At 53.5% G+C, this 57671-nt stretch carries 46 protein-coding genes and 1 pseudogene (1 of these 47 running past the window's edge); 34 read left to right on the top strand and 13 right to left on the bottom strand.

The window, feature by feature from the left end; genetic code table 11:
* On the bottom strand, positions 1-915 hold the 5' portion of the coding sequence (locus tag Q8902_08615; protein ID MDP4199618.1) for a kelch repeat-containing protein. 603 nt of this gene lie to the left of the window's left edge; the window shows 915 of its 1518 coding nt (coding positions 1-915); it begins with the start codon at positions 913-915; its stop codon lies off the left edge, out of view.
* Between the two features lie 183 nt (positions 916-1098).
* Between Q8902_08615 and Q8902_08610 the strand changes: the two genes are divergently transcribed.
* The 11 genes from Q8902_08610 to Q8902_08560 all read left to right on the top strand — a co-directional run bounded on the left by Q8902_08610 (position 1099) and on the right by Q8902_08560 (position 18826).
* Positions 1099-3774: a LamG-like jellyroll fold domain-containing protein gene (locus tag Q8902_08610; GenBank protein MDP4199617.1), complete on the top strand. Its 2676-nt coding sequence runs from the start codon at positions 1099-1101 to the stop codon at positions 3772-3774.
* 97 nt (positions 3775-3871) lie between these two features.
* Positions 3872-5833: a threonine--tRNA ligase gene (gene thrS / locus Q8902_08605; GenBank protein ID MDP4199616.1), complete on the top strand. Its 1962-nt coding sequence runs from the start codon at positions 3872-3874 to the stop codon at positions 5831-5833.
* A 60-nt stretch (positions 5834-5893) separates the two neighbouring features.
* Positions 5894-6826 carry a translation initiation factor IF-3 gene (gene infC / locus Q8902_08600; GenBank protein ID MDP4199615.1) on the top strand — a complete coding sequence of 311 codons (933 nt, stop codon included), beginning with the start codon at positions 5894-5896 and terminating at the stop codon, positions 6824-6826.
* A gap of 780 nt (positions 6827-7606) precedes the next feature.
* Positions 7607-7999 carry a T9SS type A sorting domain-containing protein gene (locus Q8902_08595; protein MDP4199614.1) on the top strand — a complete coding sequence of 131 codons (393 nt, stop codon included), beginning with the start codon at positions 7607-7609 and terminating at the stop codon, positions 7997-7999.
* Between the two features lie 748 nt (positions 8000-8747).
* Entirely contained in the window at positions 8748-11108 is a 2361-nt protein-coding gene (locus tag Q8902_08590; GenBank protein ID MDP4199613.1) for a T9SS type A sorting domain-containing protein, read from the top strand.
* A 110-nt stretch (positions 11109-11218) separates the two neighbouring features.
* Entirely contained in the window at positions 11219-14506 is a 3288-nt protein-coding gene (locus Q8902_08585; GenBank protein MDP4199612.1) for a choice-of-anchor D domain-containing protein, read from the top strand.
* Positions 14507-14568: 62 nt separating this feature from the next.
* Positions 14569-15591 carry a T9SS type A sorting domain-containing protein gene (locus Q8902_08580; protein ID MDP4199611.1) on the top strand — a complete coding sequence of 341 codons (1023 nt, stop codon included), beginning with the start codon at positions 14569-14571 and terminating at the stop codon, positions 15589-15591.
* Between the two features lie 110 nt (positions 15592-15701).
* Complete coding sequence (locus Q8902_08575; GenBank protein ID MDP4199610.1) at positions 15702-17114, top strand: choice-of-anchor D domain-containing protein; 1413 nt, start codon at positions 15702-15704, stop codon at positions 17112-17114.
* Between the two features lie 134 nt (positions 17115-17248).
* Positions 17249-17443: a 50S ribosomal protein L35 gene (rpmI, locus tag Q8902_08570; GenBank protein ID MDP4199609.1), complete on the top strand. Its 195-nt coding sequence runs from the start codon at positions 17249-17251 to the stop codon at positions 17441-17443.
* 136 nt (positions 17444-17579) lie between these two features.
* Positions 17580-17924: a 50S ribosomal protein L20 gene (gene rplT, locus Q8902_08565; GenBank protein ID MDP4199608.1), complete on the top strand. Its 345-nt coding sequence runs from the start codon at positions 17580-17582 to the stop codon at positions 17922-17924.
* 38 nt (positions 17925-17962) lie between these two features.
* Complete coding sequence (locus Q8902_08560) at positions 17963-18826, top strand: methyltransferase domain-containing protein (GenBank protein MDP4199607.1); 864 nt, start codon at positions 17963-17965, stop codon at positions 18824-18826.
* A gap of 5 nt (positions 18827-18831) precedes the next feature.
* On the opposite strand, the gene Q8902_08555 is transcribed toward Q8902_08560, so the two are convergent.
* Entirely contained in the window at positions 18832-20064 is a 1233-nt protein-coding gene (locus tag Q8902_08555; protein ID MDP4199606.1) for a DUF1343 domain-containing protein, read from the bottom strand.
* 20 nt (positions 20065-20084) lie between these two features.
* Between Q8902_08555 and Q8902_08550 the strand changes: the two genes are divergently transcribed.
* Positions 20085-21173 carry a glycoside hydrolase family 76 protein gene (locus Q8902_08550; protein ID MDP4199605.1) on the top strand — a complete coding sequence of 363 codons (1089 nt, stop codon included), beginning with the start codon at positions 20085-20087 and terminating at the stop codon, positions 21171-21173.
* Between the two features lie 187 nt (positions 21174-21360).
* Positions 21361-21744, top strand: a complete 384-nt coding sequence (locus Q8902_08545; protein ID MDP4199604.1) for a hypothetical protein — start codon at positions 21361-21363, stop codon at positions 21742-21744.
* Between the two features lie 164 nt (positions 21745-21908).
* Here the strand turns inward: Q8902_08545 and ndk are convergent, their stop codons facing one another.
* The 3 genes and pseudogenes from ndk to sucD form a co-directional block, all read right to left on the bottom strand.
* Entirely contained in the window at positions 21909-22331 is a 423-nt protein-coding gene (ndk, locus tag Q8902_08540) for a nucleoside-diphosphate kinase (GenBank protein MDP4199603.1), read from the bottom strand.
* Between the two features lie 102 nt (positions 22332-22433).
* On the bottom strand, positions 22434-23039 hold the full coding sequence (locus tag Q8902_08535; GenBank protein ID MDP4199602.1) for a hypothetical protein: 606 nt from the start codon (positions 23037-23039) through the stop codon (positions 22434-22436).
* A 355-nt stretch (positions 23040-23394) separates the two neighbouring features.
* Positions 23395-24267, bottom strand: a pseudogene (gene sucD / locus Q8902_08530) (succinate--CoA ligase subunit alpha).
* 212 nt (positions 24268-24479) lie between these two features.
* On the opposite strand from sucD, the gene Q8902_08525 reads away from it, so the two are divergent.
* The 5 genes from Q8902_08525 (at position 24480) to Q8902_08505 (ending at position 29224) form a co-directional block, all read left to right on the top strand.
* Entirely contained in the window at positions 24480-25676 is a 1197-nt protein-coding gene (locus tag Q8902_08525; protein ID MDP4199601.1) for a hypothetical protein, read from the top strand.
* Positions 25676-27193, top strand: coding sequence for an aldehyde dehydrogenase family protein (locus tag Q8902_08520; protein ID MDP4199600.1), 1518 nt, complete (start codon positions 25676-25678; stop codon positions 27191-27193). The genes Q8902_08525 and Q8902_08520 overlap by 1 nt, the downstream gene beginning before the upstream one ends.
* Positions 27194-27287: 94 nt before the next feature.
* Complete coding sequence (locus Q8902_08515; GenBank protein ID MDP4199599.1) at positions 27288-27746, top strand: Rieske (2Fe-2S) protein; 459 nt, start codon at positions 27288-27290, stop codon at positions 27744-27746.
* Positions 27743-28807 (top strand): cytochrome bc complex cytochrome b subunit, encoded by a 1065-nt coding sequence (locus Q8902_08510; protein MDP4199598.1) that lies wholly within the window; start codon positions 27743-27745, stop codon positions 28805-28807. Before Q8902_08515 ends, Q8902_08510 begins: the two co-directional genes overlap by 4 nt.
* Before the next feature lie 72 nt (positions 28808-28879).
* Positions 28880-29224 carry a hypothetical protein gene (locus Q8902_08505; GenBank protein MDP4199597.1) on the top strand — a complete coding sequence of 115 codons (345 nt, stop codon included), beginning with the start codon at positions 28880-28882 and terminating at the stop codon, positions 29222-29224.
* A gap of 41 nt (positions 29225-29265) precedes the next feature.
* Here Q8902_08505 and Q8902_08500 read toward each other — a convergent pair whose 3' ends face one another.
* Complete coding sequence (locus Q8902_08500) at positions 29266-29514, bottom strand: DUF2007 domain-containing protein (GenBank protein MDP4199596.1); 249 nt, start codon at positions 29512-29514, stop codon at positions 29266-29268.
* Between the two features lie 244 nt (positions 29515-29758).
* Here Q8902_08500 and Q8902_08495 point away from each other — a divergent pair, with 244 nt between their 5' ends.
* From Q8902_08495 to galK, 13 genes are all read left to right on the top strand, one after another.
* Positions 29759-30421 carry a cytochrome c3 family protein gene (locus Q8902_08495; protein MDP4199595.1) on the top strand — a complete coding sequence of 221 codons (663 nt, stop codon included), beginning with the start codon at positions 29759-29761 and terminating at the stop codon, positions 30419-30421.
* Positions 30418-33483: a TAT-variant-translocated molybdopterin oxidoreductase gene (locus tag Q8902_08490; GenBank protein MDP4199594.1), complete on the top strand. Its 3066-nt coding sequence runs from the start codon at positions 30418-30420 to the stop codon at positions 33481-33483. The genes Q8902_08495 and Q8902_08490 overlap by 4 nt, the downstream gene beginning before the upstream one ends.
* Positions 33484-33486: 3 nt before the next feature.
* A complete protein-coding gene (gene nrfD, locus Q8902_08485; GenBank protein MDP4199593.1) occupies positions 33487-34950 on the top strand; it encodes an NrfD/PsrC family molybdoenzyme membrane anchor subunit in 1464 nt (487 codons plus the stop codon).
* Positions 34947-35498 carry a DUF3341 domain-containing protein gene (locus tag Q8902_08480; protein MDP4199592.1) on the top strand — a complete coding sequence of 184 codons (552 nt, stop codon included), beginning with the start codon at positions 34947-34949 and terminating at the stop codon, positions 35496-35498. Before nrfD ends, Q8902_08480 begins: the two co-directional genes overlap by 4 nt.
* Positions 35491-36132 (top strand): cytochrome c, encoded by a 642-nt coding sequence (locus tag Q8902_08475; protein MDP4199591.1) that lies wholly within the window; start codon positions 35491-35493, stop codon positions 36130-36132. The genes Q8902_08480 and Q8902_08475 overlap by 8 nt, the downstream gene beginning before the upstream one ends.
* 6 nt (positions 36133-36138) lie before the next feature.
* Positions 36139-37356 carry a hypothetical protein gene (locus Q8902_08470; protein ID MDP4199590.1) on the top strand — a complete coding sequence of 406 codons (1218 nt, stop codon included), beginning with the start codon at positions 36139-36141 and terminating at the stop codon, positions 37354-37356.
* A gap of 68 nt (positions 37357-37424) precedes the next feature.
* Entirely contained in the window at positions 37425-38021 is a 597-nt protein-coding gene (locus tag Q8902_08465; GenBank protein MDP4199589.1) for a hypothetical protein, read from the top strand.
* Positions 38021-38905 (top strand): SCO family protein, encoded by an 885-nt coding sequence (locus tag Q8902_08460; GenBank protein ID MDP4199588.1) that lies wholly within the window; start codon positions 38021-38023, stop codon positions 38903-38905. The genes Q8902_08465 and Q8902_08460 overlap by 1 nt, the downstream gene beginning before the upstream one ends.
* On the top strand, positions 38898-40082 hold the full coding sequence (coxB, locus tag Q8902_08455; GenBank protein ID MDP4199587.1) for a cytochrome c oxidase subunit II: 1185 nt from the start codon (positions 38898-38900) through the stop codon (positions 40080-40082). The genes Q8902_08460 and coxB overlap by 8 nt, the downstream gene beginning before the upstream one ends.
* Positions 40083-40111: 29 nt before the next feature.
* Entirely contained in the window at positions 40112-41809 is a 1698-nt protein-coding gene (locus Q8902_08450) for a cbb3-type cytochrome c oxidase subunit I (protein MDP4199586.1), read from the top strand.
* Positions 41810-41906: 97 nt separating this feature from the next.
* The gene (locus Q8902_08445) at positions 41907-42752 is read left to right on the top strand and encodes a cytochrome c oxidase subunit 3 family protein (protein ID MDP4199585.1); all 846 of its coding nucleotides are present in this window, start codon (positions 41907-41909) and stop codon (positions 42750-42752) included.
* 57 nt (positions 42753-42809) lie between these two features.
* On the top strand, positions 42810-43106 hold the full coding sequence (locus Q8902_08440; GenBank protein MDP4199584.1) for a cytochrome C oxidase subunit IV family protein: 297 nt from the start codon (positions 42810-42812) through the stop codon (positions 43104-43106).
* A complete protein-coding gene (gene galK / locus Q8902_08435) occupies positions 43103-44272 on the top strand; it encodes a galactokinase (protein ID MDP4199583.1) in 1170 nt (389 codons plus the stop codon). Before Q8902_08440 ends, galK begins: the two co-directional genes overlap by 4 nt.
* Before the next feature lie 23 nt (positions 44273-44295).
* Here the strand turns inward: galK and purT are convergent, their stop codons facing one another.
* Positions 44296-45510 carry a formate-dependent phosphoribosylglycinamide formyltransferase gene (purT, locus tag Q8902_08430; GenBank protein MDP4199582.1) on the bottom strand — a complete coding sequence of 405 codons (1215 nt, stop codon included), beginning with the start codon at positions 45508-45510 and terminating at the stop codon, positions 44296-44298.
* Positions 45511-45771: 261 nt separating this feature from the next.
* Here purT and Q8902_08425 point away from each other — a divergent pair, with 261 nt between their 5' ends.
* Positions 45772-46248, top strand: coding sequence for a c-type cytochrome (locus tag Q8902_08425; GenBank protein ID MDP4199581.1), 477 nt, complete (start codon positions 45772-45774; stop codon positions 46246-46248).
* Positions 46249-46337: 89 nt separating this feature from the next.
* Here the strand turns inward: Q8902_08425 and Q8902_08420 are convergent, their stop codons facing one another.
* Entirely contained in the window at positions 46338-47777 is a 1440-nt protein-coding gene (locus tag Q8902_08420) for an NAD(P)(+) transhydrogenase (Re/Si-specific) subunit beta (protein MDP4199580.1), read from the bottom strand.
* 15 nt (positions 47778-47792) lie between these two features.
* Positions 47793-49406 carry a Re/Si-specific NAD(P)(+) transhydrogenase subunit alpha gene (gene pntA / locus Q8902_08415; GenBank protein ID MDP4199579.1) on the bottom strand — a complete coding sequence of 538 codons (1614 nt, stop codon included), beginning with the start codon at positions 49404-49406 and terminating at the stop codon, positions 47793-47795.
* Positions 49407-49628: 222 nt separating this feature from the next.
* Between pntA and Q8902_08410 the strand changes: the two genes are divergently transcribed.
* Entirely contained in the window at positions 49629-54125 is a 4497-nt protein-coding gene (locus Q8902_08410; GenBank protein ID MDP4199578.1) for a hypothetical protein, read from the top strand.
* Positions 54126-54733: 608 nt separating this feature from the next.
* Here the strand turns inward: Q8902_08410 and Q8902_08405 are convergent.
* Positions 54734-55078: a hypothetical protein gene (locus Q8902_08405; protein ID MDP4199577.1), complete on the bottom strand. Its 345-nt coding sequence runs from the start codon at positions 55076-55078 to the stop codon at positions 54734-54736.
* 171 nt (positions 55079-55249) lie between these two features.
* Between Q8902_08405 and Q8902_08400 the strand changes: the two genes are divergently transcribed.
* Entirely contained in the window at positions 55250-55810 is a 561-nt protein-coding gene (locus Q8902_08400; GenBank protein MDP4199576.1) for a transposase, read from the top strand.
* A gap of 85 nt (positions 55811-55895) precedes the next feature.
* Here Q8902_08400 and Q8902_08395 read toward each other — a convergent pair whose 3' ends face one another.
* The 3 genes from Q8902_08395 to Q8902_08385 are packed head-to-tail and all read right to left on the bottom strand — an operon-like array spanning position 55896 to position 57438.
* On the bottom strand, positions 55896-56156 hold the full coding sequence (locus tag Q8902_08395; GenBank protein MDP4199575.1) for a hypothetical protein: 261 nt from the start codon (positions 56154-56156) through the stop codon (positions 55896-55898).
* A gap of 38 nt (positions 56157-56194) precedes the next feature.
* On the bottom strand, positions 56195-56980 hold the full coding sequence (locus Q8902_08390) for a DpnI domain-containing protein (GenBank protein ID MDP4199574.1): 786 nt from the start codon (positions 56978-56980) through the stop codon (positions 56195-56197).
* 5 nt (positions 56981-56985) lie between these two features.
* Positions 56986-57438 (bottom strand): Dam family site-specific DNA-(adenine-N6)-methyltransferase, encoded by a 453-nt coding sequence (locus tag Q8902_08385; GenBank protein ID MDP4199573.1) that lies wholly within the window; start codon positions 57436-57438, stop codon positions 56986-56988.
* Between the last annotated feature and the right edge of the window lie 233 nt (positions 57439-57671).

Below are 57671 nucleotides of genomic sequence, written 5' to 3'. Positions count from 1 at the left end.
TTGTCCCCCAGTCATAAGGTATCGTGCATCAGGAAGCATGACATTGCCGCTGACCGTGCAAGGTTGCAGCATCGGGCTTATCGTCGTCCATTGAAGTGAAGCGGTGTCCAATAATTCTGAGCCAGGCGCGGAGGTCGATGGGGTGTTCCTTCCGCCGGCGGCCAATATTGAGCCATCAGGAAATTGTGCCAGAACACCCATGATCCGTGCCTGCTGCATGGGTGTCATCACTGTCCATACATCATTTTCCTGATCATACATCTCGCACTCGCTGAAATACCGCGAGCCGGAACCACCATCTCTTCCGCCAGCCACGAGAATATTATTGCTATTGGAGAGCAAAAGTGACATGTGATCATGCCGATTCTGGTGCATCGATGCAATTGCCCGAGACGACATCGTCAAAGAATTGTATACTTCGCATGATGCTGTAGTTCCATCTGCGCTCAGGCCGCCAATTATGACAATGCTACTATCATTAACATATGTTGCAGTTTCATTCTGTCGCGCGAGTAATAGGTGACCTCCACTACTCCACGTCTTAGTTGCGGGGTCATAGACCTCGATTTGATCTGTCTGTGCAACGGAGGCACTGACTTGGCCTCCAAAGACCGCAACCTTGCCACTTGAGAGAACAACGGCGCAGCCTCTTCCTCGCGGCACCGCCAGGGATCCAGTGTAAGTCCATATCCCGCTGGCTGGGTCGTATAATTCGCAGGAGCCAATCGGATTATCATTTACGTCTTCTCCACCGATCGCAAGAACGGTCCCATTCTGAAGAGGAACCATAGAGAAGTAAAACCGCGGTGTGTTCATCGGAGCAACGGTCCTCCAGGTTTGCTGAGACGTGGACACTTGCGCGATGATTGTTAGACCGAGAAACCCAAGAATCGTTACTATCGTATGATGTTTCATAACGTCTGAGAGTTAAATTGTGGAGCAGTATCCGTGAAATCTATCTTTCACGATAGACGAAGATAATACATTTTCCAGGAGATGCAAGTCGAATCCAAAATTATTAATATTGAAATGTTTTCAAATGGAACGATTCTAAGGCCGTGGCCACTTCTTTCCCTCGAAATCTAATCCCAATCACCGATGAAGAAATTTGGGGTCATCTCGTTAAATGTCTGCGTTGCCCTGGTTTGTCTTCAGAGTCTCAGTTTCGCCCAGGACCTCAACACTGGGCTCGTAGCCTACTGGCCGTTCTGCGATTGCTCAGCCAAAGATCATACGGGCAATGGACATGATGGCACGCTTGTGAGAGGTCCAACCTGTGTTGCCGGCATTTACGATTCGGCCTTTCAATTCCATGGCTCCGATTGGATCGCTGTGCCGTTCTCATCAGCATTCGATATCCCTACAGACAGTGCTCTTACCTTGGCCGCATGGGTCAAGCCGAGCAGCATAGGCGGATACCAAGCACTTGTTGTGAAGGGTTCAGATGCTTGGGACTATGGTCTCTATATTGACATCAGCGGGAGCTTCATGTTCGGCTGCAGCTGGCCGAATCACGAGACTTTTTCAACCACCAGGCCTCAGGCTGGGCAGTGGTACCATGTTGTAGGGGTCTATCGTAAAAGCAGTTGGAAAATCTTCGTCAATGGAGTCCTTGAGGACCAGGTCGCAAAGGGAACGCCAATCGGTCGATCCATGAATCCGCTCGGAATGGCGATTAAAGGCAACTACCAGAAGGATATGTATTCTGGCATTCTTGATGAGGTGCGATTTTACGATCGCGCACTTTCCGATTCCGAAGTAATGGCTCTTTACCTTTGGCGGGGTCCTGGCACGTTTGCGCTCTCAACATCATCAGAAAAAATCAATGGGCATGGTTGTGTTCCATTCGACACGGCCGTTCACTTTTGGGCCGAAGGTTGCGGTCCATCGGCCGTTTCTTTGGATAGTGTTTGGATTAGTGGGGCAACCGCGTTCCGCGGCAAGAATCTTGGAAGGGTGCCCCGTTTGGTCTTCGCCGATGATTCTGTTGGCTTAGAGTATCTCTCGAATACATACTTGCCGGACACCAGTCTGTTGCACCTGCGATTTCATTCGGGGAATTTGTTCGGAGATACTGCAGTCTCACTCTTCGGATCAGGTGGCGGCGGTCCATCGGCGTTATCTATCAATGAGAAGATGTTCATGTGGGCTCGGTGCTCCGGACTTGATACCATCGTTCCATTCGGGATCGAAGGCTGCCTTCCCTCCACGGCGATGCTGGATAGTGCTTGGATCGAAGGATCATCTGCTTTTCAACTATATGATGTTAGAAAGTCCCCACGCTATTTAGGTGCAAGAGACAGTATTGGCGTGCGCTATGCTCCTTCCAACCATTTGCTTGATACTAGCTGGCTGCATATGCGTTTTGATCTTGGTGCAGGAACTCGCGACACATCGATTGAACTCATGGGTACAAACAGAGGGACTCCTGCTACACTCTCCGTGAATCCTGAGGAGTTCATGTGGAGCATCTGCACCGAACTTGATACCGCCGTTCCCCTTTCCATTATTGGCTGTCTGACAGCATTGACCAAGCTAGATACTGCTTGGATCGGTGGCTCGGCGGCGTTCCAAATTTCTGATTTCCGGTCGACCCCTCGAGTCCTGAGGCCCAAAGATAGCATTCAACTCCATTATGCGCCTGATCCAAACGGAGCTGACACGAGTTGGCTTCATCTTCGATATGATCTTGGGGCCGGTGCCATCGATACGATCATTGGACTCTTCGGGGCAAGCGCCAGCACTCCACCAACGCTTTTGTTGCCGACTGAGCGAACCTTTCTCCGAACTGCTTGCAGTGGATCGTTGGATTCAACCTTGCCCCTTGGAATCCTTGGCTGTTTGCCGAAACAATCTAAGCTGGATTCGATATGGATTGATGGATCACAAACATTCCGCATCAACGATGTCAGAAAATTGCCGCGTGTGCTGAGTCCGAATGATAGCATTCCATTGCGCTACGCTCCGAGAGGCCGATCGATCGATACAGGTCTGTTGCATATCCGATATGATTTTGGTGGTGTGATGCACGACACCACGTTATCGCTTTTGGGCACATCCTCCTCGCCCTTTATTGGTAGCAATGCATATCAGCATCTTGCCATTCGCAGTGGTGCGCTCGGCGAATCGGTCACGATGCCGCTCCAGGAGGATCTGAGTGCCCAGGCCTATCTTATGGCTTCCTGGAGTAATCTCAAGAGTCTCACAGCATTGATCTCCTTCGATTCCACCAAGTTGACCTATCTATCATATGTCGCCCCCCTTGGCTGGACAGCGTCATCTGTTGTGCCTCATGGTAATAGCCTGCAATTCTCAATCACGAATGTATCGTCATCGCCTACGAATCCATTGGATATGGGATCGGCACTTTTCACTGTCCATGGTCGGCATGCCGGAATGACACTCGTGGCTCTGAATGACCTATGGTTGAAGATCGGAGACTCCAGCGACGAGGTTTGCCTCGGTACCACAGAAGATGAGTTATGGGGCGTCGAGATCATACAACAGTCATCTTCAGTTTCATCCACGGCATTGTCAAGTCCAATCCAAGTTCATCCAAATCCATTCGAGGATCGCATTAGCATTGATGACCCGGATCGGATTATTACCAGCGTAGAGATTGTGGACGTGCTCGGTCGCTCCACAACGTCCGAAGTCCTATGGAAAGATCGGGAAGCGGTAGTTGAAACAGCAAATTTGCCGGCTGGGCTATACATCGTCGTTTGTCACATGCACGATAAGACCCATTCCATTCGGATGATGAAAGCGCACTAAGAATGCTTCTGTTCGGGAGCCTTTTTCTGCCGCACGCGGGTTAGTGCGACAAATGATGAACCCAGAAGCCATACCCGCGCCTGGAGCATCGCGCACGATGCTCGATCCTTCGCTCAGTTCGAATGAAGGGCTGATTACGATCACGCTGCCCGATGGCTCGCAGCGGACGTATCCGCGCGGAACAACGGGCATGGAGATCGCCCACTCGATTTCGCCACGGCTGGCGGATGCCGCGCTTGGGATTTTCGTCAACTCCGTTCCATTCGATCTTGCGACTCCGATCGTGCAAGATTCATCGGTTCGGATCGTTCAGTGGCGCGATGAAGAAGGCAAGGGCATCTTCTGGCATTCGAGTGCACATTTGATGGCCGAGGCAATCGAGGCAATCTATCCCGGTACCCGCTTCGGCATTGGACCACCCATCGAGAATGGATGGTACTACGATATGGAGCTTCCTGCTGGAGTGAAACTCACGCCAGAGGACCTCGCTGTGATCGAGGCAAAGATGTACGAGCTTTCGAAGCGCGATGTGCCGTATCGTCGTATCTCGAAAGAATATAGTGAGGCTATCGAATACTTCAAAGCGAAGGGCGATTGGCTCAAGCTTGAATTGCTCGATGGCTTGAAGGGCCAGCCGATCACGTTTTACGAGCAAGGTAATTTTGTCGATTTGTGCCGTGGCACCCATGTGCCTTCGACTGGTAAAATCAAATTTCCTAAGCTGCTCTCGATTGCCGGTGCCTACTGGCGCGGCGATGAAAAGCGGCCGATGCTCACCCGCGTGTATGGCGTGAGTTTTCCGACGAAGAAAGAACTCGACGAGTTTATTACCGCCCGCGAGGAAGCGGAGAAACGCGATCATCGCAAGATTGGAAAGGATCTCGAGCTGTTTCTCATATCGCCGAAGGTCGGTCAGGGGCTCGTACTTTGGTTACCAAATGGCGCGGCGCTTCGGCAAACTCTTGAGACATTTCTCAAGAAGGTTCTTCGCAAGCATGGATACGAGCAAGTAATCACTCCGCATATCGGAAGTCTTGAGCTTTACAAAACCAGCGGACACTATCCGTATTACAAGGATAGCCAATTCCCACCGATCACGCTCGAAGACGAATCGTACCTGCTGAAGCCGATGAATTGTCCGCATCATTTTACGATGTTCAATTCTAAGCCGCACTCGTACCGAGATCTGCCGGTGCGGTTTGCGGAGTTTGGCACCGTTTATCGTTACGAGCAGTCTGGCGAACTGACCGGCATGAGCCGCGTCCGCGGTTTCACTCAAGACGATGCTCACCTGTTCATGGCGCCAGAGCAACTGCGCGATGAGTTATGTGACGTTATTGCGCTCACCAAGTATGTCAGCGAGGTAGTCGGGCTCACAGGATTTCGCGCGCGGCTTTCGTTTCGCGATAAAGCGAACGTCGATAAATATGGTGGCTCCGATGAACAGTGGGAACGTGCCGAACGCGACGTCCGCGAAGCCGCCGATGCCATGGGCCTGGAATACACCATCGGTATTGGAGAAGCAACATTCTACGGGCCGAAGATCGACTTCATGCTCAAGGATGCGATCGGCCGCTCATGGCAGCTTGGCACCGTTCAGGTTGACTATGTCATGCCCGAGCGATTCAACATGGAATACATCGGTGCGGACGGACAAAAGCATCGTCCGGTCGTGATTCATCGTGCGCCGTTCGGATCGTTCGAGCGTTTCTGCAGCTTGCTCATCGAGCATTACGCAGGCAATTTCCCCACATGGCTTGCACCGGTGCAGGTTGTTGTCCTGCCCATTACCGATGCTCAGGAAGCATACGCCGAGGAAGTCTATGCCGCGCTGGAATCAATGGGTATTCGTGCGAAGCTCGATGCCTCCAGCGAGAAGGTCAACGCCCGCATTCGCGATCATGAACTGAAGAAAGTCCCAGTCATGCTGGTTCTGGGCGAGCGTGAGCGCGAAGCTCGCGCGGTCGCCATCCGGCGGCACGGAAAGGGCAACACCGGAACGGTTTCGCTGGAGGAGGCATTAGCCGTCCTCCAGGTTGAATGCGCGATTCCGGAATAGTCTTTGCAGGGATCCATTCGAGGCCTATCATTATAACGAACTAGCGACTATTTGAACAATTTGGATACGGTTGCGGCGCCAGATGTAGAAACAAACGGCTCCGATGCTCCTGAATCGAAGACCCCAACGCCTGTCAGCGTTGGCGGATTAACGCTCAAAAAGCGTACTCCCTCTCGGACTTCCACCACTACCGGAGCCGCGCCTGGCGCGACTCCGAGTGCACCTGGCACAGCCGCAGCGGTGCTCACGCCGCGTGTTGGACCGCCGCGCACCACATTACGTCCAGCCGGACCAAGTCCTGCAAAGGTTTCCAAGCGCATGGAGCGATTCAGCCGCGTCATGCCAAGCCGCGATCCCGGCGTGCGCATGAACGAGAATATCCGCGTCCCGGAAATTCGCGTTATCGATTCCGAAGGCCAAATGATCGGCGTCATGTCGCCGAAAGAAGGGCTGGAAATTGCACGTGCAAAGATGCTCGACTTGATCGAGATTGTCCCCAATGCAAAGCCACCTGTCTGCAAGATCATCGACTTTGGCAAGTGGAAATACGAACAGCAGAAGAAGGATAAACAGGCAAAAAAAGCGTCACATCAGCAGCTTCTGAAGGAAGTCCGATTCCACCCTCGCACCGATACGCACGATTTCGAGTTCAAAGTTCGCCATGCGCGTGCCTTCATCGAAGAAGGGCATAAGGTCAAGGCCTACGTCCAGTTCAAGGGACGCGAAGTCAGCTACAAGCAGTTCGGCGAGAAGTTGCTTACGGATTTCTGGAAGCGAATGGAAGATATCGCGAAGATCGACCAGAATGTTTCCATGATGGGCCGGACAATGTCCATGGTCCTCTCACCGGCTGGCAAGAAAGCTAAGGCTGGTACCGAAGCCAAAGCTGAACTGAAACCAGAACCGAGAGCCGAACTCCGGAAAAAGGAGCAGCCCAGCGTCGATCTTGACATCTCTCCCGATGGTCAAGCCGAAGAGCCTTCGGATTCCTAAAATACTCTGATGGGTTTTCTTCTTCCGCCAGTCCCAAGTTGTGCAGCCATTTAAGATGGAAGCGCATCAGTGTGCGCAGTGCAGCCCAGTTCACCGAATCGGAATTCGCGAAGAGTACCCCTTCCATCTATTACAACGCTATTCGACCCCTTCGGTGTTGCATGAACATCATAAAAATATATACTTCTGCGATGATTTAATTATTATTCATAATTCATCGGCTGAAATTCATAATCAAGGCTGAATGGGCAGGTTGGGGCCAAGATTGTAAGAGGAGTACTCACTCACTACTCCATTTCCACAGTTTCAGTTAGATCGGACATATTGTAACGAAGCGAGAATCTTTTGCTCAACCTATGAGGTTCATTGAACGGTAGTTATCCCTGCCAATGCGTGACCGGGTCTCCGGTTCTCCAGCGCTTCGGTAACGCCCGGCCACCGGGAGCATCAGGCATGATATCGATCAACCATGATGCGCATCGAACACGATGCAAGGTCTGTTGAGGTAGAAGCAACAGCGCGTAAGGTGATACTTGTCGTCTGTCGATTCTGAAATTTATTTCGGAGACAGACTTTATGAGCATTGTTTCTTACAACAGAGCCGTCTCAACCAGCCTAAAGCCGCCGGTAGCGATAGCACAGCCTCAACCCAAATCGTGTATTGTAGTGGCGTCCTCGCGGGAGCGGGGATTGCCGCGCCTTCCCCTCGCACATCCCAATCAACCAAAGTTTGCACCGGTCCTCTTCGGACTGGCGCGAAAAGACTGTGACATAAGCACCATGAGCACGTTTATTACCTACTGGACCAGTTCATCAGGGGATAATGGAACGGTAACCTATCACTATCCGGCGCTCAAAATTTCATCGGGAACGGCTCCGGCACAATTCGCGCCCAGAGCGAATGGTGAACAGAACTACCCCAATCCGCTGACGTCGAATGGAGGGTTCAAGACGACCATCCCATTTGAGACATCGGGCCAGGGAACAGCTCTGATCCGTATTGTCGATCAGACCGGAAAGGAAATCCTGAAGGACAATATGGACGTCACTTTTACGGGTAAGCACTTCTTCTATTTTACGGGAAGCGAACTGCCTGCTGGCACGTATTATTACCAGATCGAATTTCCTTTTGGCGTCATCATCGTAAACCGCACGATGCTCATTATTAAGTAGATCAATTACTTAATGCCATGCCCTCGATGTGAGGACATGGCATTGGTTTCTTCGTTTATCAATGATGAATAAAATACCCTTCGCGAAGTGGTTGTTGCTCTCCTTGCCTTTGCTCGTGTTTCCATTAACGGGACAGGCCGTCACGTGGCACCATGTTTCGCAATTGCCCGGACAGCCAAGGGCATGCTTTTTTTTCAATAGTGACGAAGGTCTGGTCTCTTATTCTTCAAAGAGTTCGGAAATAATTGTGAGGACCACCGATGGAGGCAATACGTGGAAGCAAGTAACTCAACCTGCGATTCAAGCTGGTAATTGGTTTACGCAAATTTGGTTTAAGGATTCAAACGAAGGCTGGGCTACTTCCTTAGATCCTACCGAAGGGCTGCTTCATTCAACCAATCGGGGTTTGGATTGGGCCAACGTTTCGAGTTATTCTGGGCAAGCATGGTCTGTTTTTGAGACGAATCCGAAATCGGCACAACCAGCTCTATTTATTACAGGCGGTTTCTCGACTTCATATGGGATTCATATTTCTAATGATAATGGAAATTCATTTAGGTATGCTCAACTCGGCACAGGTACGTATAGGTCCGAGACTACTATTGGATTTACGGATTACAAACACGGAGCAACAAATAGTTATTATGGGAATCTCTCTTTTACAAACGATGGAGGAGCAACATGGCAGCTAAATTCACTTTGGATTGGTGACAGTTGGGGACTACACGCCTTTCAAGGAACAACTAACATGCTCGTCGTCCCTGAAATGCAGATTAGTGGTCGAGCACATGTCTTTCGATCGACCGATAATGGTGCCACATGGTTAGATATCAACTCCTTACCGTTTTGGGTCACCGGTGATGTTCAAGGAACATCCCAAGATGCATTTATTCAAGTCTCTTCCGCATCGGGAACTGGTGGTGGTATTTACAGATCTCGTGATTTGGGTGCAACATGGGAGGCCATTGGCGGCCCAAGGTACTATGGTCCCGATAACCGCATGGCTGTCATTCAATCGTGTGCTGGGGGCATCACAGTTTTTGCATGCGACGATTCTGGCGGCGTGTGGAGGACAACTCTTTACGATAGCGAATATTCATCGCAAAACAAGCATTTTAGTGCCGACTTGATTCCGTCTCCTGCGGCCTGTGCCAAAAGTAAATTCTATGTTCGCGTCTTTTCTGATTCATGTCCAGCCGCTTTGCGAATCGATTCGCTCGTTCTCGATGATTCAAGGAGATTCTCGATTGCGACAAAACACTTTCCGATTACACTTGGCGGCGGAGTGGCCGATTCCTTCCTTCTACAATTTAGCCCTCTGGGCCAAGCAGGGACTTTTACGGCGCACTTGCATATTTTCGGCGCGAAGTTCTTGCCGGATTCGACGGATGTGTTCGATACAATCCTGACACTCACGGCGATTGCAATCCCTGAGCCTCCTAGTCTTTTATCCTCACCCACACAATTCAATTTCGATTCGCTGAGTATATGCGTTGGCTTGCGTGATACAAGCGTCATGTTCATAAACACCGGCTGCACATCGGATACGCTAACGGACGCAAACACCCTCGGCGCGGGATTCTCCTGGCTTCGCGACTCACTGCCGATCGTTATTGCGAGTGGCGATTCGGTGCGTCTACGCTTTCGGTTTGTGCCTCCGGATTCGGGCGCGTTTACCGGCACGGCGAAGCTCACGGTCGTCTCAATGGGACTGACCCAAACTCCACAACTTGGATTTTCTGGAGTGGGTGTCCATGGCACCGGCATTCTGAATGTGCTCAGCACGTCCTTGCAGGCGGGCAGCTTCTCCTTCTGCGCGGGAGATACAACGGTCTTCGACACTATCAAGAATACCGGTTGCGACACTCTCTCGCTCTCGAACGGACAGCTTCAAGGCGATCCGACGTTTACACTGCTCACGCCGTTGCCCACGCAGCTTCCGCCGGACTCTGTGGCCATCATTTCGATTCACTTCTCGCCGCGCACCAAAGGCCCGCACACCGCTCAACTTCTGTTTGATTCGCACAGCCTTCACGGCGGGGACACCGTGCGCAAAACTGCCATCGCTCTGAGCGGCTCGGGACTTTCGGGCGAGAAGTTTATTTCCGCAAGCCTTGCCTCGGCCAATTTCGACTCGCTCTACCGCTGCGAATCCCGCGACACGACGATTACGCTTTACAACACGGGGTGCGACACCTTAATCGTCTTCGGCGATTCGCTTTCGAACGGCGCATACACCACAGCCACACTCTTTCCGCTTGTGATTCCGCCGAATGGTTCGTCGCGAGTGACCGTTCATCTCACAGCAGACACGAACGGAATGAATGGGCTCCTATCGTTCGCGAGCAATTCAGACACGGGCGCAATCTCGATTCCAATGACCGCGAGCATCATCGTTCCCTCGCATGTACATCTCTCGCTCTCCGCAGCGGACAGCGCGAAGGCCCGCGGGATGGTGACGTTCGATGTGCTGCTAACGGGCAATCATTCGAGGCTGAGCGGCCTGCACTTCGATCTCACACACAACGACGATCTGCTCGGCTATGCGCGCGGACTTTCGCCCGCGAGCGCCAGCGGACCGAGCACAGCACAAGTACAGCACTTCGATCTCGGCCCAATCCCCGCCGGCGACACGATCGGCACGCTCACATTCAACGTATATCTTTCGGATTCCACCACGACCTCGCTTACGCTTTCGAACATCACGTTCGATAACGCGCTGGGTCTTGCGCCGGACTGCATTGCATCGATCGATGACGCGGGATCGGGCTTCCGCTATATTTACTCCTGCAGCGATCACACGCTCCAGCAATTCCTGCGGACCGGCACGATCAGCACGGGCGGCCAGAATTATCCGAATCCGGTAACAGCTTCAACGGGATTTAAGACGACGATCCCATATACGACTACGGCCGAAGGCATTGCCGCCATCCGTATCGTCGATCAAATGGGCAAGGAAGTCCTGAGCGACAAGGAAGAGGTGACCTATACAGGAAAACACTTCTTCTATTTTACCGCGAGCACGCTACCTGCGGGCACGTATTATTATCAGATCGAATTCCCATCGGGTGTCGTGATCATTAATAAGACAATGCTGATTGTGAAGTAACCGTAACAATATGGGCCGGAAGCCTGAAATGGCTTCCGGCTACTTTTATCCCAATGTGCTACGTTTATTCTAAAATCAGGCTTATCACAGGCGCATTATTACTCGCTGCGATGTTTCATGCGCCTCTGGTATGCGCGCAGGTTGTGCCCGTTCAGGGCGAGTCGATTGCCACACTGCCATTTATTCCTTGGCCTGATACTGATCCGTTTACAGGTGGCTCTATCGATGGCCTCTTCTTTTTTGATACGCTTCACGGGATCGTTTCCGTGTCTGTCACTTACAAGCTTGGTCCAGGCAATAACTTTCCCACGGATTTTGCGGACACTGAACGCATTTTCTATACTTCGAATACGAGGACATGGAAAGCGGCCATTCTTCCTCAAGGAGTCAAGTACATCAATGCGATTAGATTTATCGGCGGAAAGCTGTATGCCGCTACGTTCGGACCCGATCTTCTCGTCTCGACCGATTCTGGCGCGACCTGGAATTACTCGGGACTCGGACTTGGCGATGCCCAGGATGTCTATAGCGATCCAACTGGCACAGTTCGAACGCTCCACTATGACATTAATCCGGAAGGGGCTTGGGGCGCGACATTTGCGCGCGTCGATCGTCTTCACTGCCTCTGGACAGACTCTTACTTTCCGGCGAGGATTTCGAGCGATGGTGGCATCACATGGACGAGCACAGGTATTCACTCACCACGTTTTGACTGTTATGGTGATACTTGTACAAAGGTCTTTATGTTTTTGGATACTTACGGTGTCTATCGCTCCACCGACTATGGCCTAAGCTGGCAGGAGAATAGAGATAGCTTCACAATTTATCCTAACAGAATTGAAGGAAACGCGGAGGTTGTCTATCTTGAGAATGGGAATCAGACAACGAGATATTCAGTGGATGCTGGAACGACATGGAAATTGACATCATTCAATGCTGAGAGTGGTAATTACCTTCACCTTCACATTCCCGTCTTCGGTCCGATGGGGAATTATTTGGTTTGGCCGATTGCGAATCAACTTTATCTGCTCACAAGTGGCATCGATGGGATGCTTCATGGTCCGCTCGATTCCTACTTGTTGACATCGGATTCGTTGAGGATTTCTTCGTCATGCCCGGTCAGTATTCCAATCCCATTCGCCGCAACGGTCGATAGCATTAGCACAACGGTTTCGATCCAAAGCGACACGCTCAAAGAATTTCGATTGCGTGGGCAAACATCATTCGTTTTTAATACCGGCCAGCGAGACACAACATGGATCGACTATTCGCCGCGCGTCACGCCATCATCGAGCACGCTCAAGCTTCTCTTCCATTATACCTGGCATTGCTCGGACTGGACGGAGACGCGGACGGTTATCGTGACCAGCCCTCCGACTGCTTACGCCGTGGCTCCAAAAGCAATGCAAGGAAGTTGCGATCTGGTGCTCGATACGGGACGTGTCAGCATTGATTCGTGCCAGTCACTCGTGATTACGAATGTGACGGTCACGCCGTCTCTCGCCAACCGCTTACGTTTTGAGCATGCGCTTCCGGATACGGTTCGATCCAACAACCAACTGCTTCCCTTTGCATTCGATCCACACGATACGAACGCGAACGGGAATGTGCAGGTAGTACTTCGCGGCTACTATCTTGGGACGAGCGTCGCGTTCGATACGATTCTCTCCATTCATATTGCAGCAACCCCCGCCTCGCCGGAGCTTCAATCAATGGCATCTTCATTCGATTTTGGACCGGTCAGTACTTGTATCGGCTCGCATGATACGTCGGTGGTCTTCACGAACCACGGCTGTGCGCCGGATACGATCACAAGTCTCTATATGAGCGGCACCGGATTTTCCTGGCTTCGCGATTCGCTCCCAATCATCGTTCCTCCCGGCGATTCGGTTGCGCTTCGCTTTCGCTTTGCACCAGTGAACTTGGGTGCCGCTACCGGAACCGCGGAGATCGATGTTGTCTCGATGGGACTTCCCTATGATCCAATTCTCTCGCTTGCTGGCACGAGCGTTCGCGGTGCGGCGCTTCTTTCTCTCAAGGACTCACTGCTCGATTTCGGCACGATGACCGTCTGCCACGCGGATACGACGCTCTCGTTCACGCTTGCGAACCAAGGCTGCGATACACTCTTGCTTTCGGACATTGGCGTCGATTCGCTTGGCCGCTATGTGCTTTCGGACACATCTCATGTCTCGCTAGCCCCGGATTCATCCCGGCGCGTGAGCGTTCGATTTCGCTGTAACGATACCGGCCTCTTCAATGCAGCATTCCACGTGCACGGTGTAGGCGTGTTTGGCGAAGATCCAACGGATCGAACGCTATCGCTTGTGGCACACGTCACGCACGGATCGCGCATTGCCGCGCTCAGCACTAAGGCGGTGGACTTTGGCAGTCTGCGTGTATGCGAGGAGCGCGACACGGCGGTATGGCTAAAGAACACCGGCTGCGATACGCTGCGAGTGTTTGGCGATAGTATTGCGGGGACCAACGGGACCTATAGGACCGATGCGACATATCCTTTGGTAATCCTGCCAGGTGATTCGAAGAAGGTAACGCTGCACCTTGCACCCGATACCACCGGAGCGCCCGCGACTATCGGCGGAGTAGTATTCTTCAATAGCAACTCCGATTTGGGTCAACTCACTTTGCCACTGCAAGCGAGCATTTCCTATCCCTCGCACTTTTCGCTTGCTCTCACGCAGGTGAGTGGTACCGCGCCAGCGACCAGCGCAATTGCCGGCACGGCCTATACCATCCAACTGACACGCCAAGCCGCAATCCCACCGGGACTCGCCGAACTTGATTTTACCCTTCGGCACGATGATGACATGCTGACTTATCTCAGTACTATCGAGAGTGATGTCCATCAGACGAATTCAGTCCGGCTTGCCAATGGCGATGCATTGCAAACATTTGCGATGAGTCCGGTCGTGGACCGTCCGACGCTTGCGACGATACAGTTTCATACTAATGTCGCACAGCATGATAGTACCGCCATAAGTCTCGTGCATGACACCTTGTTGGCTTCCGGCGATCTTCCGGCTTCGTGCATTGCACTGGTGGACTCCACACCGTCTTCGAATCTCACTGTGGTATTTCTATGTGGCCAGCAAACGATCCGAAACATGCTACGCGATCTTCCGATCGATGTCTCGCAAGTGGAGGTTGTGGATAGATCACTTCACTTCACGATTGAGCGCAATGCCATCATGTCGCTGACTGCGAGCGCGGAAATCATTGATGTGCTAGGCCAAATGCGCGCTCGGAAGTCGCTCGTGCTCGGGGCGCAGGAGAATGCTATCGAGTGGAATCTCGCTGGCGTGCCATCGGGCGCGTATTTCCTGCGCATCACATCGAACGGTTTTGCGGCAACGCGGCGGCTGCTCGTAGTGGAGTGAGTTGCGCTGAACTAAGCCCTTTGAGGGTAGGTTAAATCACGCCTCCTTCTATCTTACGCAACATGAAACACATTCTCCTATTAGCTTCGGTATGTTGGATTTTATCGGATGTCGCCGTGGCGCAAACGATCGATCAATCGGCCGCGGCGATCGGGCAAGGGTCCGCGCTCCACGGCTGGCGACAGCAAAACAGCGGCGGGAGGTTTCAACACGGCGATCGTGCGCTCGCAGCGGATGAGCCATACAGTTACTTCGATTCAAAGACGCCGTCTCACTCCTGGGACATCCCGTCGCTCTGGGGTTCTTCCATCATGATCGCCGTTAGCCAGCGAATCACTTTGAACTCCAATGCGGGCTTTGTCGACTCAATTCGTATTGATTTCAGTGCACTTGCAGGTGATAGTATCGCCGTCCTCTTGGATCCTGACACTGTGATCGATGGGCCGTTCGGACCTGAGCATCTCGATGAAACGGTATTTGATAATACCCTCAATCCCTATTATGTTGCGGTGATTTATCCTTCAAAGACTTCAGGGTCAGGGTGGATCTCAGTGCCCATTCCCCATGTAGCGGTACCGCAGAATTTTCACGTGACTGTGGTTCCGAACCCTCTGAGTAACGGCGCGGGATTTAGCTCCTCATATTCGATCCTTGGGGATAGCGAGGCGACCCGTGCAAGAACACTGGAGAATACCCAATCTACGTATATCATTGCCGCAAACGGTTTGGGATATACAGGTGTAATCGACAGCAATGTTACTCCTCCCGGCGATATACTTCCAATATATAGCAACTTGTATGTGGAGGCATTTGTCGCTGCAGCCGGTGCCGCCGTGGATAACACGATTACTCCCGCGAAGGGCATTTCAATTTTTCCGAACCCATCATCGAATCTTCTGAGTGTTTCGCTTCCGCGCAGCCTCCGCGTCACTGGCATCGATCTTCTGGACGTACTCGGGCGCATCGTGCTCACCTCACCAGAGGTCACAGCGATAGACGTTAGTCATCTGATGCCAGGGCGATATATGGCAGTCGTGCATACATTGTCTAGCGAAGTCAGGTACCCGGTTATTATTCAACGGTAGGGGGCCATTCCGGATGCGGACTTCAGCCGTCCGCATCCGGAATCTTCGGAATAAGTATTGGTCGAACAGTGTTATCCAGCGCTGCTTCATTTGCTAAACTCAAGACAACTATGAAAGTCCTTCTTCGTACTTTCCTATCCTTCCTCGTGATTTGCTTTTTATCAGTCGGGACCGCATCGGCGCAAAGGACGTTGACCGTCACGAACGCAACGGCTGGCCCGGAGCCGACCGGTTCATCCACCATGGTTCAGTCTGGTGTGCCTTGGTTGCAGGAGTCTTATCCGGCCTCACAGGCAACGGTTGCACCCGCTAGGCAGGCGGGATTCGCTCCACTCGGGGCAACAGATTCTATATCGTATTTCGATGGGACGGCGCCCGCGCATGATTGGCTATTTCCATTTCAGGCCGGAAACCTCTATGCTGTTGCAGCGGCGGAGCGCTTTACGCTACCCAATGATTCAGGATACCTCGATTCTTTGAATTTTCTTTTGGATAGAATAGTGGGGGACAGTCTTACGATCGCGATCTATCCGGATACAGTTATCACGACGGCTGGTGGCCCATTTCATTTCGTGAACATCTTCAGCTCGACGGCAAAACCCTTCGCGGCGCTGACCATCCCGGCTCCGCAGGCCTCGGGGGCCGTAAACTTGAAATTCCGATTCCCACATGTGCTTGTGACCAAGAATTTCCACGTGGTGCTCTTCCCGCGCGTTGTCGCCAGCGGCACAAACCTGACTGCCACCTCGCAATTTATTATTCGCGCTGATAGCGAGGCCGTACACACTCCTTCGCTCAGTAATGCCCATTCGACCTTCATCGGAATCAACCTTCAGGGAGGCACTCGGACGACCGGGATCATGGACGGTTACTTTACGCCCACCGGTAACGCTCTGCCGCTCTATCTCAACTTTGCAATCACGGCATGGGCGCAGTCCAACGCGCCGGTGCCCACACTTTCGCTCTCGCGGACTTCGTACGACTTCGGCAATGTTGCATTAGGCGCATCACCGAGCTTCGGCATCAAGCTTTCGAATACTGGCAGTAACGATGTAGCGGTGACCGACATTGCTGTCACGCAGGATGGTCCGGATTTCAGTGTACCGACTCCCATCACGCCGTTTGTAGTCAAAGCTGGCAAGAATACCTTTGTGAGCGTCAAATTCGCACCAACGAACCTTGGTCCGCAATCTGCGACAGCGATACTCACAATGGATGATGGTTCGACACTCCAGATTGCGCTGACCGGCACCGGCGTGGCCAATGGCGGAGTCGATCCCACCGGCGTGGATAATTCAGCCGTGATAGTCTATCCGAATCCGACGGCGAATGCACTTCGAATCGATGGTGCCGCCGAAGGCGCGACCGTGGAGTTACTCGACATGCTCGGACGCTCGGTGCTGCGAACAAAGATCGTTAATGAGCAGCCACTTGATGTCTCGTCGCTCGTTCCAGGACGGTACGAGGCTGTTGGGCATTCGGGCGCGTCGCTTTGGAAGGTGCCTGTCATCATTCAGCGCTAGGAATCAGCCAGCGCTAGGAATCAGCGCCGGCCGCGCGGATGCAGTTCATCCGAACCAAGCAGCCGTGCGGCCTGTTAGCGCGGACTCAATTTTAGAAGATATTTCAGAGCAAAAGTAGCGAATCGGAGGGTATTATGCCGAAAATGAAAACGAAGTCGGGTGCGAAGAAGCGGTTTAAGCTGACCGGTAGCGGTGGGATTAAGCGCGAGAAGGCGTTCCAGGCGCATATTATGACCTCCAAGTCGCAGAAGCGCAAGCGCAATCTGCGTCATGCCACTCTGGTGGCTCCCAGCGACCTGAAGATGGTCCGCCGGCTCCTCGGGGTTTAAGCACCGATCGTCTAAAAGTTTTGCCGTTCAGAGCGTCCGCTGTTTTGCGGGCGGCCCTGCGTGACCTTCGGGACGCGATAACCAGGGTTCAGATGCTTCGAATGGCTCATTCACATTAAAAATCTGAGAATTTACCATGCCAAGAGCTAAAAATCTACCAGCAGCCAAGCACCGCCGGAAAAAACTCCTTGAAGCCTCGAAGGGCTTCTTTGGAATGGCCGGCAACGTCCATACCGTTGCCAAGAGTCGCATTGATAAGGCGCGTCAGTTCGCATATCGTGATCGCCGAGTCCGGAAGCGCGACTTCCGTTCGCTATGGATCGTCCGCATCAATGCCGCCGCCCGTGAGAATGGCACGACATACTCCCGTCTGATGGGCGCGCTCGCCAAGAAGGGCATCACACTCAACCGGAAGATGCTGGCCGACATCGCGTATCATCACTCCGATGTGTTCGCGCAACTTGTAAAGCAAGTCAAGTAGTTTAGAGAGGGCGGGTATCATACCCGCCCTTTTGCTTTATGGATGCTCGATTAGCGCAAGTCCTTGCGTGTCCGAACTGTGGTGGAGTTCTCGACGAGTCGGGGGACACACTTCGTTGCCGCGATCACGGCTGCGAGTTCAAGGTGGAGCACTCGATCCCGATTCTGATCGAGCGGAAAGAACCAACGGGGAATTTCGATTACCTAACGCATTACACCCTCGATTCGGAGCAGTTCGATTACTTCGAAGAACGCACCGGCGCCACCGCGCATAGCGAGCGGAGATTGCGTGAGTACGTTCTCTCGCTCATTCCAAGCGAGTCCAAGAGTATTCTCGATGTTGGCTGCGGCTCAGCTTGGGTCGCGAAGGCATTTCAGCATTCGGGTAAGTTCGTTTGCTCGCTCGATGTCTCGATCGTCAATCCGAAAAAGGCCATCGAGCGGTATCCATCCCCCGATCATGTCGCTATAGTTGCGGATAGTTATCGCTTGCCGTTCCGCGATGGCTCGTTCGATGCCATCGTTGCCGCCGAGATTATCGAGCATTTGCACGATCCCAAGGTGTTTGCCGAAGAGCTAATGCGCGTCGTTCGCCCCGGTGGCGTCGTGATCGTGAGCACGCCATTCAACGAGCGGTTGGTGTATGAAATCTGCATCCACTGCCACCAGCCGACGCCTCACAATGCACACTTGCATTCGTGGACGAAGGAGAGCCTGACGAGCCTTTTCATAGACAGCTCCATCCGTGTTGATTTTTACACGTTCAACAATAAGCTCTTGCTCTTTGGCCGGACGTATCCCGCCCTTAGGCTCTTGCCATTTAGTGCGTGGAAAGCAGTGGATGGTCTCGCCAACACCGCGCTCAACAAGCCGGTGAATTGTATCCTCCGCGTGACGCGGTAGTCTGGTTAGTGATAGAGCAAATAGGGCATTCGGTCGCGCCGGAACGCATCGCAATCGCGCTGCCAATTGGCAAATACCCGTGCGAGGTCCGCACAACGTATGAGGATATCCCGAAGGCCTCGCATACCGGTCACCTTATCGAACATAGCATCCACGGAGAATGGAAGTGCGTCAAAGCTCTTTCGGAATGCCGTATCGTGAAGCATGGCTTCGAGTAGCTGATATTGCAGTGGATAGAGAGAGGGAATGGCGTGTAGTGATGATACCGAGATGCGAACGCCATGATACGATTTTGTTTGTCCGGCATTCTGACCGACGAAGTCCTCCGCGTTGATTGATGCGGTGCCATGATAGATCGAGTCGGCGATCCGAAGAATTTCACTTGTACCAAGAAGTGTCGAACCCATACGCAGAAACGGCGCGTCGGTGCCGATCCCAATGGAGAGAACGCCAAGCTCGCCCGTAGCGCCAAGCATGGCCGCGCCGACGGCATTCTCGAAATGCGGGATGTTCGGGCTTGGCGCCGTCCACGGGAGTCCCGTCTCGTTCCAGTACATCGAGCGCTTCCAGCCGCGCATCGGAATCACGGTGAGCTTGAGCTTTTGCGCCTTGTTGAACCATGCCTTCGCCTTCGCCATGCGCGCCAACTCGCCAAGTGTCAAGCCGTGCAAATAGGGAATCGGCAGTGCGCCGACGAAGCTCTTGAGGGTTGGGTCGAGCGTATTTCCTTCGATGCGTTCGCCAGAGAGCGGATTCGGACGATCGAGCACGTAGAATGGAATGCCCTGCTCGGCAGCAGCCTCCATTGCGAGGACCATCGTCGAGAGATACGTATAGGGCCGCACGCCAATGTCCTGCAAATCGAAGACGAGTGCATTGATGCCCCGAAGCATTTTCTTCGTTGGCTTGCGCGTTGAGCCGTAGAGCGAGTATACTCGAACACCGTGATACCACTCCGCTGAGTCGCTTGGAACTCCGGCCTTCCGTGTGCCCATGAGACCGTGCTCTGGCGCAAAGAGCGCAACGAGCTTCAGCGAGTGCTCGTTCGCAAGCAGATCGGCACCAAGTTCACCGCTGGCCGTTCGTCCGGTCTGATTGCTGATGAGCCCGATATGCTTGCCCTTAAGAGCAGCAAAGTGCTGACTTGCGAGATTATCGAGACCGGTGACAACTTGCGCCTTGGCGGAAGTTGCGACCAATAGAATCGCAAGAAGGAAACCGACGTATTTTTGCCTCATCGAACTACCACAACACGATCATGCGAAGAATTCTATCCGTCTTATTTGTCCTGTCCGTCCTCTCCCCGAACGCTGAGGCACAGAAGAAGCTGTGGGCGGACCGCGCCCAAGCGACTATGAGCTACATGCAAAAGCACATGTGGAATGCAGCCTCGCAAAATTACGTCCGCCGTGCCGATCAGCCGGGCGCGCCGGGCAGTGATGCGTGGGGCATCACCATCGTGCTCGATGCGTATGCGTATATGGTCGAGGGTGGACTACTGAAGCCGGAGCAGCTCAAACAGTATTATCAATCGTCATCGGCGCTCTATGAGAAGACGAATGGCACACGTGGTGCGCGCATCCTTGCGCAGCAAGGCGATCAGATCTACGTTGGCGGGGATGACGATCTCCAGTGGTGTGCCGCGCTCGTGCATTGCTTCGAAGCGACGAAGGACACTGAATATCTGGAGGCGGCAAAGTTTGCGTTCAATGCCCTGATCGACATGGGATTCTGGATCGATGGTGGCAATGGTGGATCCAAAGGATGGGCATGGAATTCTGCCGACCGAAGGCCGAACGGCGTCAGCACGGCCTATGGCGCGCTGGCAGCGGCACGGTTGTACCATGCGACAAACGATAATGTCTATAAGCAGTGGGCTGTAACGTCGCTCAACGCACTCGAAACGCCGCAAGTGGGATTCTTCCCGCGTGATATGATGGTGGCTGCCGATGCGGCGATCACATGCTCCGAGCATACAAAGGATGCTGATCTTCTCACTCGCGCACAAAAGCTTGCAGGAACCGCCGTAGCGCAAGCGCATGAGATTATGGGGGGGAAACGTAAAGGCGAACTCAATCCGACCGATGTCGGAGACATCGCCGATGGACTCATCCACATGAGCACTGTCATGCACAATAGGTCGTATCAAACCGAGGCAATCCGTATGATCGATTTCTTTGCAGGTCAGCGAACCGCAAGCGATATCGCGGAGCACGGATTCTTCTCACGCTACGATTCAAAAGGCAAACCCGTGACGAGCGGTTCATATCTCGGCGTCCCACTTGCAGTTCCGTTCTTACCCGAGGTTGCCGAGATGTTGAAACTCTTTGCGATCCTGGTGGTGTAGGGATCAATGGCATTAACCCACGATTCGTTTTACAATCTCGGGCTAATGCCATTAGCCCCAACGTCCTTTATTCCCAAGAATTCGCGCGAAGTAACGGATGAGTTCTGCACTTAGGACTTAGCACTCAGCACTATAAATTGGTGCGCCGCTTGCATGGCATCTCAGGAGTTCACTAAATTTTACGATTATGAAACTTCTTATTGCAAGCGCGCTTCTTTTGTCTTTCTTCGCGATGAATACATACGCTCAGAGTTATCCTTCGGCCATCAAAAAGCATCACAAGATCAAAACGATGCTGAAAACCACGACGACGACGGAGCCGCAGACTTCCTCAGCCGGCGCTGAAGTAAGCGGCGTGACTGCTTCCGTGCCGGGCGACCCGTACAATTTGGCTCATCCATTCTTCAATGGCGATGAACGCTGGACGAACGCCGACACCCTCTATAAGCATGGCGATTTCCCGTGGGCGCTCGTACAGCAGCATCCTGAGTCTTTCCGGTTCAATACCGAGAGCGGACAGTGGGAAACGACGAATACCTCAGGCATGGGGACATTGAAGAAGACGCGGTAGAAGGGAGCCATGCGGCTCAAGGGATGTCATTGTGAGCGAAGCAACTCGTCGCGAAGCTGGCATCGCCCACGATGCAATTTGCGAAGTCGAAGAATCTCTAGCATGAAGTCGAGCGACCCTTCGACTCCGCTTCGCTTCCTCTCAGGATGACAGAGCGAGTTCGCTTAAGCCAAATCCGCCAGTTCGCGCTCGGTGAAGAAGAACGCGATCTCGCGAAGACCATTCTCGACGGAATCCGAGCCATGCACGGCGTTCTCACCTTTGTTCTTCGCGTAGAGCTTACGGATGGTCCCCGCAGCAGCTTCAGCAGGGTCGGTCGCGCCAATCACGCGGCGCCACTCGGAGATAGCATTGTCTCTTTCGAGTGCGATCGGCACGCACGGCGCGCTCGACATGAAATCGACGAGACCATCGTAGAACGGACGTCCCTTGTGGACTTCGTAAAACTTCGCAGCGGCTTTGTGCGAGAGTGCGACCATCTTCATCCCGAGGATGCGAAAGCCTTCCTTCTGGATGTGGGCGATGATGTTACCGGTATTGCCCGCAGCTACGGCGTCGGGCTTGATGATGCAGAGGGTGCGTTCGATGGCCACAGATGTATAGAATAAATTGATTGTTTGGGTAAGGGCTAATGGCATTAGCCCGTAACGCGGTAGGGCTAATGCCATTAGCCCCTATAGCCGCCAGTTCTATTGTTCCAATTTGGAAGCCGCCGGTAACGGTTTATCCACCGCTTCTCGTGCCCGTTCCGGGTGACGAGGTTCCGGGGCTTTGGTGATCCACTCGGGCCACGACCTGGTTGGGTAACGGATCGAGCCTGGGACAATGTCCGGTTCGGCAATCTGGTATTGCTCGACCAGCGCTTCGTTCTTCTCCGAGACGCTGTGCATCACGTTCGAGATCTCCGACCATTTGAGTGCGAAGTACCCGATGATGCCCCCGGCAAGCATCCCAATATTGAGATCCAGATGCGGGCTTCCTTTGAGCAGGCGAACCGTCCCGACCGTCGCTAGCGCGACGGTTGCCGCTCTCGCGATCGAGTATCGAATGCCGGTGCCCATCTTGCCGACGTACCACTCGCCGGCAACTGGCAGCATTGCAAGGCTCATCCCATAGTCGTAGCTGTAGAACTCCTGATGGTAGGTTTCGAGGTGGCCGCGGTAACTTGCGATGGAATCGCGGTAGGCTTTGTCAAAGTACTTGGGAGCTTCCTGGGCTTCTGATCGGACCGATAGGACCGATAAGACGGATAGGACGCATGCAACGGTTCTGTAACGGTTGGAGCGTATATGCATGGTCCTTCAGCTTTCCAATTCTCTGCCACAATTAGCGGCGAGCGCGCTTCTTTGGCTTTGGCGCCGGTTTTGCTGTGCGCTTCGGCGCCGCTTTCTTCACCGGCTTTGCCTTCGCTTTGGCGGTACGCTTCACGGCCTTCGCAACGGGCTTGACGGCACGTTTCGCAGGCTTTGCAGCAGACTTGGCGACCTTCTTAGCAGGCTTCGGCTTTGCTTTCGCGGCGGCTTTCGCCTTCGCCGTCTTAAACTCCACCTTCATCACTCCTCTTGGCTCTTCGATCATGATTGTCTGGCCCTTACCGGGCTTCCAAATGCGAGAGAGTCCCTTCGTGGCCGCCCGTTTCTTCTTCCACTTGGCACTGGCAAGCACTTTCGTCACGGTCTCGCCGATGACCGCCGGGGTATCCACGACCGTGATGCCATTGGCCGTCATCGCCTTCATCTTTTCTTCAGCGGTGCCCGCACCGCCGGAGATGATCGCTCCGGCATGGCCCATGCGGCGACCCGGAGGGGCAGTGCGACCGGCGATGAATCCGACGACCGGCTTTTTGAAATGCTTCCCGATCCAGGCCGCAGCTTCTTCTTCTGCGGTACCGCCGATTTCGCCGATCATGACGACCGCATCGGTCTGCGGGTCATTCGCGAAAAACTTGATTGCATCGATAAACCGTGTCCCAACGATTGGATCGCCGCCGATGCCGATAGCGGTCGATTGGCCGAGGCCTTCTTCCGTAAGCTGGTTGACAGCTTCGTAGGTCAGCGTGCCGGAGCGCGAAATGATACCGACTCGGCCCTCTTTATGGATAAATCCCGGCATAATGCCGATTTTTGCTTTTCCGGGTGAGATTACCCCGGGGCAGTTCGGTCCAACGAGAACCGTTTTCGAAGCGCGGACAGCATGATAGACCGGGATCATATCGCGGACCGGAATGCCTTCGGTAATGCAGACGACGAGCGGCAGCCCGGCGGCAACATCTTCCAAAATCGCATCGGCTGCAAACGGCGGCGGCACGAAAATGCACGCGGCGTTTGCCTTGGTCGCGCGGACGGCATCGGCTACCGTATTGAAGACCGGAATGCCTTCATGGACCGTCCCGCCCTTGCCGGGCGTGACGCCGGCCACGACGTTCGTGCCATACTCGACCATCTGCTGGGTGTGGAAGGACCCTTCGCTGCCCGTGATGCCTTGCACCAACAGGCGTGTGTTCTTATCGACTAATACGCTCAATAGAGTAAGGGGTAAAGAGTGATGAGTAAAGAGTAATAATCGGGCGTGGAAACACTCACCAGACAAAAGTCGTTACCCGCAGCCGCTCGTTACGATCCAAACGGTTCGCCGATTATGAGAATGCAGGCTATCCGAAACGGATGCCACACTCAAGTGTTTGGGAAGTTTGACGAGGAATAATACTACTTCTGGTACAAAGGGGCCATCGTTTCGTGAGAATCTCTGCCAATTCCGCAATCATGCTGTTTATCGCGCTTTTCTGGGTGGGTCAGATCCATGCCCAGTCGACGGCCGATATTGGTGCAAGCACGACGCCCAGGATTCATTATCAGTTTCCGTTTCAAACGATGTGGGACGATGCCGTCCTGAGGTCGGCCAAGTCAGGCAAGCCAACCGCTGCCTTCGATCTTGATCTCATCGACTCGGCCAGTATCCGGCTTGCAAATACCATAATTCACGACAGGCGGCTGCAAATATATCTTCGCAACCACTTTGAACCGGCGATGAATGATTTTGCCGTCGATCCACCACCGACCGTCGGTTTGGATAGTCTGCGGAATCTTGGCTGGAGATTGAGCGGACTCGAAAAGGATTACAAGATCGCAAAACGGCCATGCATCATTGTGATCGGCACCGATAAGCAGGAAATCGATCGAATTGTTTTTCCCGATAAACTGAGCGCGCGAGAGCTCGAGCAGAAGCTCGATGATATTCTTCATGGCCGCAATACGGTGCAATCTATTGTGGCGAAGTATTGGAGCAATCCCGGAAATCTTGCGCTGCACTGGAAGCTGATTGACCTGTTTGAAGAGCGTTCGAAGTATGATAGCGTCGTTCGGCACCTCGATATGATTCGATTGAATGCTGCGCATCCCGTCGACGCTCGCAAGGCATGGATTCGTGAGGCTGACCTTCGGCTTCACGTGGAAGGCGCCGTCGAGCCGGTCCAGGCGCTCATGGCGACACTTGCCAAGCGTGGCCCCGATAGCGTGCTTCACTACGAGTTGCTGCATGAGGTACTTGCTTATTACAAACAGCGAAAGAAGTTCGATAGCGTCGCGGTGACGTATGATCAAATCATGGCATTAATGGGGACACGGGATCCGGACCTGATAAACGAGGAGGCCTGGTATCTCGCAAGCACATCATCGCAGTCGGCACGCGCTCTCGGACTTATCAATGAGGCACTCGCGGCTAGGCCGGACGAATCAAACTTTCTCGATACGCGCGCACTTGTCGAAGGGAATCTTGAGAAATTCGATGACGCGATTCGCGACGAAGAGCAGGCGCTGAAATTTGCCGAGAAGGCAGACAAGAATTATTTTGAAACGCAGCTTCAGCATTATCGCGATTTGAAAGAAAAAGCGCACGCTGAACTGGATGAAGACACGACACACACTACACACTAATGGCAGAGACGCTCACGGCACCCGCATCCCCCGATATTCTCGCTGAGATCAAGCCACTCAAGGCAAACCCGAAGCCCGGCAAGCTCTTTATCGATGGCGAATTTGTCGAGGCACGGTCGGGCAAGACTTTCGAAACACGAAATCCTGCAACGGGAGAGGTGCTGGCACTGGTCGCCGAAGCCGGAGCGGAGGATGTCGATCTCGCCGCCCACGCAGCGCGCAAGGCGTTTGAGGAGTCGAGTCCGTGGCGGAAAATGACGCCACGCGATCGCGCTCGAGTGCTTTGGAAGCTTGCCGAATTAATTCGTGCAAATGCCGAAGAGCTTTCCGAACTCGAGACGCTCGACACAGGCAAACCAATCTTCGAGTCTTCGCGATTCGACATTCCACTCGCGGCTGAGTGCTTCGAGTATTATGCAGGCTGGCCGACGAAGATTACCGGTGAGACAATCCCAAATACGGCGGGTGGCGAAGCGCTTATATACACGCTCCGGGAGCCGGTCGGTGTCTGCGGACAGATTATCCCTTGGAATTTCCCGCTGCAGATGCTGGCGTGGAAAGTCGCGCCAGCGCTCGCCTGTGCGAATACCATCGTACTCAAACCTGCCGAGCAAACTCCGCTCACGGCTTTGCGTTTTGCTGAACTCACACTCGAAGCCGGGCTACCTCCGGGAGTCTTCAATGTCGTGACCGGCTTTGGGCCCACGACGGGCGCTGCGATGGTCGAACATCCTGGCATCGACAAGATCGCGTTTACCGGTTCGGTTGAAGTTGGCAAGGAAATCATGCGCGCTGCCGCGAAGACTCTCAAGCGTGTCTCCCTCGAACTCGGTGGTAAATCGCCGAACCTTGTGTTCGCCGATGCCGATCTTGAAACAGCTGCGAAGTTCGCGCTGGGTGGTATCTTTTTCAATCAGGGCGAGATGTGTACCGCCGGATCCCGAATCTTTGTGGAGGAGAAAGGCTATGATGAGTTTATGGCAGTGCTGCGTGGGCGCGCTGGCAAAATGGTTGCTGGCGATCCACTGCATCCCAAGACACGGCTTGGCTCGCTCATTTCGTCCGAGCATTTGGACCGCGTAATGAGCTATGTTGCGGTCGGAAGGGGAGAGGGTGCATCCGTCGCCATTGGCGGAGAGCGCATCGGTTCACGAGGTTACTTCATGCAGCCGACTGTGCTCGAAGGCGTGACGAATTCCATGCGGGTTGCGCAGGAGGAAATTTTCGGGCCCGTCGCGAGCGTCATCAAGTTTGCGAATTTGGAGGAGGGCGTGCGAGAGGCGAACAACTCCGAATTCGGCCTCGCTGCTGCGATTTGGACGCGGGACATCAAGAAGGCACACCGCGTTGCGCGTAGCGTAAAGGCGGGTACCATTTGGATCAATACAATCTCGACTACGGAGAATGCCGCACCGTTTGGTGGATATAAGTCCAGCGGGTTTGGTCGCGAGCTTGGCCGCGCCGCGATCGATCTCTATACCGAGACGAAGACTGTCTGGGTGGATTTGAACGGGTAATCCTTATAGCTTTGAGACTGCCGATGATCCTGATCGCGTTATCACCGGCATCCCCATCGAATGTTTCCGTTTAACAATAGTGTAGTCGCTCTTGATGTTCGAACACCTTCCCACCAAACGACGCAACATTCTTCGCTGGCTTGTGGCCGTCGGGTTGACGGCATTCGCCGCGCCGTTCGCGTTCGCGGTCGGAAAATTTCTTGCGTTTCAGGGTGCGTTCGCCGGTAACAAAACCGCGAAGCTCTCTGCGGCGGAATTAACGCCAGACTCACCGTCAAAACTTGTCGAGATCGAGGGCGAACCTGTGATCGTTGTGCGTGAGGCGGACAACTCCATTCGTGCATTTACAGCGACCTGTACCCACCTTGCATGCATCGTTTCATATCGGCCACAAATGCCCGGATTCTATTGCAAGTGTCATGGCGGGAAATATGATGTCAACGGCGTGAACGTCCCCGGCACGCGGCCAAAATCACCACTAACTGAACTTGTTGTGAACCAACAGGCGGACGATCTCGAAGTCTCTCTTGCACCGAAGAACCCAGCCGCATGACGCTAATCGATCATCTCCATCTTCGTGAGCCTTACGAGGCGCTGAAAGCGAAGCATGTCCCGCGTCATAAGAGCTCGATGTGGTACTACATGGGAGGGCTCGCGTTCTTCTTGTTTTGCATCCAGATCGCGACTGGTATGCTCTTGCTGTTCTACTACCAGCCAACACCGGAGGCTGCACACCAATCGCTTGAACTGCTAATTACGAAGGTCCCATTTGGATCTGTCCTGCGATCGCTCCATTCGTGGAGCGCAAATGCGTTGATCTCCGTGGTGTTTTTGCATATGTTCTCGACGTTTTTTATGCGAAGCTATCGATCGCCGCGTCAGATTCTGTGGCTGACTGGAATCCTGCTTCTCCTGCTAATGCTGGGTTTTGGATTTACCGGATATTTGCTACCGTGGGACTCGACGGCCTACTTCGCGACACGAATCGGCACGGAGATCCCAAAAACTGTTCCGATTTTTGGTGATGCCATCTCAGGTCTGCTCCGGGGATCGAAGAACGTCACGGGCGCGACGCTCACGAGACTCTTCGGTCTGCATGTCGCCGTGTTGCCGTTGATTGCGGTAATCCTTGTGGGTGCGCACGTCACCATGACCGCGTTATTCGGCAGCTCATTACCGCCGGGAATCGAGGCGAAGGCGAAGACTCGCTTTATCCCGCAGTATGTTCTTGGTGAGTCGATTTTATGGCTCATCGGTTTGGCCATTTTACTCTGCCTCGCGGTGCTCTATCCCTGGAATCTTGGGCCCGCCTATGATCTCACCAAGCCGACGGAACCCCCCGCAGGTGTCCATCCGGAGTGGTATTTCATGTTTCTTTTCCAAAGCCTCAAGTATGTCCCAGAATGGCTTGCAGTCCTGTTATACACACTGGTACTCATCTTTTGGACGCTGGTCCCTTGGCTCGACCGAAAGAATGGCAGGCATGGAAGGGCTTCTATCTTCACCTGGCTTGGGATTACGGCCATTCTTGGAATGATTACATTGACAACGTTGGCATACATTTCGGTTGAGGCTGAGATAGCTAAACCTGAACAGACAGTTGCAAGTCCATAGCGGTACGTCTCAGATGTATCTGCTGAGGATTTGAGGCTGGCTTACTTAAATCATTATTATTGGATACTATTTATGCAGACATCGAATTACATCCGTTATGCCTTCAGCCTGCTGACGATGATGCTCGTTCTATCGGCCGGCTCAATCCGAGTAGCCGCTCAAGGTGACCAAACGGCGCCGGCGCCGAGCAGCTCGCCTTCTTCCAGCACACCATCCACCGCGCCGAGCAGTTCCTCCGGTGGGGCCGTCGAGCATTCCAGCTCACGCACAACCACGACCACCACAGAGGTACCTCAGGATAGCAATACCTGGTTGCTCATCGCGATTGCAGCAATCGCATTTTTGGTGCTGGTTATCGTCCTCGCGCGCGCAGCATCCAACAAGCGAACCGAGAGCCGCACGACAATTGTAAGATAATCCGGAAGTGGCCACGACACAATTGTTGTGGCCACTGGGTCCTATGCTTGTTCCGTGTCCATTTCGTCGGTCAGATCATCTGTCGTATCTTCGAGAATCGATTTAGCGCGATCGAAATCTTCGGGTTCGACATAGACGTGCACTCCTCCGGCATAGTCGAGCGAAGGCATAACATTCGAACGGTCTTGCGCTTCGATCATCGCCTCGATGCCTTCCCGTTCTAATTTGGTGCGAACGAGTTCCGCTTCGAATTCGGTCTGGTAGGTCGCCAGCAGTGTGAGATTCTTCATAGTGAGTTATTTGTGATACTGCGGATAACGAGGAATGTGTGCCGGGTAGTGCCGAGCATCTCGAATTCGTCGCAGCAAAAATCATGATTGCTCACTCATGAGTGGGACAAAAAAAAACATTTTTGTGGGAAGTGAAACTTTCCGTCGTATTTTTGCAATCACTCTGAACCAGTCGCGCCGTTTTTTTCGCCGGATATTTTCCACGTGCGCGTCATCATGTGTGCATTTAGTGCATTGATCTGAGATGGGGCAATTATTCCCGAAAAGTGCTAATTCGATCGCCCGAGCGTCCATTATGGCCTCGGGTGGGCTTGCTGTGATCGCCGTTTACGCGGTATTCATCGGCATTCCGCGATCTTCTTACTGGAATCAATCGGACGTCGTCAAGACGCAGCCTGTTCAATTCAGCCATAAGCATCACGTCGGTGACGATGGGATCGACTGCCGCTACTGCCATACATCGGTGGAGAGTTCGAATTTCGCAGGGTTGCCGCCGACCAAAACTTGCATGAATTGCCATACGCAGCTTTGGGCCACGACGACGTATCTCGAGCCCGTCCGTGCAAGCTGGAAGTCAGGAATCCCGATAAAGTGGACCCGCATTCACGATCTTCCGGATTATGTCTACTTCAACCATTCGATCCACATTAACAAAGGCGTCGGCTGTGCAACGTGCCATGGCCGCGTGGATCAAATGCCGCTTGTTCGGCAAGTCGCCTCACTCCAGATGGAGTGGTGCATTAAGTGCCATCGTGCGCCGGAGCAGTTTCTGAGACCTCGCAGTCAGGTCTTCAACATGGCCTATGAGCCACCTTCGAATCAACAAGCGCTTGGATTGAAATTGAAAAAGGAGTACAACGTGCTCGGTTCGGACGTATTAACGAGTTGTTCAACCTGCCACAGATGAACGGGATTACACTCGACCTTCCAGTTCTCGGTACACCGGGCCCGTTGGCCCAGGCTGCCGATGATTCATCGCGCCTTCCAAAAGCCGGGGAGAAGCAATACTGGCGCTCCCTCGAGGAACTTGCGGATACGCCCGAGTTTGACAACTTCGTGCGTCGCGAGTACCCATCCCAAATGGAGGTTCTGGTCGATCCGGTCAGCCGCCGCTCATTCCTCAAGTTGATGGGCGCCTCGGCCGGACTTGCAGGGCTCGCGGCTTGTACGGTGCAGCCCAAAGAAGAAATTATTCCGTACATCAAGCAGCCGGAGGAGATCGTACCAGGCAAGGCGCTCTATTTCGCCACGGCCATGCCACGATCGGGTGGGGCCATGGGCTTGCTCGTTCGCAGTAATGAAGGCCGGCCGACAAAGATTGAAGGCAATCCCGATCATCCGGCAAGCCTCGGCGCGACCGACATTTTTGCGCAGGCGGCGATTCTCGAATTGTACGATCCTGATCGCTCGCAAGCGATCCTCCACCTTGGTGACATCCGCGCCTGGGGCGACTTTGTGACCGCCATGAGCGGGCGTGCAAGTGGATTTACCGGGACAAAAGGTGCTGGGCTCCGATTCTTGACCGAATCGATCACGTCGCCCTCGCTCAATGCAATGCTCAAGGGCATCCTAGCCGATCTGCCGCAGGCCAAGTGGCATCAATGGGAGCCGGCGAAATCCAGCAGTGCGTTTTATGCTTCGCAGGCCGTATTCGGTGCGCAGGTCACTCCGCACTACCGGTTCGACAAAGCTCTTCGCGTTCTTTCGCTCGATAGCGATTTTATGATGGATTCCGCCGCGAGCGTTCGGTATGCTCGTGACTGGGCCCAGATGCGCAGAGTCAGTACTTCGAGCACCGAAATGAGCCGGCTTTACGTCATGGAGACGACGGCAACAACGACGGGCTCCAATGCGGATAATCGTGTTTCGGTACGCCCGAGTGAGTTCGAGGCTGTCGTCGATGCGCTGGCAAATCGATTAGGAGTTGGCGGAGCGGGTGCAGGCCACATAAAGCAGCAGTCCTTCATTGATGCGGTTGCGAAAGATCTTCTTTCGTATCGCGGGCGCTCAATCGTCATCGCTGGCGAGTGGCAATCGCCACACGTTCACGCATTGGCGCATCAAATCAACGCCGCGCTCGGAAATGTCGGACAAACGGTGTTTTATTCCGAGCCGGTCGATGCAAATCCTGTCGATCATCTTGCGTCTATTACCGATCTCGCGCTGGATATGGCGAAGGGTGAGGTCGAGGCGCTGGTAATCCTTGGTGGAGTCAATCCGGTTTACTCCGCACCGCGCGATCTGAATTTCGCGCAAGCGATGAAGAAGGTGCCATTCATCGTGCATCACGGTTTGTATTACGATGAGACTGCTGAACTTGCGCAATGGCACATTCCCGAAGCGCATTTTCTTGAATCCTGGAGCGATGCGCGCGCGCAGGATGGGACCGCATCGATCATTCAGCCACTGATTTCGCCGCTCTATCAAGGTAAAACATCACAGGAAGTCCTTTCACCCTTCACGAAAGATACATCCGCGGTAGCATACGATATTGTCAAAAATTACTGGACTTCCGGCGTTAAGGGCGGCGATGTTGAGAAGACATGGCGGCGTGCACTTAATGATGGTGTGATCCAGAATACCTCGATCGCACTTAAGACAGCGCAGCCGAGCGGATCTGGAGTTCCGTCCACAGTAGCGCAGGCGTCTGGTTTCGATCTGGTGTTCCGCCCGGATCCTTCCGTATGGGATGGGCGCTACGCGAACCTAGGCTGGTTGCAGGAATTGCCGAAACCGATCACCAAACTGACCTGGGATAACGCGGCGCTCATGAGCAATGCGACCGCTGAACGGCTCGGCCTCAGTGCGACGCTGCAGTTTAAGGGTGGCAGCTACGAGTCGGACATAGTATATATCGAGGTCAATGGCCTTCATCTCGAAGCGCCAGTCTGGATTGTTCCAGGACATCCGGACGATACGATCACGCTCCCAATGGGCTACGGCCGCAGACGCGCTGGTCGTGTGGGTAATAATCTGGGATTCGATGCTGGTTTAGTCCGGACATCTAAGGATGGCTGGTTCGTAACGGGTGCGAAAGTCCGCAAAACTGGCAGCACGTACCAACTCGCTGGCACGCAAATCCATTTTACAATGGAGGGCCGTGAAGCCGTGCGGTCGGCGACATTCGAAGAGTATAAGAAGACCCCGAACTACGTCCATGAGCAGGAGCCCGAGCCCTCCAAGGATATGGGCTTTTTCCCGAAGTATCAATACACGGGATATGCCTGGGGCATGACGATCGATCTGAATTCGTGTATCGGCTGCAATGCCTGCATGATCGCCTGCGTGGCGGAGAACAATATCCCGGTCGTCGGCAAGGAGCAAGTTGCACGGAGCCGCGAAATGCACTGGATTCGCGTCGATCGCTATTATACTGGCGCTGCAGATGATCCGGAGACGTATTATCAACCGGTGCCATGTCAGCAATGCGAGGATGCGCCCTGCGAACTCGTGTGCCCGGTCGATGCGACAAGTCACAGCGCCGAAGGTTTGAACGACATGGTCTATAACCGTTGCGTTGGCACTCGGTACTGCGGCAATAACTGTCCCTATAAAGTTCGTCGGTTCAACTTCCTGCTGTATCAGGATTGGACGACGCCGCAGTATAAGATGCTGCGCAATCCGGAGGTTTCAGTCCGAAGCCGTGGTGTCATGGAAAAATGCACCTACTGCGTGCAGAGGATCCAAACAGCAAAGATTGACTCCGAAAAGGAGGGTCGCCGCGTGCGCGACGGCGAAATCATCACCGCTTGCGAAGCAGCCTGCCCCACGGACGCGATCGTCTTTGGTGACATTAACGATCCGAATAGCCGCGTCGCGAAACTCAAATCGGACTCGCGCAATTATTCATTGCTCGGCGACTTGAACACGCATCCCCGAACGACGTATCTCGGCGTGGTACGAAATCCAAATCCTGAAATTAAACGCGAACTTGTGAAGCGTACGAATAGCTGGGAGGAGAGCGCCTGACGTATGAGTAGCTACGCAACAGACGTACTCGAACCACGCCCGGCCGCGACTAATGGCAAGGCTGTGCCTGGTATTCATCCACTTCTGGATGTGCCGGTCATAGCGCCGGGACATACCTTCGAGTCGATTACAGAAAAAATCTCGAACGTCGTGCTTCGGCCCGGCACGCCACGCTGGTGGTTCGGGACGCTGTTGATCGCCTCGGCCTTCGCGATGGGCTTGCTCTTCGCGCTGACGGTACTCGTCTTCAAAGGCATCGGTATTTGGGGAAACAATCAGCCGGTCGGCTGGGCCTGGGACATTACGAATTTCGTCTGGTGGATCGGAATTGGTCATGCTGGGACGCTGATCTCGGCGATCTTACTGCTGCTCAAGCAAGAGTGGCGGACATCGATCAGCCGGTTTTCAGAAACGATGACGATTTTCGCCGTTATGTGCGCGGGTATTTTCCCTGTGTTCCATACCGGTCGTCCGTGGCTTGCATACTGGCTCTTCCCGCTGCCAAACACGATGGGTGTCTGGCCGCAGTTCAAGAGTCCGCTTGTATGGGATGTGTTCGCGGTTTCTACGTACTTCACGCTTTCGGTTGTATTCTGGTACATTGGCCTTGTTCCGGATCTTGCGACAATGCGTGATCGGGCGAAGAGCACCTTCGTCAAGCGATTCTACGGCCTGCTTTCAATGGGCTGGCGCGGTTCGACGCGGCATTGGAGTCGGTACGAGACTGCATGTCTCCTGCTAGCCGGTCTGTGCACGCCGCTGGTTGTTTCCGTTCACTCGGTTGTCAGTATGGACTTTGCGATCGGCATTATCCCTGGCTGGCACACGACGATCTTTCCGCCATACTTCGTTGCCGGTGCTGTCTATTCGGGATTTGCAATGGTACTCACCCTTGCCATCCCCGCTCGCAAACTCTTTGGACTCGAGGACTTCATAACGATGAAGCACATCGACAACATGGGGAAAGTAATGCTGGCTACGGGACTCATCGTTGGCTATGCGTACACCTTCGAGCCGTTCTTCGGCTTGGTGTATTCCGGAAACAGATACGAGAAATTCCTCATCCTGAATCGGATGTTCGGACCCTACGCACCGTTTTACTGGACGCTCGTTCTGTGTAATGTTGTGACACCGCAATTCTTATGGTGGCGAAAGATACGAAGCAACATTCCACTCTTGTTTGTGCTCGCCATCGTCGTCAATATCGGCATGTGGCTCGAGCGGTTCGTGATTATTGCGATTAGCTTGCACCGCGACTTCTTGCCGAGTTCCTGGGGTTACTTTAAGCCAACCATTTACGATGTCATGACCTTCGTCGGCACACTAGGATTATTCCTGACGCTGATGCTGCTCTTTATGCGGGCCATGCCAATCATTCCGATGTTTGAACTCAAGACTTCCCTTCCGCAGGCAATTCCCGCCGGACATCCCGAGGTCGGCACGTTTGAAGAGGAGGTGGCATCATGAAGCAAGTGAAGAGCTACCCGGTATACGGCGTCATGGCGGAATATGATTCCACCACAGAAATTATTGCGGCAACCAGGAAGGCGTTCGATGCGGGGTATCGAGTGATGGACGCCTTCACCCCATTCCCAATTGAGGCCGTTTCGGAAATGATTGGCTTCCAACGGCACCACAACAAAGTTCCGTTTGCTACGCTGATTGGTGGACTCCTCGGAGGCATCGGCGGTTTTTCGCTGGCTTGTCTGGCGTCCGCTGTGTGGTACCCTTTGAATATTGCGGGTCGGCCGTTTATTACATGGCCGATGTACATTCCCGTCACCTTCGAGAGTACGATTCTCATTGCCGGACTCAGTTGCGGGATTGGGATGCTTGCCATGAATGGCTTGCCGCAGCCCTATCACCCCGTGTTCAATGTTCCGAGTTTTTCTCTGGCCACCAACAATCGATTCTTTTTGTGTATCGAGGCGCGCGATCCCAACTATGATGAATCAGCCGTGACCGATTTTCTGCGAACGACAGGCGCGAGAGAGGTGGTGCGTGTCGATGGATAACAAACAGACGATGCGTCTTTGGTATCGCCTACAGGGCGTCGTGATCCTATTCGCGACGGCATCGACCCTGATATCCTGCCGCCAGGATATGCAGGACCAGCCGAAGTACAAGGCATTTCGTGGAAGCGAGATCTTCCCGGATAGTCTCTCTTCGCGCAACCTCGTTCAGGGTACCGTTGCTCGAGGATATTTGCGCGAAGATGAAGCATATTACACTGGCAAGACCGCTGCTTCATCGACTCCCGCGACGGCAAAAGATACTGGGGCAAAGTCGCAAATGGCGATGGTCAATGAGTTTCCGTTTCCAATCACGCGAGAGATCCTCGATCACGGGCAAGAGCGATTCAATATTTTTTGCTCGCCATGTCATGGCGTGCTTGGCGATGGGCGTGGCTTCATCGTGCTCCGTGGATTTCGTCAGCCGCCGACCTACCATCAGGACCGCCTGCGGAACGAGACCCTCGGACACTTTTTCGATGTCATAACCAACGGATTTGGTGTAATGCCTGATTATGCGATGCAGATTCCGCCGCATGAGCGATGGGAGATTATCGCGTACATTCGGGCGTTGCAATACAGTCAGAATGCGAAGCTTGCGGATTTGCCGCCGGACCAAGTCAAGAATTTGAAGTAAGAAGCATTGGCACCAGGTAATTTCATATTGTCACCGAACGCGCTCGAGACGCAGCGGAAGCGCGGCTTGATCGCGGCTGTTATTGGCTTCGCGTTGCTCCTCCTCGCCATCGTTGTACCGAGTGGCGCTGGTGTTGCACCGCTGACGCAATTCTTCCATTCCTACTTGCTCGGGTTCATGGTCTTCTTCGGCCTCTGCGTTGGCAGCTTAGGATTGCTGCTGTTGCAGTACCTGACTGGCGGCGCATGGGGAATCATGGGCCGAAGAATCTTTGAGGCCGGGAGTCGTATTATGCCCATTGCTGCGATTCTGTTTATTCCGGTCATCATCGGGATGTATCTGAATCATATCTTCGAGTGGACAATCCCGGAGGTTGTGAAGGCCAGTCCAGTACTGACGGATAAAGCCGGCTATCTCAATTCCACATTCTGGACGATTCGCGCGATCGTTTACTTTGCTTATCTGATCATAATTGGAGTAGTACTAAACAAGTACGCGCAGAATCTCGATCGCGAACCCGGCCACCGCTGGAGTCGCAAGCTCGAGAATTTTTCTGGCGGCGCATTGCTGTTCTTCTTCTTCGCCGTTTCGTTTGCTGCCATTGACTGGATCATGTCGCTTGCGCCGGAGTGGTATTCAACGATTTACGGGTTTATCATTATTGTCGGAGAGGGGATTCTCGCGCTGACCTTCGCAATCATGGTGCTGGTTACGCTCTCGAAAGAGGAGCCGATGTCCGGCGCGCTCATTCCGGGCCATCTTCATGATCTCGGGAAGCTGTTATTCGCATTTAACTTTTTGTGGGGTTACTTCTGCTTCTCACAGCTTATCATCATCTACGCCGGTAATTTGCCGGAAGAGATTGTTTGGTATCATCATCGCATTCGCGGCGGCTGGCAGGTCGTTGCGTATATCGTGATCTTTGTTCACTTTATCGTGCCGTTTGCGATCTTACTATCGCGCGACTTGAAGCGAAATGGGCGACGGCTCATGATGATGGCCGCATGGCTCTTCATTATGCGGATCGTTGATCTCTACTGGCTCATCGAGCCGAACTGGCACCGCGAGCAGTTCTTCTTCAGTTGGGCTGATGTCGCCGCTCCCGTTGGATTTGTTGGACTCTACGTGTATCTATTCGTCGGGCAATACAAAAAGAAGGCAGCGTTACCTACGGGTGAACCGGAGCTGGGACTGGCTCTGCATCCCAGAGGGGCGCACGGATAAATCGGAAATCAAGAAAGCACGTCTGAGCACTGAACACGTAATACTTTAGAACTTAGCACCGTAGAATTTTGAAAGGCCAGAAGAGTCATCTTAACGATCCGCACGCCGAGCGTTCGCACGAGCTCGATGTGGCGGATATCCGAAACGATGAAGTCCACCATGAGGAAGGGGATATCAACGTTCGTTCGGTCTATCAGGCATTGCTCTGGCTTGGTGCCGGAATGGTTGTCGTTTATTTCATTGTCTTCGGCATTATCAAATGGAATGAATCGCGTGTGAAGTCGGCGAATGAAGTTGTAACGCACGTGGCAAAGACCAAAGCCGAGCAGTTGCCGCCCGAGCCGCGACTGCAGCTCGCTCCTGGACATGCAATGCACCCGTTGGCTGAAGGGGCTGCCTACCGGGACTCTGTTGAACATTTGCTGGAATCCTTCGGCTACATCAATCAGGCGACCGGAGATATCCATATTCCCATTGATCTCGCCAAGGACATGGTCGTGAAACGTGGTTTCGCGACTCGCGCGACCAATCAGGAAACACCAGCGCTCATGATTCCGGAATTTTCAAGTTCGGGCCGGACAGAGACTGCGCGGGATAATCGCATTCCCGGCGGGACATTTACCGTCACGGGTGGAAACTCTGACGTTCGGGAGGCGGGCAAGTGATGCGACTGACCTTCGACTACCGCTCTGCTTCGCGCTTCGTGATGTGCATCTTGTTGCTATTGGTCTCGGGACCGGCCTTCGCAGGCAATTCTCCTTTCTTCAAAGGCGAAGTTCAGGGGCAACAAGTAGATCCCGGGCTGCCAAAGGCAGTAAAGAATATCGGCATCGATCAGCATTTGGGCGAGCAGGTTACGCTGAGTCTGCCAATGCGTGATGAAGCTGGTAATTGGACGACGCTTGGCGCATATTTCGGTAAGAGACCCGTGATTCTCGTAATGGCTTATTACGGCTGCCCGAACCTCTGCACCATGGTTATGAATGGCGTCTTCGGATCGATGAAGACCCTGCCGTTTACTCCGGGCAAAGATTTCGATGTGGTTTCGGTCTCGATCGATCCGACAGAGACTTCGGATCTCGCGCGGAAAAAGCGAGATTCGTATCTTTCCAGCTATCATCAGGAGCAGAATGTTGCGGCCTATCACTTCCTGACGACCGATGAGCGTACGATCGAGCAATTGACAAAAGAGGTCGGTTTTCGGTATACCTATGACACCGCGAGCAAGCAGTTCGCGCACGCGAGCGGGATCATGATGCTCACGCCGGATGGCAAGCTGTCTCGATATTTTTATGGAGTCGAATTCGCGCCAAGCGACATGAAGTACGGCTTAATGGACGCATCGGGCCGCAAGATCGGGTCTCTTTCGGACCAGGTGCTGCTATTTTGTTATCATTACGACCCAGCGAGTAGTAAGTACAGTGTCGCCATCACGAATGTATTGCGAATCGGTGGGGTGCTCACACTAATCGGTATGGGGCTAATGTTTTACGGTTTCCGTCGTCGAGCGAAGCGCATGAGGAGCCAATTACAGATCGGGAATGCCTGAGACAATGCACGGGATACTTTCACTCAGCACTCAGTCCATCATGGGCAATGGTCTACGGCCACTTCTGGGAATGTCCTGGATGTTGCCGGATCAGGCGTCGACCTATGCGCCGGACGTAGATAATTTATATCTGTTTTTGGTCGGTCTGACGATCTTTTTTACGGTTCTGATATCGGCCGCGATCCTCTATTTTTTCGTCAAATATCGCCGTCGCTCGAACTCGGAAATTCCACGACCGATTGCCGGATCGATCGTGCTCGAAAGCACCTGGTCGATCATCCCGCTTCTAATTTCATTCGGGATTTTTGCATGGGGCGCAAACATCTACCTCACGGAATACACGGTTCCTAATGACGCGCTCGATATTTATGTTGTGGGCAAGCAATGGATGTGGAAGTTCCAGCATCCGGAAGGGCAACGGGAGATCAATGAGCTTCATATTCCGGTCGGCAAGAAGATCCGTTTCATCATGGCGACCGAGGATGTCATTCATAGCTTTTTCATCCCTGCATTTCGAATGAAGGAAGACATTGTGCCGGGACCAAGCAGATACTCAACCGTCTGGGCTGAGGCCACTCAGACCGGTACGTTCCATATCTTCTGCGCGGAGTATTGCGGAACAAGCCACTCTGGCATGATCGGATGGGTTACGGTCATGAATGACAAGGATTACCAGGCGTGGCTTTCCGGCGGGGCGGCAACCGGTACAATGGCCGAGCGTGGTGCAGCACTCTTCCAGCAACTGGGCTGCATTACATGCCACAAGTCCGATGGCACAGGACCATGCCCGAAATTAGAGGGCATATACGGAAAGCAGCAGGATCTCGAAGGTGGCACGAGCGTGCTGGCGGATGATAGTTACGTGCGCGAATCGATCCTGAGTCCGACGGCAAAAATCGTCAAGGGTTATAAACCACTCATGCCCTCATTCCAGGGTATCGTCAGTGAGGAACAGTTGCAGCAACTGATCGCGTATGTCAAGTCGATTGGTACGCCTGTAGCCGCACCGGCACCCGGCAAAGGCGCTGCCCCGGGATCCGTCCCGGCTGCGGTAAGACCACCCATCATGACCTCCAGTGCGTCCGAGTCTATTCCGCCGCAGAATGAGAAGGCCGGAAGTGAAAGCCAGAACACGCAGGCAGAAGCGAGCGCGAAATCAGCAGGCGTCAAGAGATAACAGTTTAGAATATGAGTTTAACTGCAACAATGCCCAGCGAGATCGGCGCCGTTCATACGAACGGTGACGGCGGGCTGAACTATTTGAATAATGGGCACGGCCTTCGCTCGTGGCTGCTGACGAAGGACCACAAGCGGATCGCAATCCTCTATCTGATTACAGTCAGCATCTTTTTTGTGATCGGAGGCGTCTTCGCGCTTCTCATTCGCATCAATTTGCTATCTCCCAGCGGCCTGTTCGAACCGGACACTTACAACCGGCTCTTTACCGCGCACGGTGTAATCATGGTTTTCTTTTTCCTGGTGCCAGCAGTGCCAGCGATTCTCGGCAATTTTCTCTTGCCGATTATGATCGGCGCCAAAGATCTGGCATTCCCAAAGATCAACCTACTCAGTTGGTACTGCTATATCGTCGGCGCCTGTTTTGGTCTCGTTGCGATCATCGCTGGCGGTGTCGATACTGGTTGGACTTTCTATACGCCTTATAGCACGAGCTTTTCGAATTCCAACGTGCTTTTGGTCGGGATCGGAATTTTCATCGTTGGCTTCTCTTCGATTTTGACGGGCCTGAACTTCATCGTTACGGTTCATACGATGCGTGCCCCTGGGATGACGTGGTTTCGCCTGCCATTGTTTATCTGGGCTCATTATGCAACAGCTCTCGTGATCATGCTTGCCACGCCGGTGCTTGCGATCACCGTTGCGCTCATGGCGATCGAGCGCGTTGCTCATGTCGGCATTTTCGATCCGTCGATGGGAGGCGATCCGGTCTTATTCCAGCACATGTTCTGGTTCTATTCGCATCCAGCCGTGTATATCATGGTCTTGCCTGCCATGGGGGTAGTCTCCGAGCTCATTGCGAACATGTCGCGGAAGAATATCTTTGGCTATAAGTTCGTCGCGATGTCAAGCCTTGCCATTGCCGTCTTTGGATTCTTGGTGTGGGGCCATCATCTCTTCGTTTCAACGCAGTCAGTGTATCTCGGATTGATCTTTTCCTTCCTGAGCTATGCCGTTGCGATTCCATCAGCCATCAAAGTTTTTAACTGGACTGCGACACTCTTCAAAGGATCCATTTCGTATGATACCCCGATGCTCTACGGTTTGGGTTTCATCGGATTGTTCCTGATCGGTGGCATGACTGGACTCTTTACCGCCGCGCTTGGGCTGGACGTTCATATTACCGATACCTATTTTGTTATCGCCCATTTCCATTACGTGATGGTCGGCGGCTCACTGATGGGATTCCTTGGCGGATTGCATCTTTGGTGGGGAAAGATGACCGGACGGAATTATCCTGAGTATTGGGCGCGCGCCGCAGCTGTCATTCAGTTCGTCGGTTTTAATCTGACATTTTTCCCGCAATTTTTATTGGGCTATCTTGGCATGCCGCGCCGGTACGCTTCATACCCACCGGAATTCCAGTTGCTTCACGTGTTATCGACAGCAGGCGCGACCATCCTTGGAATCGGGATGCTCATGACAATCTCGTACTTCATCTGGTCGCTCAAGAATGGAACACGCGCAACCCCGAATCCATGGGGAGCATCAGGGCTTGAGTGGCATACCAGCTCGCCGCCGCCCACGGAGAATTTCTTGACGACCCCGATTGTGACGTGGGAGGCGTATGAATTCGCTCCAATGGAGACAATGGACGTGCTGGGCTATCCTGGCGAGCCGCACACGCCGGCACAGCCAGTGCATTCGGAGCATGGCACGGAGGATTGATCCCTGTGCCAAGAGCTTGATGCGAAGCGCTCGGAACGCATGAATGAATTTCAGAACTGATAACTAAGCACCTCGGACTAAGCACTTAACAGAGAACGTGGCACTAATCGAAACAGAGAGGGATCCGGCGCGGGTGGAAATGCACTCGCACCGTCACCCGCGGCTCGTGCACCACTTCGAGAGCATGGAGCAGCAGCGCGAGGCGGGCACCCTTGGCATGTGGTGGTTCTTGCTGACCGAGATTATGTTCTTCGGCGGCATGTTCTTGGCCTATACCGTCTACCGGCATCTTTATTTTGATGCTTTCGCGGCGGGTAGTAATGTTTTGAATATCTGGTGGGGTACCTTCAACACGATGGTCCTCATTGGAAGCAGTCTGACGATGGCCCTTGCCGTCTTCCATGCCCAGACCGGTAACCCGCGGAAGGTCGTGATCTTCTTGCTTGCGACGATCGTGCTTGGAAGCGTATTCCTTCGAGTAAAGTATATAGAATACAACGACAAATTCGTTGAGCACGTGTTTCCGGCTGGCGATTTCCGATGGCCGATCGTGAATGAATCCGTTCGCCCGAATAATATTGGCGATCTACTGCTCATGCTCGTTGGAGCGGAGCATCTGAATGGCGCTGGACCCGCCGAAGCAGTGCCAGAGAAACCCGCAATTAATAACGCCAGTCAAACGGCAGAACAGGCTGCCGATCCGTTGATGGCCGGCCACGTGCGGATGTTTTTCTGGATCTATTTCGCGATGACAGGATTCCATGCACTCCACATGATCATCGGAATTGGAATTCTCCTCGTGCTGATTGTGCAGACGCGACGGGGCAAATTTTCGAAGGAATATCACTCGTATATCGAGCTATTCGGCCTCTATTGGCATTTCGTCGACATCGTGTGGATCTTCCTTTTTGCACTGCTGTATCTGATCGACCGACATCCATAGACCGCCAGTTGCTGCGCTCAGGATGAGATCAGCACATAGCACTTACTATTTAGAATCATGTCAGAGCACATCGTTTCCAAAAAGACGTACTACACGGTCTTCTTCGCACTCATGCTGGGGACGGCGCTGACCGTTGCCGCCGCATTTGTAAATCTCCACAGCTTCAACATTGTGGTCGCGCTGCTCATCGCTGGCGTAAAGGCGACGCTTGTTATCTTTTTTTTCATGCATGTCAAGTATTCTTCACGACTCACTAAGCTCTGGGTCGCAGTCGGATTTATTTGGCTGTTCCTGATGCTCGCGATTACGATGACGGACTATCTCTCCCGTGCCTGGCTGACATATAAGCCATAGCCGGTACGAATACACTTCTCGCTGCATTTGCCGATCGGTTCGGTGCCGCCGACGGCGTTCGTTTGTTCCGTGCGCCAGGACGCGTAAATCTCATTGGTGAGCATACCGATTATAACGACGGTTTCGTCTTGCCGGTCGCGGTTGACAAATACGCTTTTATTGCGGCTCGGCCTCGTGACGACCGATTAGTCCGCGTCTTTTCTGTCCGTTTCCCTGAACTGGTCGAGTTCGATCTCGACATTCCACGCGAGATGGTGCAAGGACATTGGTGGAACTACGTGGAGGGCACAGCGCGTATCCTTGAACGTCTTCAGCATCGGCTTCGTGGCGCAGACATTCTGATCGACTCGGATATTCCTATTGGCGCAGGGCTCTCCTCTTCGGCGGCTCTAGAGACCGTCATTGCGTTCTCTCTTCTTTCACTTGCCTGTATTCCCATCGACCGTCTTGCGATGGCTCAGGCCTGCCAGAGGGCTGAGCATGAATATGCCGGATCGAATTGTGGTATCATGGATCAGTTCATCTCGGCAAATGCTCGTGAAGGATCGGCAATTCTGCTCGATTGCCGGTCCCTTCAATACGAAGAGATTCGAGTTCACACCGATGCATACGCCCTTATTGTTTGTGACACAGGCATCAAGCATGAGCTCGCACTAACGGAGTACAATTTGCGCCGGAAGGAGTGCGAAGACGCTATCTCAATTATTTCAAATGCTTCAGTTGGATTGGAAGGGATACGTTCACTTCGAGACGTGACCTTCCCCAATTTTGAAGTCCTTGAAGGTCTTCTTCCGCGGGAGTTACAGAAGCGAGCCCGGCACGTCATTTCTGAAAATGCACGGACGCTCGCCGCTGCCGATGCGCTCCGCGACAGAGATGTAATTCGGATGGGGAAGCTTATGGCGGCATCGCATGCTTCGTTGCGAAACGACTACGAAGTGAGCTGCCCTGAGCTTAATCTGCTGATTGACATTGCCGCTACCGTACCGGATGCACTTGGTACACGCATGACCGGCGGCGGATTCGGCGGCTGCACGGTTGGTTTTGTCAAACGGGAGTGCATCGAGGAATTCCGAGATCGAATGACACGAGAGTATGCCGCACAAAGTGGTCGCGAATTGGCGATCTATGAGTGCGAGATTGTTGGAGGGGCATCCGAGATGTGATGAAGATAGATTGTGGCAGATATTCAATCATTGATAACGACACGAATTTCCTCAGCCGCAGCCTTCGCAACAGCGCGAACAGCATCGCTGGATGAGCCGATTGTGTCATGCGAGAGAGTAACACCCATCCGTCGATATTTTCGCGTATTCGGTTTGCCAAAGATTCGAACGTCGACGTCTGGCATCGCAAAGGCCAGATCCAAGCCATGATAGCTCGGTTCTTTTTCGGAGGCGTCGGGCGCAAGAATAACCGCGCTCGCACCCACGCGTTCCAGTGTGATGGCCGGAATTGGCAGGCCAAGAATCGCTCGGGCGTGCAGCTCGAATTCGGTCATGTTTTGTGAGCCGCTCATCGTCACCATGCCAGTATCATGAGGTCGGGGTGATAGCTCAGAGAAGTATACTCCATCCTTCTGTGATAAGAAGAACTCAACACCCCAAATCCCCGCGCCAGTGAGTGAAGTTGTGACAAGCCGGGCCATCCGCTGAGCCTCGGCAAGATGCATGGGGCTGATCGCCGCAGGTTGCCAGCTTTCCATGTAATCGCCCCGCTCCTGGCGATGACCGATTGGCGGGCAAAAGAGAGTCTCGCCGTTCTTTTGTGTCACAGTGAGTAAGGTGATCTCGGAATCGAATTGGATAAACTCCTCAACGATAACTTCATTGACGTTTGCGCGTCCCTTGGTCATTGCCACTTCCCAGGCATGATCAATCTCGTCCTCGCTTCGGATGTAGGATTGGCCTTTACCGGATGAGGACATGAGAGGCTTGACCACACAGGGGATGCCGATCTGCGCTACCGCTACGCGAAATGAATCGAGAGAATCTGCATACGCATATCGCGCCGTTTTCAGGCGCAGTTCTTTTGTGGCCAGGTCACGAATTGCCTTCCGGTTCATTGTGTAGTTCGCCGCTCGCGCACTGGGCACGACTTGAATCCCCCCCTTCTCGTAATCGTAAAACCGCTCGGTGCGAATCGCCTCAATTTCTGGAACAACGATGTCCGGGGAGTATTTTGCGACCGCTCGGTCCAGAGCTTTGCCATCGAGCATGTCGAGAACTTCGCGCTCATGCGTCACCTGCATGGCGGGTGCGTTCTCATAAGAATCGACAGCGATCACACGCTGCCCAAGACGCTTCAGCGCGATGGTGAGTTCTTTGCCCAGTTCACCCGAGCCTAGCAACAGGATTGTCTTCTTCATAACAGGACATTTGGTGGCGAGTCTCGCAAACGACAAAATAAAAGGCGGGCCACGCCCGTGCCCGCATTGTCCCGAACAACAAATGGGATAAGCGAATGCCCGAGTCGTAGCTTAGCAGGTCGTATTCGACGGTGTTCGCCACCACAAGCGAAAATGACTGGCGATTCGGGGGCATGTCCAGGCGGAGGGCGGGCATTTACTCAAAGCAACCGGGGTTTTCCTTGGCGGTTGCACTGGCCTCGCATGGTCGCCCACGCATGCCTTTTGCCTACACTAAAACAAATTAGCGATTCACGTATGAAGATTCGATTCGCATTTCTTTTCTTGATTCTTGTCGGGGCATTCGCATTTAGAGCATCTGATGCCCAGGCCCAAGCCGATAGCACAAAGCCAATCCCAAAGGGTAATCCTCTCGCGGAGTTCGAGCATCCAAAGAACCTGAAGATCTTTCCGAAGACCATCGCGCCGAAGGACCTGCAGATGGCGATGCGGACATTCTCCCGCTCGCTTGGCGTGCGATGCGGATTCTGTCATGCTGCGCTGAAGCCGGAATCGGACAGGCCGCCGATGCTCGATTTTGCCAGCGATGCCAAGGACGAAAAGCGTAACGCGCGAAAGATGTACCACATGGTGGAGGACATCAATCGCAAGTATCTTAAGAAGATGGACAAGAGCTTCGAAGAAATTTCATGTGTCTCCTGCCACCATGGTCGGCCGAAGCCAATTGCCAGCGTGGACTCATTGCCAACGCCTCCGCAGCCGAAGAGACAATAACTCTCGTGGGCTAAAGAAAAAACCCCCGCCATCGTTCTAGGCGGGGGTTGATACGAATTTAAGATTGCGATCAGGTCACAAAGAATTGCTTAGGCTTCTGCCTGTAGCATGGCAACGATTGCATCCACGTTCTTCTTCGCGTCGCCAAAGAACATGCGACTGTTCTCTTTGTAGAAGAGGGGATTATCGATACCGGCATATCCACTGGCCATTGACCGCTTCATCACGATGCACGTGCGTGCTTTCCAGACTTCGAGAACCGGCATCCCTGCGATGGGGCTCGTCGGATCCTCGAGCGCGGCAGGGTTGACAATGTCATTCGCTCCAATAACAAGCGCGACATCCGTCGTCGGAAAATCGTGGTTCAGTTCGTCCATCTCAAAGACGATATCATATGGCACATTGGCTTCGGCTAGGAGCACATTCATGTGGCCCGGCAAACGTCCAGCAACCGGATGGATGCCGAAGCGAACATTCACACCTTTGTCACGAAGCCGCTTGACCATATCGGCCAACGCATGTTGGGCCTGCGCAACCGCAACGCCGTAGCCTGGCACAATGATAATGCTTTTCGCACTCGTCAGCATCTCCGTAACCTCGGGCACCTCAACAGGTGTCACCTCGCCTTGTTGCTCGGCCGCTCCTGCCGCTGGCGCTGTGCCGCCTCCTGTGCCGAATCCGCCAAGAATCACGCTGATAAAGGAGCGGTTCATCGCACGGCACATGATGAAGCTCAGGATGGCGCCGGAGCTGCCGACGAGCGCGCCAGTAACGATCAGAAGATCGTTCGAGAGCATGAAGCCTGCCGCCGCTGCTGCCCAACCCGAGTAGCTATTCAGCATCGAAACAACGACGGGCATATCCGCGCCACCAATTGCCATCACAAGATGGACACCGATGAGACATGCGATTCCTGTCATGATCAGGAGCGGAGTAAGGCCGGCATGATCGGCGCCGGAGGCATTCGAAAGGAACTGTGCTCCGAAAATGACAACCGCGATGATCATCGCCAGATTGAGATAATGTCGGGCCGGAAGCATTAGCGGCTTGCCGCTTATCTTGCCATTCAGCTTACCAAAGGCGATCACCGAGCCAGTGAAGGTGATTGCGCCAATGAAGATACCGAGGTAAATCTCGACATAATGGATCGTGAGCTCAGAACCTTCCAGGCCGTGTTGCGGTCCGAGATAGTTGCTGAATCCAACGAGCACGGCCGCCGCGCCAACGAAGCTGTGCAACATTGCGACAAGTTCGGGCATCGAGGTCATCGGAACGCGCGATGCAACCGTTGCACCGATAGTCGCGGCCAGAATCAATATCACGGCGAGTGTGCCAAGGCTGCCTGCCGAAATATCCGGCTGGGTGCCGATAATGACGATGGTCGCGACGAGAGCCAGCAGCATACCGATGATGCCAAACATATTCCCGCGACGAGAAGACTCATGTTGAGAGAGTCCGCCCAGACTGAGAATAAACAGGCCGATTGCCGCGATGTAACTAACGCTTGCGAAGCTTTGTGTAAAGTCCATAGAAGGTGCGGGAGGTTACTTTCTGAACATTTTGAGCATGCGCTGGGTCACCAAGAACCCGCCTGCAATATTGATGGTAGCGAGGAAGATGGCGGCAAAACCAAGTACCATGACGCCCATGGGCATCGTGCCGCCGATCTGGAGAAGTCCGCCGATGATGATGATGCCGCTGATCGCGTTCGTCACGCTCATCAGTGGCGTATGCAGCGCGGGAGTCACATTCCAAATCACTTGCCAGCCAACGAAGATGGCGAGAATGAAAACTGTGAAATGCGACAGGAAAGTGGGTGGCGCACCAAGTGTCAATCCAACGAATGCGATTACAGCGATGGCAATCTTTGGCAGCGGGTTGCTCTTCTTCTTCTCCTTCACAACTGGCTTCGCAGTCGTTGCGGCTTTCGGTGCCACTGGTGGCGCGACCTTGGGTTTCGGAGGCGGCCAAGTAATAGAACCGTCATGCACGACAAGTGCGCCACGGACCACATCGTCCTCCATGTCGATGCGGTACTTCGCCGAACCACCCATATCATCGAGCAGATGATAGAGGTTCATGCCGTAAAGTTGGCTGGCCTGCGGAGCCATGCGGCTTGGAAGATCGGTATAGCCGATGATCGAAACGCCACCGTGCTTTGCGACGGCACCAGGTTGCGTCAACTCGCAATTGCCACCCGCTTCGGCGGCCAGATCGACGATGACGGAGCCTTCCTTCATCGATTCGACCATCGCGCGTGTAATCAGCTTCGGAGCTGGACGGCCCGGAATCAGAGCGGTGGTGACGATGATGTCAACGTCCTTCGCCTGTTTCGCAAAGAGGGCCATTTCGGCTTCGATAAACTCTTTGCTCATCTCCTTCGCATAGCCACCCTCGCCCTCGCCGCTTTCGGCGAGTTTCACCTCGAGGAATTCCGCGCCCATGCTCTGGATTTGCTCCTTCACGGCCGGCCGGACATCGAATGCGCGAACGATGGCACCAAGTGCACGACCCGCACCAATGGCGGCGAGTCCTGCGACTCCCGCGCCGATCACCAGAATCTTCGCAGGTGGAATCTTGCCAGCGGCAGTGATTTGGCCCGTAAAAAATCTGGGGAAGAGATTCGCCGCTTCGATGACACCTCGGTAGCCGGAAATATTGGCCATCGAGGAGAGCGCATCCTCTTTCTGCGCGCGTGAAATGCGTGGGATGATGTCAATCGCGATTGCATTCGCTTTCCGCGCGGCGATCTTCTGCAGCAATTCCGCATTCTGTGCGGGAGCAAGATACGAAATCAGCATCTGACCGGCCGAAAGCTGATCGACCTCATTCGGCTGTGGCGCGCGAACCTTCAGAATGATGTTCGCCTGGGACCACACATCCTGTGCGTTCCTGACGATCTTGCAACCGGCCTGCTCGTACCGAGCGTCGGGAAAATCGGCAGCTTCGCCAGCGCCCGACTCGACGCGGACCTCGAAGCCCAGCTTCTGAAGCTTCTGTGAGGTTTCGGGTGTCGCCGCGACGCGGCGCTCGCCAGGATAGACCTCTTTGGGGATACCAATGATAAGCGCGTGGCTCGCGCCATTCGTATTAATGGGAGTGGTGCTAACACCAACGGTACCCACACCTGCAGTTTGCGGAAGGGAAGTTTCACTCATACGGTCACGTATTCCTGAACATTATGGACAGCGGAGAGACCCGGCTGTTCTTGAAGTCGCGCACAGAACGCACAAGTGGCGAAAAAGATTGGCGGAAAATGACGAAATTGCTGAATGGACCCCGCTCCCTTGAAATGGCAAAATCCTCAGTGTACAGGTGGATACTTTTTGGGACTGAAATATGTCTTATGTCAGCGGAGTATTCCCAAAACTGAGGCGTCCATGAAGTCCACGATCCGCCACTGCCTGATGGTCACGATCGCTGCTTTATGCAGCGTGTCCGGCGTGCGCGCACAAATTCCACGCACGATCAGCTATCAGGGTACGGCAACTTCCTCCGGTGCTGCGATGACAGGTCAGCATCTATTTACCGTCGCGCTTTATGCGTCAGCGAGTGGCGGCACGCCACTCTATCAGGAGTCCCAGCAGGTTGCCGTTACAAATGGCACGTTCGATATTGCTGTCGGCTCGGTCAATCCACTGCCGAGTACGCTCGCATTCGATCGACCATATTATCTTGGTGTCAGCATTGATGGCTCTCCAGAGTTGTCCCGAACGGCGCTTTCGAGCGCGCCATATGCTCTCAGCTCGCACGTTGCCGATCTCGCCAAAGGTCTCACGCCCGGTGCTTCGGGTGTGGTCACAAGCGTGAACGAGGTTTCCGGAGCATTGCATTTGGTTGGCGATAGCACAACCTCGATTTCGATCAATGGCAATGTTCTGACGATTCATGCAAATGTTCTTACCGGATCTGGAATCCAATCAGTCATTAGTCCGGACAAAACCATTACTGTTGCGAACCAGAATGGACCAACCGTTTTGATTGGTGTTGCCGATAGCGCGATCACAACGCCGAAGCTTGCCAACGGTGCCATCACGCCTGCGAAACTAGCGCAAGCTGGTGCCACCCAAGGACAGATTTTCAAATGGGAAGGATCGCGATGGACCATCGTGGATGATTCTGTCGATCTCGGAAGTGCCTCGGGAATTTTGCCTGTGGCGCATGGTGGCACAGGCACCAATATTCTCGCGTCCGGACAGGTGTTGGTTGGCAACGGACAGAGTCCCGTTACTACTGCGATACTGAGTGCCGGCACTGGCATCTCGATCATACCCAATGCCGGTACCATTACGATTTCCAACACTGCCGGCATCACTGGATGGGCATTGACGGGAAACGCTGGCACCAATCCGCCCACTAATTTTCTCGGCACGCTGGACAATAAGCCGTTCGAAATTCACGTTTTCAATACCGACGCACCTGCGAATGGATCGAAACGAGTCATGCGGTACGAACCGAATGGCGTGAGCGCGAATCTCATCGGCGGGTATCAAGGTAATTCTGTCAGCAGTACTGTCGTGGGAGCGACGATTGCGGGTGGTGGTCTTAATGGCTTTACTAATTCTGTTACTGATGATTTTAGTTTTGTCGGCGGCGGCTCGTTGAATCAAGCTGGCAACGGTAACGGCTCAACTGTCGATGCGAGCCACGCGACAGTCGGTGGCGGCGGCGGCAATACCGCTAGCGGGACTTACGCATCGGTCCTGGGTGGGGCCAGTAATATTGCGGGCGGCGTTGCGGCGACTGTTGGCGGTGGCTCGACAAATACCGCCAGTGGAGACTATGCTAGTGTCGCAGGAGGTATCGGCGATTCCGCAGCCGGGAGCATTTCGACCGTCGCGGGCGGTGGAGGTAACCGAATTTCTCCTTCCTCTGATTTCTCTGCCATCGGAGGTGGACTGTACAATCGTACAACTGGCCAGTTCAGCACAATACCGGGCGGAGATTCCCTCACGCTTGGTGCAATGAGTTTGGGCGTCAACGTACCTGGTAATGGTGCTCAGTCTGGTATTCTCGACCTTTCCTCGTCCAATCATCTTGCCTACCTTGGTAATATGGACCTTTGGCTCGGCAACACGGACAATTCGTCGCGAGCAATTCGATTTTTTGCGCCAAGTACGAGTCTGAACTATCCTGCACGTTTTTATTCGAGCTTCGCGGCTAGCTCCCAATCCGCCACGATTAACTACACGCTGCCGACATCGCAGCCTTCCGCGAATCAAGTGCTTTCGGCAACGGCAGTCACTGGCGCTGGTCCGTATGCGGTCACGCTCGGCTGGACGAACGGCGGCGTTGGGACGGACTGGAATCTCACCGGTAACAGCGGCACCACTGCCGGGACCAACTATGTCGGCACGCAGGACAACCAGGCATTCGAGATTCATGTGTATGAAGCAGCCGCCACATCTGATGGACGTGGACGTGTCTTGCGAATAGAACCGATATCTGGAGCGCCCAACATGATCCTTGGCAATCATACCAATGCTGTTTCGGCTGGCACGTATGGTGCAACGATCGCTGGTGGTGGAGGCGTGTATGGCGCAGCATCCTATCGCAATTATGCCGATGGTGCATACAGCACCATCAGCGGAGGTAATAACAACACTGCTGGCGGAGGTAACGGAGAAGCAACAGTCGCGGGTGGTACGTCCAATAATGCGCAAGGCTATGCTTCTGTTGTAAGTGGTGGTCGCTCGAATTGGGCGCAAAATATATACGCCTCCATCGGTGGTGGTAACGGGAATCGGGCCGGAGATTGGTCGGCTGTTCCCGGTGGCGGCTACCTTCAGCTTGGAACTAAGAGCTTTGGCTATAATGCCGATCAACCCACCAGCCCGCTTGTCGATCTCTCTGCTTTTAGCCATATCTCTTTCTTTGGCGATGTCGATCTCTGGATCGGCAACATTGACGGAGCGTCCCGTGCAGTTCGATTCTATGCGCCGAATACCGTTGAGAATTTCTCCGGCTCCAACTATAGTGCGATCAAAGCAGGAAGTCAGACTTCCTCGATCTCATACATCCTTCCAACCTCTCAGCCTTCTGCCAATCAAGTACTCACCGCCTCCTCCATCTCTGGCACCGGACCATATAATGTAGCACTCGGCTGGACATCGCCAACTGCGAACAACTGGTCCCTTTCCGGCAACTCCGGCACGACTGACGGCACCAACTTCCTCGGCACCACTGATAATATTCCTTTCACACTTCGCGTCAATAATCAGCAGGCGCTTCGTGTGCAGCCTTCGAATAACACTGGTGTCGCCAGCGCAATTGGCGGTGCTACCGATAATACAATCGCCTCTGGCGATACAGCCTCCTTCATCGGCTTTGGCCAGCAGAACCGCATTGCTGCGAGCTATGCCACCATACTTGGTGGTGCCGCGGATACCATCACTACTGCCGGGGATTTCAGTGGCATCATCGCAAGCTACGGCAGCAAAGTCTCCAATGAGGTCAGCGTTATCGCCGGTGGCGAGTTGAACCTTATCGCCGCTGACAACTCATTTATCGGCGGCGGTTACAGCGATACCATAACGTCGAGTGCCTTCGGCGGTGTTGCTGCCGGAGGAAATCATAATATCGTTCGCGGCGATGATGGTGCTGTCATTGGTGGTGTCAATAATACGGCATACCTCAATTCCTTCATCGGTGGAGGCATCGCAGGTCTTGCCGGCGGCACGCTCCATACTGGTGCTGCTGTCATCGGCGGATGGGATGATACCTCCTATGCAGATAACTCTGTCATTCTCGGTGGCCAGTATGGCTATATCGATGTCAACTCCAGCAATGCAGCGATCATCACTGGAGTCAACAATTATGTTGCCGCGCAAAACTCGACGATCGCCGGCGGCGGATACTTGCGACTTACCGGCAGCCGATCGTTCGGATTCCATGCTGGCTCGTCCTCCACCGATAGCGCCTTCGTCAGCTCGAGCAACACCGCCTTCTTCGGCAATGTCAACCTTTGGCTTGGCAATACCAATAATACGCCGAGCCAACTCCGGTGGTACTCTCCGCAAAATGGCGGCGTTGGATTCCCGGCGGCTTCCACGCACTACACCAGCATTGCTGCCGGCTCGCAGTCGAATGACATCAGCTATACGCTGCCAACTGCCGCGCCTGTGGCAAGTGGCAATCTGCTGCTTGCCAGTTCGGCCTTGCCCAGCGCGATGGCATGGTCAACCAATCTCGTCTGGGATAATGCCAACTCGCGTCTCGGCATTAACACCAATGCTCCGGCGCATCCGCTGCACAGCGTCTACGCGGGCACCACTGACGAAATCGCAGCAGCCTACGGCCTGGCCTCGGCTTCGACATCCAATCAAGCCATTGGCGTATGGGGCCGAGCCTCGAATAACTCGAGCTCCAACACCGGCACGATTGGCGTGCTCGCTACCGGTAATGGCAACGCCATCGCCGGCAATACCAACGTGGCATTGCAGGTGAACGATGGCGAACTGGCCGTGGGCCGCACCACCGAATCACCCAGCGTCGGCACCGATGTGGAGCCTGCCACCGGCGGCACAGCATACACTCAGCAGGGACCCAGCGGAATCATCGAGTTCTCGCTTGGTCCTTCCGGCGATCTCCACACCGCCGCGCCGACGGCCAGCCAAGTCCAGGATTTGGGCGCAGTCACGATCAATAACCGCTACTGCCAGACTGGCTCGATCGTGCTCACGAACGTCGTCGCCATGATCGATGATGGCGCTGCTCCTAACCCGCAGGATGCGGCCTTCATCGTCAACGCCGATAACGTCGCGGGCGGCTCGTTCAAGATTCGCATCAAGATGCTGCCCACCGTGACCAGCGCCTCGAATTATTCCAGCAACGATAAGCTCCGCGTTGGATACATGATCGTCAATAAGTCGAGGTAAACTCCCCCTCCTATGAGCGAAGCGAAAAGGAGGGGGCTGGGGGGTGGTTAGCTGGACTATCCATCTCTTCTCGCATTCCGCCAGTCCCAAGTAGTGCATTGCCTTAAGGCAAGTGCCTATCAGCAAGTGCAGACCAGTTCACCGAATCGGAATCTGAAGAGAACCCCCCTATTAATATAACATCAAAGTGACATCAATCCATCGCACACTCTCCATAAAAGATTGACATTACAGGACTTACAGGGAGAATGCCAAACCATTTTTGTCATTCCTAATTCCTCATTCCTCATTCGCGAAGCGAAGCGGCCCCCTTCCACCCAATATAACAAGGATCGACCCTCCTGATGTTGCAGCGACATCAAATATTTATATACTTAGGCACAAATAAAAAACAATTCATATTTCATACTTCATCTTTCATGCTTTTAGTGGAGCAGACCCCTTCCATCTAATACAACGTTGTTCGACCCTCCCGGCATCGCAGGTTTTGAGATTCATTAGCAAGAATTCATCTTGACGGCCTTCCCAGCGCCAACGGGGAAGCACCACATCAGTCCCGTTAGGGACGAAATATGTGCCTGCCCGCCGGGGCGGGTAGCCCTCGAAAATTAGATAAAAGTCAGCTGATCGGAAATACTTTCCGGGCAGTAGAATCGATTGTTGCCATCCCACACAAGCAGCACATTCCTATCCTTGAGTAGATAGTCGGACATCCAGGCCATCTTACCTGGAAGAGGGGATTCGAGAACGAGTACCAATTTAGCATCGGGCACATTCTGAATGTACCGATACTCGTAGAGTTGCGAAAGACCGCGACGCGCCTGATGATGCACTTTTGTCTCGGTCGTTGACTTCATTTCAAAAAGATAGTTTTGGTCTCCTATCTTCGCAGAGAGATCTACATACCGGTTCATGCGTGGCACGGCACCATGTTTGCGAATCTTCTCTGCCATCAGATTGACAAGATCACGATGCACCGAGTTTGCCCGCTCCCTTGAAGCCTGATCGACAAAATACTGAATCGCTTCCTCACTCTTCCTTACTCGACGTGCCTGAGGCTGACGACCAAGAATAAAATTGCACCCGTGTGCGCGGAAGCGCTGCTTCCGCGTTATTTTTGCACCATGCGTGAGACCAAACCTTATTACCACGGAGCACTACCACATTACCTCCCCAATGACCGGCCATACTTCCTGACGTTTCGACTTGCCAGTTCAGAACCGAAGGACCATGAACACCTCGCGTTGCTTCTTCTGAAGCGACAATTCCTCGAATACGACCGCGTGCTGGACACCATGACTCACGGCCCTCACTGGTTGAAGGATGAGCGGATCGCAGCCATTGTCAAGGAAGCAATTCATCACCGCGACAAGAGGCAGTACGAACTTCACGCGTATACAATCATGTCGAACCATGTCCATATGGTAATCACGCTCACAGGTGATTTGACACTAGATCGGGTACTTCAACAATTGAAGTCTTTCACGGCGGTCGCGTGTAATAAGGTGCTTGGTCGTCAAGGCGACTTCTGGTTGCACGAAGGGTATGACCATGTAATTCGCAGAGGCCGTTTCGGAAAAGTGATATGGTATATCTTGAATAATCCTCTCAAGGCCGGACTCTGCAAGCGATGGCAAGACTATCCTCACACTTATCTCAGCCCTGACCTCAAGGGCTTCGACTGAGAGATGACGGAAGCAGCGCTTCCGTCCACACAATCAGGATTCCTTCTCTTCCCGCTCGTATGGAAGCACCGTTTCCGCACCCCGTTTAGAATGTCTCAAGATCGAGACCAAGCCTTTCAGCGATTTCCTCTGCCCCACTTAACAAGAGCCATTTTGCCAGCGGCAGCCCATCTGTGCCGCCATTGAAGACCTCTTCAAACTTGCGGGGAACACCACGTTCATTGACACAATATAGAGGCCCGATTGGCTCACCATCAGCATCTTCATCTTCGTCTTTCCAAAACAGAGAAACTGGTTTGAATTCTTGGGCTTGGACAGCTTTTAGTTCAATTGCGATACTAGCCATGGTGTGATTGTGAGGTATTGGTTCAAGATCACTGTTCGTTACTTCATTTTCTCATATAAGCCGTCCCCTAAGAAGCGAATCAGCCCTTGATCACGCAGCACCTGAAGTTGCTGACGTACCTTATCACGAACGTGTCGATTCTCAGGATGTCGGCGAGATAGCAGCCCTTCAAAAGAATAGACATCCGCCAATCTAAAACGCGCCGATTTGATTCGCTCAATACATTCCAGCGTGTCAATCAGCCATGACCTCCTTTCGATTGATTTTCGCGAAGATAAGAAATCAGTCCTCTCCCATTGTTTGAGCACATCAGGCCTATGCAACAATTTCCCATCCTGAATCATGGAGATCTTTCCTACATCGGGCACTTGGTCGATCTTGATAATCGAACCAATCCATCCCGCACGACGTGCCGACGCGGATAAGGGCGGTCGGTCGCGAATTATTCTTGGGACGAAAAAGAATTTTGGTATTACAACCAGACTCAGAATTCGGAGGTCACTGGCCCGATATGATAACAAGAATAGACTCGGATTGGTATTGCTGCTTAGCCGTTCAACCTTCTTAGCATAGGCTCCATCCGCAACAGAGGAGCCAAAAACACCAGCTTTGCTCTTTAGCTCGTATTGTTCGTTGCATCCTGGGCAAAACAAGTCGGCCAATGGAGAGCCGTTCGGAAATCTTCTTAGCTCAGACCCGCAAGCGGGGCAATACACATTCTCTTCAACCCACGGTTCAGTTAGGACTCGCGCTCGTTGAGAATTACTCTTGTAGTTCGTGGCAAGGGCGCTTTGAAGAGAAAGAATTGGTGCTGCTCGTTCCATACCCTCTAATTCAGTAGGCAACTGAACGGCGTATTGAATTGACCGTAACGATTGACACGATACAATCCGTTAAAGCACGTCTTATTCAAGTAGATCATTCGTGCCGCTCGTTCGGGGCCGGAGAGCACCCTTGGGTTCTGAGCGCGTACGCGGTAGAACTCCTCGGATGAGACACGATACTTTGAAAGCAACGCGATGAGTTCTTCAGGATTATCCCTAACCGCCTCATAACAGGCGATTAGCTCTGCATTCTCGTCGCCGATTATTCCTTGCTCTGGCTGGATGGAAAAAAAGAGAGCGCCGCCTCCCACGAATGGCTCAACGTACTTTCGAAATTCCTTCGGGACGTACTTCGACAGAACGGGCAAAAGGCTATTCTTGCCGCCAGCCCACTTAAGGAAGGGCTTCGCGCTGCGCTTCTTCGGGGTAACCTCAAATTCTAATTGTGCTAATGCCATTGGTCATAGGTAAGGACACATGTCTACTCGACATGGTGCCCATCAACCTATACGTAATATAATACAAAATCCCAAGGCTACAAAATACTTCGTCCCTTGTATACTGCTCACATTCTGTAGCAGCCTTTGTTACGGTATATAAACCGCAACAGACGGAGTGTAGCAGAAGCGTGGTGAACTTCACCGTTCCTTAGCGGCGATACTGTTAGATGCATTATCGACCCTGTTCCGGA

This window comes from Bacteroidota bacterium (assembly GCA_030706745.1).
Taxonomy (GTDB): Bacteria; Bacteroidota; Ignavibacteria; order Palsa-1295; family Palsa-1295; genus PALSA-1295.
This window is presented reverse-complemented; position numbering and strand designations above follow the sequence as displayed.

Excerpts from the sequence above, each read along its gene's own strand:
- Q8902_08610 (MDP4199617.1), top strand. The coding sequence starts at position 1,099 with ATGAAGAAATTTGGGGTCATCTCGTTAAATGTCTGCGTTGCCCTGGTT.
- thrS (MDP4199616.1), top strand. The coding sequence starts at position 3,872 with ATGCTCGATCCTTCGCTCAGTTCGAATGAAGGGCTGATTACGATCACG.
- Q8902_08595 (MDP4199614.1), top strand. The coding sequence starts at position 7,607 with ATGAGCACGTTTATTACCTACTGGACCAGTTCATCAGGGGATAATGGA.
- Q8902_08590 (MDP4199613.1), top strand. The coding sequence starts at position 8,748 with ATGCTCGTCGTCCCTGAAATGCAGATTAGTGGTCGAGCACATGTCTTT.
- Q8902_08585 (MDP4199612.1), top strand. The coding sequence starts at position 11,219 with ATGTTTCATGCGCCTCTGGTATGCGCGCAGGTTGTGCCCGTTCAGGGC.
- Q8902_08580 (MDP4199611.1), top strand. The coding sequence starts at position 14,569 with ATGAAACACATTCTCCTATTAGCTTCGGTATGTTGGATTTTATCGGAT.
- Q8902_08575 (MDP4199610.1), top strand. The coding sequence starts at position 15,702 with ATGAAAGTCCTTCTTCGTACTTTCCTATCCTTCCTCGTGATTTGCTTT.
- rpmI (MDP4199609.1), top strand. The coding sequence starts at position 17,249 with ATGCCGAAAATGAAAACGAAGTCGGGTGCGAAGAAGCGGTTTAAGCTG.
- rplT (MDP4199608.1), top strand. The coding sequence starts at position 17,580 with ATGCCAAGAGCTAAAAATCTACCAGCAGCCAAGCACCGCCGGAAAAAA.
- Q8902_08560 (MDP4199607.1), top strand. The coding sequence starts at position 17,963 with ATGGATGCTCGATTAGCGCAAGTCCTTGCGTGTCCGAACTGTGGTGGA.
- Q8902_08555 (MDP4199606.1), bottom strand. The coding sequence starts at position 20,064 with ATGAGGCAAAAATACGTCGGTTTCCTTCTTGCGATTCTATTGGTCGCA.
- Q8902_08550 (MDP4199605.1), top strand. The coding sequence starts at position 20,085 with ATGCGAAGAATTCTATCCGTCTTATTTGTCCTGTCCGTCCTCTCCCCG.
- Q8902_08545 (MDP4199604.1), top strand. The coding sequence starts at position 21,361 with ATGAAACTTCTTATTGCAAGCGCGCTTCTTTTGTCTTTCTTCGCGATG.
- Q8902_08535 (MDP4199602.1), bottom strand. The coding sequence starts at position 23,039 with ATGCATATACGCTCCAACCGTTACAGAACCGTTGCATGCGTCCTATCC.
- Q8902_08520 (MDP4199600.1), top strand. The coding sequence starts at position 25,676 with ATGGCAGAGACGCTCACGGCACCCGCATCCCCCGATATTCTCGCTGAG.
- Q8902_08515 (MDP4199599.1), top strand. The coding sequence starts at position 27,288 with ATGTTCGAACACCTTCCCACCAAACGACGCAACATTCTTCGCTGGCTT.
- Q8902_08510 (MDP4199598.1), top strand. The coding sequence starts at position 27,743 with ATGACGCTAATCGATCATCTCCATCTTCGTGAGCCTTACGAGGCGCTG.
- Q8902_08505 (MDP4199597.1), top strand. The coding sequence starts at position 28,880 with ATGCAGACATCGAATTACATCCGTTATGCCTTCAGCCTGCTGACGATG.
- Q8902_08500 (MDP4199596.1), bottom strand. The coding sequence starts at position 29,514 with ATGAAGAATCTCACACTGCTGGCGACCTACCAGACCGAATTCGAAGCG.
- Q8902_08495 (MDP4199595.1), top strand. The coding sequence starts at position 29,759 with ATGGGGCAATTATTCCCGAAAAGTGCTAATTCGATCGCCCGAGCGTCC.
- Q8902_08490 (MDP4199594.1), top strand. The coding sequence starts at position 30,418 with ATGAACGGGATTACACTCGACCTTCCAGTTCTCGGTACACCGGGCCCG.
- nrfD (MDP4199593.1), top strand. The coding sequence starts at position 33,487 with ATGAGTAGCTACGCAACAGACGTACTCGAACCACGCCCGGCCGCGACT.
- Q8902_08480 (MDP4199592.1), top strand. The coding sequence starts at position 34,947 with ATGAAGCAAGTGAAGAGCTACCCGGTATACGGCGTCATGGCGGAATAT.
- Q8902_08475 (MDP4199591.1), top strand. The coding sequence starts at position 35,491 with ATGGATAACAAACAGACGATGCGTCTTTGGTATCGCCTACAGGGCGTC.
- Q8902_08460 (MDP4199588.1), top strand. The coding sequence starts at position 38,021 with ATGCGACTGACCTTCGACTACCGCTCTGCTTCGCGCTTCGTGATGTGC.
- coxB (MDP4199587.1), top strand. The coding sequence starts at position 38,898 with ATGCCTGAGACAATGCACGGGATACTTTCACTCAGCACTCAGTCCATC.
- Q8902_08450 (MDP4199586.1), top strand. The coding sequence starts at position 40,112 with ATGCCCAGCGAGATCGGCGCCGTTCATACGAACGGTGACGGCGGGCTG.
- Q8902_08440 (MDP4199584.1), top strand. The coding sequence starts at position 42,810 with ATGTCAGAGCACATCGTTTCCAAAAAGACGTACTACACGGTCTTCTTC.
- Q8902_08425 (MDP4199581.1), top strand. The coding sequence starts at position 45,772 with ATGAAGATTCGATTCGCATTTCTTTTCTTGATTCTTGTCGGGGCATTC.
- Q8902_08420 (MDP4199580.1), bottom strand. The coding sequence starts at position 47,777 with ATGGACTTTACACAAAGCTTCGCAAGCGTTAGTTACATCGCGGCAATC.
- pntA (MDP4199579.1), bottom strand. The coding sequence starts at position 49,406 with ATGAGTGAAACTTCCCTTCCGCAAACTGCAGGTGTGGGTACCGTTGGT.
- Q8902_08410 (MDP4199578.1), top strand. The coding sequence starts at position 49,629 with ATGAAGTCCACGATCCGCCACTGCCTGATGGTCACGATCGCTGCTTTA.
- Q8902_08405 (MDP4199577.1), bottom strand. The coding sequence starts at position 55,078 with ATGGCAGAGAAGATTCGCAAACATGGTGCCGTGCCACGCATGAACCGG.
- Q8902_08400 (MDP4199576.1), top strand. The coding sequence starts at position 55,250 with ATGCGTGAGACCAAACCTTATTACCACGGAGCACTACCACATTACCTC.
- Q8902_08395 (MDP4199575.1), bottom strand. The coding sequence starts at position 56,156 with ATGGCTAGTATCGCAATTGAACTAAAAGCTGTCCAAGCCCAAGAATTC.
- Q8902_08390 (MDP4199574.1), bottom strand. The coding sequence starts at position 56,980 with ATGGAACGAGCAGCACCAATTCTTTCTCTTCAAAGCGCCCTTGCCACG.
- Q8902_08385 (MDP4199573.1), bottom strand. The coding sequence starts at position 57,438 with ATGGCATTAGCACAATTAGAATTTGAGGTTACCCCGAAGAAGCGCAGC.